This is a genomic window from Streptomyces sp. NPDC054765, assembly GCF_053612065.1.
Genome location: NZ_JBSHBP010000015.1, coordinates 57,672 through 101,984, shown reverse-complemented (window position 1 = coordinate 101,984; position 44,313 = coordinate 57,672). Strand labels below are relative to the sequence as shown.

The 44,313-nt window shown below is 72.4% G+C and carries 41 protein-coding genes, 1 tRNA gene and 2 pseudogenes; 21 read left to right on the top strand and 23 right to left on the bottom strand.

Translation table 11 applies throughout. From position 1 onward, the window contains the following. Positions 1-188 precede the first annotated feature (188 nt). Positions 189-431, bottom strand: a complete 243-nt coding sequence (locus ACWGJY_RS12795; RefSeq protein WP_453260809.1) for a hypothetical protein — start codon at positions 429-431, stop codon at positions 189-191. A 230-nt stretch (positions 432-661) separates the two neighbouring features. Here ACWGJY_RS12795 and ACWGJY_RS12790 point away from each other — a divergent pair, with 230 nt between their 5' ends. The 4 genes and pseudogenes from ACWGJY_RS12790 to ACWGJY_RS12775 all read left to right on the top strand — a co-directional run. Continuing rightward, complete coding sequence (locus ACWGJY_RS12790) at positions 662-1,036, top strand: PadR family transcriptional regulator (RefSeq protein ID WP_453260808.1); 375 nt, start codon at positions 662-664, stop codon at positions 1,034-1,036. Further along, positions 1,033-1,632, top strand: coding sequence for an HAAS signaling domain-containing protein (locus ACWGJY_RS12785; protein ID WP_453260807.1), 600 nt, complete (start codon positions 1,033-1,035; stop codon positions 1,630-1,632). Before ACWGJY_RS12790 ends, ACWGJY_RS12785 begins: the two co-directional genes overlap by 4 nt. 302 nt (positions 1,633-1,934) lie before the next feature. Then, on the top strand, positions 1,935-3,329 hold the full coding sequence (locus ACWGJY_RS12780) for an aldehyde dehydrogenase family protein (RefSeq protein WP_453260806.1): 1,395 nt from the start codon (positions 1,935-1,937) through the stop codon (positions 3,327-3,329). Positions 3,330-3,378: 49 nt separating this feature from the next. Then, a pseudogene (locus ACWGJY_RS12775) lies at positions 3,379-3,535 on the top strand (alcohol dehydrogenase); the annotation flags it as partial. Between the two features lie 81 nt (positions 3,536-3,616). Here ACWGJY_RS12775 and ACWGJY_RS12770 read toward each other — a convergent pair. Further along, positions 3,617-4,264 carry a TetR/AcrR family transcriptional regulator gene (locus tag ACWGJY_RS12770; protein ID WP_453260805.1) on the bottom strand — a complete coding sequence of 216 codons (648 nt, stop codon included), beginning with the start codon at positions 4,262-4,264 and terminating at the stop codon, positions 3,617-3,619. 92 nt (positions 4,265-4,356) lie between these two features. Here ACWGJY_RS12770 and ACWGJY_RS12765 point away from each other — a divergent pair, with 92 nt between their 5' ends. Both ACWGJY_RS12765 and ACWGJY_RS12760 read left to right on the top strand, forming a co-directional pair. Then, the gene (locus ACWGJY_RS12765; protein ID WP_453260804.1) at positions 4,357-4,572 is read left to right on the top strand and encodes a hypothetical protein; all 216 of its coding nucleotides are present in this window, start codon (positions 4,357-4,359) and stop codon (positions 4,570-4,572) included. A 160-nt stretch (positions 4,573-4,732) separates the two neighbouring features. Beyond that, a complete protein-coding gene (locus tag ACWGJY_RS12760) occupies positions 4,733-5,383 on the top strand; it encodes a TetR/AcrR family transcriptional regulator (protein WP_453260803.1) in 651 nt (216 codons plus the stop codon). Between the two features lie 57 nt (positions 5,384-5,440). On the opposite strand, the gene ACWGJY_RS12755 is transcribed toward ACWGJY_RS12760, so the two are convergent. Then, positions 5,441-5,902 (bottom strand): MaoC family dehydratase, encoded by a 462-nt coding sequence (locus ACWGJY_RS12755; RefSeq protein WP_453260802.1) that lies wholly within the window; start codon positions 5,900-5,902, stop codon positions 5,441-5,443. A 187-nt stretch (positions 5,903-6,089) separates the two neighbouring features. Between ACWGJY_RS12755 and soxR the strand changes: the two genes are divergently transcribed. Next, positions 6,090-6,668, top strand: coding sequence for a redox-sensitive transcriptional activator SoxR (gene soxR, locus ACWGJY_RS12750; RefSeq protein ID WP_453260801.1), 579 nt, complete (start codon positions 6,090-6,092; stop codon positions 6,666-6,668). Positions 6,669-6,715: 47 nt separating this feature from the next. Here the strand turns inward: soxR and ACWGJY_RS12745 are convergent, their stop codons facing one another. The 3 genes and pseudogenes from ACWGJY_RS12745 to ACWGJY_RS12735 all read right to left on the bottom strand — a co-directional run bounded on the left by ACWGJY_RS12745 (position 6,716) and on the right by ACWGJY_RS12735 (position 9,301). Further along, complete coding sequence (locus ACWGJY_RS12745; protein ID WP_453260800.1) at positions 6,716-8,158, bottom strand: amidase; 1,443 nt, start codon at positions 8,156-8,158, stop codon at positions 6,716-6,718. 158 nt (positions 8,159-8,316) lie between these two features. Continuing rightward, positions 8,317-8,589: pseudogene (locus ACWGJY_RS12740) on the bottom strand (3-keto-5-aminohexanoate cleavage protein); the annotation flags it as partial. Between the two features lie 97 nt (positions 8,590-8,686). Continuing rightward, the gene (locus ACWGJY_RS12735) at positions 8,687-9,301 is read right to left on the bottom strand and encodes a hypothetical protein (protein ID WP_453260799.1); all 615 of its coding nucleotides are present in this window, start codon (positions 9,299-9,301) and stop codon (positions 8,687-8,689) included. A 254-nt stretch (positions 9,302-9,555) separates the two neighbouring features. On the opposite strand from ACWGJY_RS12735, the gene ACWGJY_RS12730 reads away from it, so the two are divergent. Together ACWGJY_RS12730 and ACWGJY_RS12725 are read left to right on the top strand one after the other, a co-directional pair. After that, positions 9,556-12,381, top strand: a complete 2,826-nt coding sequence (locus ACWGJY_RS12730; RefSeq protein WP_453260798.1) for a penicillin acylase family protein — start codon at positions 9,556-9,558, stop codon at positions 12,379-12,381. Between the two features lie 275 nt (positions 12,382-12,656). Beyond that, complete coding sequence (locus ACWGJY_RS12725; RefSeq protein ID WP_453260797.1) at positions 12,657-13,679, top strand: LysR family transcriptional regulator; 1,023 nt, start codon at positions 12,657-12,659, stop codon at positions 13,677-13,679. A 21-nt stretch (positions 13,680-13,700) separates the two neighbouring features. Here the strand turns inward: ACWGJY_RS12725 and ACWGJY_RS12720 are convergent, their stop codons facing one another. Beyond that, positions 13,701-15,047, bottom strand: a complete 1,347-nt coding sequence (locus tag ACWGJY_RS12720; protein ID WP_453260796.1) for an MFS transporter — start codon at positions 15,045-15,047, stop codon at positions 13,701-13,703. A 240-nt stretch (positions 15,048-15,287) separates the two neighbouring features. Between ACWGJY_RS12720 and ACWGJY_RS12715 the strand changes: the two genes are divergently transcribed. After that, the gene (locus ACWGJY_RS12715; RefSeq protein ID WP_453260795.1) at positions 15,288-16,238 is read left to right on the top strand and encodes an MOSC domain-containing protein; all 951 of its coding nucleotides are present in this window, start codon (positions 15,288-15,290) and stop codon (positions 16,236-16,238) included. Between the two features lie 69 nt (positions 16,239-16,307). On the opposite strand, the gene ACWGJY_RS12710 is transcribed toward ACWGJY_RS12715, so the two are convergent. After that, positions 16,308-17,570: an exo-beta-N-acetylmuramidase NamZ family protein gene (locus ACWGJY_RS12710; RefSeq protein ID WP_453260794.1), complete on the bottom strand. Its 1,263-nt coding sequence runs from the start codon at positions 17,568-17,570 to the stop codon at positions 16,308-16,310. Between the two features lie 172 nt (positions 17,571-17,742). Here ACWGJY_RS12710 and ACWGJY_RS12705 point away from each other — a divergent pair, with 172 nt between their 5' ends. From ACWGJY_RS12705 to ACWGJY_RS12690, 4 genes are all read left to right on the top strand, one after another. Next, positions 17,743-18,516, top strand: a complete 774-nt coding sequence (locus tag ACWGJY_RS12705) for an SDR family oxidoreductase (RefSeq protein ID WP_453260793.1) — start codon at positions 17,743-17,745, stop codon at positions 18,514-18,516. A gap of 121 nt (positions 18,517-18,637) precedes the next feature. After that, on the top strand, positions 18,638-20,332 hold the full coding sequence (locus ACWGJY_RS12700) for an AMP-binding protein (protein WP_453260792.1): 1,695 nt from the start codon (positions 18,638-18,640) through the stop codon (positions 20,330-20,332). 27 nt (positions 20,333-20,359) lie between these two features. Next, positions 20,360-20,971: a TetR/AcrR family transcriptional regulator gene (locus ACWGJY_RS12695; protein ID WP_453260791.1), complete on the top strand. Its 612-nt coding sequence runs from the start codon at positions 20,360-20,362 to the stop codon at positions 20,969-20,971. 368 nt (positions 20,972-21,339) lie between these two features. Next, positions 21,340-21,969 carry a class I SAM-dependent methyltransferase gene (locus tag ACWGJY_RS12690; RefSeq protein WP_453260790.1) on the top strand — a complete coding sequence of 210 codons (630 nt, stop codon included), beginning with the start codon at positions 21,340-21,342 and terminating at the stop codon, positions 21,967-21,969. Here ACWGJY_RS12690 and ACWGJY_RS12685 read toward each other — a convergent pair. The 8 genes from ACWGJY_RS12685 to ACWGJY_RS12650 form a co-directional block, all read right to left on the bottom strand. Further along, positions 21,957-22,598, bottom strand: a complete 642-nt coding sequence (locus ACWGJY_RS12685) for a MerR family transcriptional regulator (protein ID WP_453260789.1) — start codon at positions 22,596-22,598, stop codon at positions 21,957-21,959. The two genes, ACWGJY_RS12690 and ACWGJY_RS12685, sit on opposite strands and share 13 nt — an antisense overlap. A 150-nt stretch (positions 22,599-22,748) precedes the next feature. Continuing rightward, on the bottom strand, positions 22,749-23,981 hold the full coding sequence (locus ACWGJY_RS12680) for an acyl-CoA dehydrogenase family protein (protein ID WP_453260788.1): 1,233 nt from the start codon (positions 23,979-23,981) through the stop codon (positions 22,749-22,751). A gap of 7 nt (positions 23,982-23,988) precedes the next feature. Beyond that, positions 23,989-25,047 carry a phosphotransferase family protein gene (locus tag ACWGJY_RS12675; protein WP_453260787.1) on the bottom strand — a complete coding sequence of 353 codons (1,059 nt, stop codon included), beginning with the start codon at positions 25,045-25,047 and terminating at the stop codon, positions 23,989-23,991. A 190-nt stretch (positions 25,048-25,237) separates the two neighbouring features. Continuing rightward, positions 25,238-26,284 (bottom strand): MBL fold metallo-hydrolase, encoded by a 1,047-nt coding sequence (locus ACWGJY_RS12670; RefSeq protein WP_453260786.1) that lies wholly within the window; start codon positions 26,282-26,284, stop codon positions 25,238-25,240. 128 nt (positions 26,285-26,412) lie between these two features. Continuing rightward, positions 26,413-26,775, bottom strand: a complete 363-nt coding sequence (locus ACWGJY_RS12665) for a DUF202 domain-containing protein (RefSeq protein ID WP_453260785.1) — start codon at positions 26,773-26,775, stop codon at positions 26,413-26,415. 3 nt (positions 26,776-26,778) lie between these two features. Continuing rightward, positions 26,779-27,189, bottom strand: coding sequence for a YidH family protein (locus ACWGJY_RS12660; protein WP_453260784.1), 411 nt, complete (start codon positions 27,187-27,189; stop codon positions 26,779-26,781). Between the two features lie 43 nt (positions 27,190-27,232). After that, positions 27,233-27,766 (bottom strand): NUDIX hydrolase, encoded by a 534-nt coding sequence (locus tag ACWGJY_RS12655; protein ID WP_453260783.1) that lies wholly within the window; start codon positions 27,764-27,766, stop codon positions 27,233-27,235. Positions 27,767-27,863: 97 nt separating this feature from the next. Beyond that, positions 27,864-28,757 carry a DMT family transporter gene (locus tag ACWGJY_RS12650; RefSeq protein WP_453260782.1) on the bottom strand — a complete coding sequence of 298 codons (894 nt, stop codon included), beginning with the start codon at positions 28,755-28,757 and terminating at the stop codon, positions 27,864-27,866. A 210-nt stretch (positions 28,758-28,967) separates the two neighbouring features. Here ACWGJY_RS12650 and ACWGJY_RS12645 point away from each other — a divergent pair, with 210 nt between their 5' ends. The 4 genes from ACWGJY_RS12645 (at position 28,968) to ACWGJY_RS12630 (ending at position 33,502) form a co-directional block, all read left to right on the top strand. Next, positions 28,968-30,623 (top strand): FAD-binding dehydrogenase, encoded by a 1,656-nt coding sequence (locus ACWGJY_RS12645; protein WP_453260781.1) that lies wholly within the window; start codon positions 28,968-28,970, stop codon positions 30,621-30,623. A 363-nt stretch (positions 30,624-30,986) separates the two neighbouring features. Further along, positions 30,987-32,000 (top strand): tetratricopeptide repeat protein, encoded by a 1,014-nt coding sequence (locus ACWGJY_RS12640; RefSeq protein ID WP_453260780.1) that lies wholly within the window; start codon positions 30,987-30,989, stop codon positions 31,998-32,000. Between the two features lie 52 nt (positions 32,001-32,052). After that, on the top strand, positions 32,053-32,805 hold the full coding sequence (locus tag ACWGJY_RS12635; protein ID WP_453260779.1) for a molybdopterin-dependent oxidoreductase: 753 nt from the start codon (positions 32,053-32,055) through the stop codon (positions 32,803-32,805). Continuing rightward, positions 32,789-33,502: a cytochrome b/b6 domain-containing protein gene (locus ACWGJY_RS12630; RefSeq protein WP_453260778.1), complete on the top strand. Its 714-nt coding sequence runs from the start codon at positions 32,789-32,791 to the stop codon at positions 33,500-33,502. The genes ACWGJY_RS12635 and ACWGJY_RS12630 overlap by 17 nt, the downstream gene beginning before the upstream one ends. Positions 33,503-33,824: 322 nt before the next feature. Here ACWGJY_RS12630 and ACWGJY_RS12625 read toward each other — a convergent pair whose 3' ends face one another. The 3 genes from ACWGJY_RS12625 to ACWGJY_RS12615 all read right to left on the bottom strand — a co-directional run bounded on the left by ACWGJY_RS12625 (position 33,825) and on the right by ACWGJY_RS12615 (position 36,387). Further along, complete coding sequence (locus tag ACWGJY_RS12625; RefSeq protein WP_453260777.1) at positions 33,825-35,018, bottom strand: sensor histidine kinase; 1,194 nt, start codon at positions 35,016-35,018, stop codon at positions 33,825-33,827. Further along, positions 35,015-35,818 carry a response regulator transcription factor gene (locus tag ACWGJY_RS12620; RefSeq protein WP_453260776.1) on the bottom strand — a complete coding sequence of 268 codons (804 nt, stop codon included), beginning with the start codon at positions 35,816-35,818 and terminating at the stop codon, positions 35,015-35,017. The genes ACWGJY_RS12625 and ACWGJY_RS12620 overlap by 4 nt, the downstream gene beginning before the upstream one ends. 167 nt (positions 35,819-35,985) lie before the next feature. Then, the gene (locus tag ACWGJY_RS12615; RefSeq protein WP_453260775.1) at positions 35,986-36,387 is read right to left on the bottom strand and encodes a (2Fe-2S) ferredoxin domain-containing protein; all 402 of its coding nucleotides are present in this window, start codon (positions 36,385-36,387) and stop codon (positions 35,986-35,988) included. A gap of 255 nt (positions 36,388-36,642) precedes the next feature. Here ACWGJY_RS12615 and ACWGJY_RS12610 point away from each other — a divergent pair, with 255 nt between their 5' ends. Further along, a complete protein-coding gene (locus tag ACWGJY_RS12610; RefSeq protein ID WP_453260774.1) occupies positions 36,643-38,103 on the top strand; it encodes a cytochrome P450 in 1,461 nt (486 codons plus the stop codon). Between the two features lie 346 nt (positions 38,104-38,449). After that, complete coding sequence (locus ACWGJY_RS12605; protein WP_453260773.1) at positions 38,450-40,084, top strand: ABC-F family ATP-binding cassette domain-containing protein; 1,635 nt, start codon at positions 38,450-38,452, stop codon at positions 40,082-40,084. A gap of 261 nt (positions 40,085-40,345) precedes the next feature. On the opposite strand, the gene ACWGJY_RS12600 is transcribed toward ACWGJY_RS12605, so the two are convergent. The 4 genes from ACWGJY_RS12600 to ACWGJY_RS12585 all read right to left on the bottom strand — a co-directional run bounded on the left by ACWGJY_RS12600 (position 40,346) and on the right by ACWGJY_RS12585 (position 42,527). Continuing rightward, entirely contained in the window at positions 40,346-41,020 is a 675-nt protein-coding gene (locus ACWGJY_RS12600; protein WP_453260772.1) for an HAD family hydrolase, read from the bottom strand. 107 nt (positions 41,021-41,127) lie between these two features. Continuing rightward, entirely contained in the window at positions 41,128-41,355 is a 228-nt protein-coding gene (locus ACWGJY_RS12595) for a Bax inhibitor-1/YccA family membrane protein (RefSeq protein ID WP_453260771.1), read from the bottom strand. Continuing rightward, positions 41,352-42,293: a pseudouridine synthase gene (locus ACWGJY_RS12590; RefSeq protein WP_453260770.1), complete on the bottom strand. Its 942-nt coding sequence runs from the start codon at positions 42,291-42,293 to the stop codon at positions 41,352-41,354. Before ACWGJY_RS12590 ends, ACWGJY_RS12595 begins: the two co-directional genes overlap by 4 nt. A 146-nt stretch (positions 42,294-42,439) precedes the next feature. Then, positions 42,440-42,527 (bottom strand) — tRNA-Leu (locus ACWGJY_RS12585). Between the two features lie 459 nt (positions 42,528-42,986). On the opposite strand from ACWGJY_RS12585, the gene ACWGJY_RS12580 reads away from it, so the two are divergent. After that, the gene (locus tag ACWGJY_RS12580) at positions 42,987-44,312 is read left to right on the top strand and encodes a M20/M25/M40 family metallo-hydrolase (protein ID WP_453260769.1); all 1,326 of its coding nucleotides are present in this window, start codon (positions 42,987-42,989) and stop codon (positions 44,310-44,312) included. The last annotated feature ends 1 nt before the right edge of the window (position 44,313 follow it).

Below are 44,313 nucleotides of genomic sequence, written 5' to 3'. Positions count from 1 at the left end.
CGTCGCCGCCCACCTGGTGCCTCCGCGCTGCGGGGGCAATTCCGGGGGGCCGCGGGCCGGCATAGCCGTCCGGCGGCCCGCACGATCGCGGTGACGGCGACGGCGATGGCGCTGGCGGAGGCGGGGAGCGGGGCCGCCGGGGCCTCGGCCCGGGGCGGTGCCGGTGCGTCCGGCCCCTCCTCTGCCCCTCAAGAGGTCGGCGCATCCAGGGAGCGGAGACTTGTGGGGCGCTCCTGGCCGTCCAGGTGGGCCATCGCGTAGCCCTGCTCGTCCTGGCAGCGGGCCAGACGCGCCCTCGTCCACGCGGTACGGGCGTCCATGCCCGGCCCGAAGTCGGCCGCCAGGCGGGGGGCCTGCCGGGTTGTACACGGGGCGAGCAGCCGGCGGGCGAGGGAGAACCGCACCCGGCCGGTGTCAGCCGCGCCCTTCACGTCGGAACGCCCTTGCGGTTCTCGGCCCGGGTCCGGCCGGCCCCGGCTCAACAGGTGGTGCTGTCGTGCGGCCGGTGGCGAGGGTGTCGACGAGGAGGTTCAGTGCCTGGGCGTAGTCGTTGCAGCTCGGTGTGCCGACGCCCGCCACGGCACCACCAGGCTGATGGGCCAAGGGGGTCCGCGCCCATCCCCCTTCCCATACACTTGCCCCACCAGGTATCTTGCATCGCATGGAACCAGGTGATTCGACCAAGCAGGCCCGGGCCGCCGCCCAGCTACGCAAGGGCGTCCTGGAGTACTGCGTACTCGCCCTGATGCGGGACCGCCCCCGCTATGGCGTGGAACTCCTCCACACCCTGGAGGACTCCGGCGCCCTGGCCACCAGCCAGGGCACGGTCTACCCGCTGCTCTCCCGGCTCCGCCGCGACGACCTGGTCACCACCACCTGGCAGGAGTCCGCCTCCGGACCACCCCGTCGCTACTACGCGCTCACCGACAGCGGCCGGGCCGCACTCGACGAGTTCACTCGCGTCTGGCCCGGCTTCCGCAACGCCGTCGACGCCTTCCTGACCACCCCGCACCCCTCCACCGGAGACCCCGCATGAAGACCTCTGCCGACCCCGTACACGACTACCTCTCCGCCGTCGGGCGCGAGGCTTCCGCACTCCCCGCCGACCGTCGCCAGGAACTCCTCGCCGACCTCGCCGAACACATCGAGGTGGCGCACGCCGAACGTCCCGACGCCGCGATCGGCGAGGTCCTGGCGGAGCTGGGGGACCCCCGCACGATCGTGGCGACGGCGCTGGCGGAGGCGGGGAGCGGGGCCGCCGGGGCCTCGGCCCGGGGCGGTGCCGGTGCGCCCGGCCGGCGCGGCAAGGTGCATCCCCTGGTTCCGCTCCTGATGCTCACCCTCCCGTTCCTCTTCGCGCTGGTCTTCCCCGACGTCCCCGGCGCGCAGTTCTGCAGCACTTTGTTCCGCGTCATCGGCGCGGTGCTGCTCTGCACCTCGGTGCACTGGACCACCGTCCAGAAGACCACCGGCGTACTGCTCACCGCCGTCCTGCCGACCGTCGCCATCGGCATCTGGATCTGGTCCACCGCCGACTGGACAGGCAAGACCGCGGCCCTCCTGGCCAACCTGGCGATGCTCGCCCTGCTGGCCGGCACGTCCGCATGGCTCTGGCGGGTCCGCCGCGCCTGAGCGCGGCCGCCGACGTCCCGGTCTGCCGGGACGTTTCGGCCACCTCCGCCTCATCGTTGAAGTCGTCTGTGACCGGATCAGGGATGGGAGCGGGATCTCGCCCACTGGAACCGGATCAGGCGCATCCGTCGTGGGGCGCCGGCAGTCGCGGCCGGCGCCCTGCTGGCCGGCCTTGCCGAAACAGCCCTGAACAAGGGTGGTACCTCCGCGGTCTTCAGGACAGACCTCGTCTGCGGTGTGCGGCGCAAAACTACCGGCGCTAGTTTGGGGGTGACCCGTATCCGGCCCGGGAGGACCACGACGTGAAGCAGCACGACGCGATGTACATCGACGGAAGCTGGCGGCCCGCCGAGGGCAGCGGCACGATCGAGGTCGTCAACCCGGCCGACGGGCGGGTCATCGCCACCGTCCCGGCCGGCTCCGCACAGGACGTGGATGCCGCGGTGCGCGCCGCCCGCGCCGCGCTGCCCGGCTGGGCCGCCACCCCGCCCCACGAGCGCGCCCAGCGGCTGACCGCGCTGCGCGGCCAACTCGCCGCGCGCACCGAGGAGATCGCCGAGACCGTCACCGCCGAACTCGGCTCACCGCTCGCCTTCAGTGCGACGGTGCACGCCGGGGTGCCGGTCGCGGTCTGCGGTTCGTACGCCGAACTGGCCGGTACCTACTCCTTCGAGGAGAAGATCGGCAACTCCACCGTGCTGCTCGAACCGGTCGGCGTGGTGGGTGCGATCACGCCCTGGAACTACCCGCTGCACCAGATCGTCGCCAAGGTCGCCCCGGCGCTCGCGGCCGGGTGCACGGTGGTGCTCAAACCCGCCGAGGACACTCCGCTGGTCGCCCAGCTGTTCGCCGAGTGCGTCGATGCGGCCGGCATACCCGCCGGGGTCTTCAATCTCGTCACCGGACTCGGCCCGGTCGCCGGGCAGGCGCTCGCCGAGCACGCGGGGGTCGATCTGGTCTCCTTCACCGGCTCGACGGCCGTCGGCAAGCGGATCGGTGCCCTCGCGGGCGCCGCGGTCAAGCCGGTGGCGCTGGAGCTGGGCGGCAAGTCCGCCAATGTCATCCTGCCCGGCGCCGATCTGCCCAAGGCGGTCGCGGTCGGCGTCGCCAACGTCATGGCCAACTCCGGCCAGACGTGCAGCGCCTGGACCCGGATGCTGGTCCACCGGGACAGCTACGCCGAGGCCGTCGAGCTGGCCACGGCGGCGGCTGCCAAGTACGTCCCCGGCGAGCGGGTCGGCCCGCTGGTCAACGCCCAGCAGCGGGACCGGGTGCGCGGCTACATCGAGCAGGGCATCGCCGAGGGCGCACGGGTCGTGGCGGGCGGCCCGGAGGCGCCCGCCACGACGGGCTACTACGTGGCGCCGACCGTCTTCGCCGACGTCACCCCGGAGATGACCATCGCCCAGGAGGAGATCTTCGGCCCCGTCCTGTCGATCCTGAAGTACGAGGACGAGGACGATGCCGTCCGGATCGCCAATGACACCGTCTACGGCCTGGCCGGCGCGGTCTGGGCGGGGGACGAGGCCGAGGCGGTCGCGTTCGCCCGCCGTCTGCACACCGGGCAGGTCGACATCAACGGCGGCCGTTTCAACCCCCTCGCCCCGTTCGGCGGTTACAAGCAGTCCGGTGTCGGCCGCGAGCTGGGCCGGCACGGTCTGGCCGAATATCTGCAGACCAAGTCGCTGCAGTTCTGATCCGGCCGGGCGGCGGGGCGCGGCCGGTGCCGCACCCCGTCGCCACGCCCTCCCCGTCATCGCGGAACACGTCCGCTCCGGCGGCACTCGGCCTCTCCGCCCCGGTCACCGAGCGGATCGCCCTGGACGGCATCCCGGCCGCCTTCGACGCGATGCCGGCGGGCAGGGCCGGGCGGGTGTGGGTGGTGTTCGGGACGGAGGAGTGAGGAAGGGCGGGCCGGGGCGCGGGAGGTGCCCCGGCCCGCGCGTACCGGCCGGGCGACGGAACCGGGAGCCGCGGGGCGCGGTCAGCGCTCGTGTGGCGGCAGGAGTTCCGGGTGCTGCAGTGCCAGGCCGTCCACCAGTGCCCGCAGCCCGGTCTCGAACGCGCCCTCGTCCACCTGGCGCTGATGCTCCGGCAGAAGGTGGGCCTGGCCCAGGTGCGGATAGTCGGCGGGGTCGTAGGCGCCCGGGTCGTCGACGAAGCCGCGGGCGAACGAGCCCAGCGCGGAGCCGGCCACGAAGTAACGGACCATCGCACAGACCCTGGTGGCCTGGGCGGGCGGCCAGCCCGCCCCGACCATGCCGCCGAACGCCGCGTCGGCCATCTTCAGCCCGGCGGGGCGGCGGCCGGGGCCCTGGGCGAGGAACGGCACGATGTGCGGATGGGCGGCGAGCGCCGCGCGGTAGGAGCGGGCCCAGTCGAGCAGCCCGGCGCGCCAGTCCCCACCCGCCTCGAAGGCCGACACATCGACCTTGGCGATGACCGTGTCGGCCACCGCGTCGAGGATCTCGTCCTTGGTCGTGAAGTGGTTGTAGAGGGACGGCCCGCTCACGCCCAGCTCCGCCGCCAGCCGGCGGGTGGAGAGCGCCGGCAGCCCTTCGGCGTCGATGAGCGCCAGCGCCGTGGAGACGATGCGCTCGCGGCTCAGCAGGGGCTTACGGGGGCGGGCCATGACGCACATAGTAGAGGCCATCCACCAAAAACTAGCAGTGCTAATTAAGCATTCACGTTCACGTTTACGTTCTCGTCCGCAAGGGGCCCGAGATGAACCTGGAGCTCAGTGCGGAGCGGACCGCGGTACGGCAGCTCGCCGAGGGCTTCGCCGCCTGTGAGGTCACCCCGTACGCCACCGCAGGGGACCGCGCGGAACAGGCCGACCGCGGGGTCGTGAAGAAGCTCCCGCGGGCTGTGTGGGCATCGCTGCCGCGGGACGCCCGGGTGATGCCCCTGTGCGAGGGCACAGCCAGATACGGAAGCTGATCATCGGCCGTGCGCTGACCGGGGTCCTTGCCTTCTGACCGGCCCGTCCACGGGTATCCGGTCCGCCCGCCGCCAGCCCCTAAGCGCTTGCTCAGCAGCGCGATATGGTGTTCGATCCGTCAGGGGAGGTTTCCTGGCGGATCGAGGAGCGGGGCAGGCGATGGGTGCGGCGGCGGAGCGGGCCGAAGAAGAGAACCAGGAGTGGGCCGGGGTGACTCCGGACGCCGCGCGGCGCCTGGTCGGTGCCGCCGTCGAGGCGTTCGCCGAGCGTGGCTACCACGCCACCACCACCCGTGACATCGCCGGCCGGGCCGGTATGAGCCCGGCCGCCCTCTACATCCACTACAAGACCAAGGAAGAGCTGCTCTACCGCATCAGCGGCATCGGGCACGAAAAGGCGCTGCGCATCATGGTCGCCGCTGCCGGGGCCGGTGGCAGCGCCACGGACCGCCTCCGCGACGCCGTACGGGGCTTCGCCCGCTGGCACGCGGAGCACCACACCACCGCCCGGGTCATCCAGTACGAACTACAGGCGCTGAGCCCGGAGCACTACGCCGAGATCACCGGTCTGCGCCGCCGGACCGACCGGTTGCTGCGGCAGATCATCCAAGACGGTGCGGACAGCGGGGAGTTCCACGCCGACGATGTGCCGGGCACCACCCTTGCGGTGCTGTCGCTGTGCGTGGATGTCGCCCGCTGGTTCACGGCGGACGGCCGGCGTACGCCCGACGAAGTCGGCACCCTCTATGCCGACCTCGTGCTGCGCATGGTGGGCACGCCCGTGGACCGGGCCGTTTCCCCCGGGGAGTAGTCGGGCGCAGCCCCTCCCCCCGGGGGAGGGCTGCGCCCCGGCCCGGCCGTGGCCCGGCTACAGGTGGAAGCGGCTGACCGTCTCCGCGACACAGACCGGCTTGTCGCCGCCCTCGCGCTCGACCGTCACGACGGTGGCGAGCTGGACACCGCCGGGCACCTCGGTCACCTCCGCGATCCGGGCCGTGGCACGCAGCCGTGAGCCGACCGGGACGGTGGCGGGGAAGCGCACCTTGTTGGTGCCGTAGTTGATGCCCATCTTCACGTTGTCGACCCGCATCAGCTGCGGGACGAGGGCGGGCAGCAGTGACAGCGTCAGATAGCCGTGCGCAATGGTGGTGCCGAAGGGGCCGGCCGCGGCCTTCTCCTGGTCCACATGGATCCACTGGTGATCGCCGGTGGCCTCCGCGAAGAGGTCGATCCGTTTCTGGTCGATCTCCAGCCAGTCGCTGGTGCCCAGCTCCTCACCGACTGCGTCCCGCAGTTCGTCGAGCGATCCGAACACTCGGGGCTGTGCCATCTTTGTCCGCCTCCTCGGGATCCATCCGCCGCTGTCGTGCATCGGCCGACGTTTACTAAGCGCTTGCTCAGCATGCTGAGCGCGGTGCCCGCTGTCAACGCCCGTGGAAGGCCGGGGCCCGGGTCCGTGCCGGTGGGCCGGGGCGCGGGGCGGAAGGGACCTGACAGGCAGGCCCTAGGGTGGAACCGTGCCCCAGCTTCCGTACACGGTCCATGAGCTCACCGTCGGCCAGCTGTCCGCGCGCAGCGGTGCCGCGGTCTCCGCGCTGCACTTCTACGAGTCCAAGGGGCTGATCAGCAGCACCCGGACGGCGGGCAACCAGCGTCGCTACACGCGTGACGCACTGCGCCGGGTCGCGTTCGTGCGGGCGGCGCAGCGGGTCGGGATCCCGCTCGCCGTGATCAGGGACGCGCTGGCGGAGCTGCCCGACGAGCGCACCCCCAACCGCGACGACTGGGCCCGGCTCTCCCAGGTCTGGCGCTCCGAGCTGGACGAGCGGATCAGTCAGCTCGTCGAACTGCGGGACCGGTTGACCGACTGCATCGGCTGCGGCTGCCTCTCGCTGGAGAAGTGCGCGCTGTCGAACCCGTACGACGGCCTCGGCGAACAGGGCCCCGGTGCGCGGCGGTTGCGGGTCGACCGGAGCGCCATGGACCCGCAGGGGGCCAGGGAGCGCGCCGGCGGTGACCACCAGCGGCATACGGCGGGTCAGCGGACCGGGCAGGGCGACCAGGAGGCACCGGGGTGCTGCACGGGCGGGCCGTGAGCGCGGGTGCGCCCGCCGCCCGGCGGGCGCACCTGTTCCGTCTTCCGTCACCACATGGGCGGGGTGCGGCCCGCCCATGGCCGGGCCTGCTCCAGCTGTGCGGACAGTGCGATCAAGGTGGCCTCGTCGCCGTACCGCCCGGCCAGCATCACCCCGATCGGCAGGCCCTCGGCGTTCCACTGCAACGGGACGCTCACCGCGGGCTGGCCGGTGGCGTTGTAGAGCGCGGTGAACGGCGTGAAGGCGCCGATGGCGGCGAACTCGGTCTGGGGATCGGCGTCATGGCGCAGCTCCCCGACCAGAACCGGCGGCGCGGCCACCGTCGGTGTGAGGATCACGTCATAGCCGGTGCCCGGCGGCATCAGACCGTCCGCGAGGGACTGGGCGAGGATCCGGAACGCGTACACCGAGCGGGCGAAGTCCGTACCGGAGACCTCGGCGCCGCGGGCCCGCAGATAACGGGTGAGCGGCATCAGCAGCTCCTCGCGCTCCGGCGGCAGCGGGCGGTTGGCGGCCAGCACCGACCAGACGCGGGTGAACGCAGGGAGAATGCCCTCGTCGACGGGCAGCGACAGCTCCTCCACCTCGTGGCCGAGTCCGGTCAGCAGCGCGGCGGTGTCGGTGGTGGCGGTGCGGCAGTCGGGGTGGACCTCGACACCGGGGACGGGTGCCTCGGTGAGGCAGGCGATCCGCAGCCGCCCGGGGTCGCGGCGGGCGTGGTCGGCGAAGGTCTCCCCGGGCGGCAGCGACGGCGCCGCGTACGGGTCGCCGGGCATCGCGCCCGCCAGGACGTCCAGCAAGGTGGCGGCATCGGCGACCGTACGGGCCAGCGGCCCGGAGGTGGCCAGGCCAGTGACGTCATGGAGCAGCGGGCCGCCGCTGACCCGGCCGCGGCTGGGCTTGATGCCGAACAGCCCGCAGACCGAGGCCGGGATACGGATCGAGCCGCCGCCGTCGCTGGCGTGCGCGACCGGCGCCAGACCGCCGGCCACGGCCGCGGCCGCCCCGCCGCTGGAGCCGCCCGCCGAGCGCGCCAGGTCCCACGGGGTGCGGGCGGGCGGCGCGAGGTCGTTCTCGGTGTAGCAAGGCAGCCCGAATTCGGGGGTGTTGGTCTTGCCGAGCAGGATCGTGCCGCCCGCCCGCAGCTTCTGGACGACATGGTCGTCGACGGCCGGCACGTGCTCGGCCAGTGCCCGCGAACCCATGGTGCAGCGCACCCCGGCCACCTGGTTGAGGTCCTTCACCGGGACGGGGACACCGTGCAACGGCGGGAGTCCGCGGCCCTCACGGCGGGCCGCGGTGGCCTCGCTCTCGGCGTCCGAGGCCTGCTTGCGGGCGATCTCCGGGGTCCGGGTGAGGAATGCGCCGAGTGAGTCGTCGAGCCGCTCGATCCGGGTCAGGTAGTGCTCGGTGAGTTCGACGGGGGAGAGCTCACCCGACCGGATTTTCCCGGCCTGTTCGAGCGCGGTCAGATCGTGCAGTTCGGCCATGGACGTTCACCCTCTCCTGCGGGTGCCCGCACGGCCTGGTGCCGTACGGGCAGGAGGGCCGGCGCCGGCCGGGCGCGATGCCGGTGCGGGGGTCGGCCCGTGAACAGTTGTTTCAGCTTGAGGGGCAGCTCGTAAAGGCCGTACAGGCAGGAACTGCTCCGCTCCGCACGGCGCGCGGGATCCGGCTCGGCCCAGGCGCCGGTCGTCACCCCGACCGGGACGTCCGCCACCGCCCGGATGGCTTCCAGGGCGGCGGCCACCACCCGCGGCGCAAGCGGATCCCGGCCGCACGGGGGCTTGGGGCGGACATGGACCTCGTCGGCACCGGCCGCCACCGCCTGCCGCGCGGCCTCGGCGAGGGCGGGCGGTGAGCTCGGCACCGCCCCCGAACCGGCAGCCGTCCGGGGGCCGTTGAGACGTACCTGAAGCATGCCCCCGATGATGACAGCAGGGTCTGACAGCGCCCCTGACCTCGGGCGCTGCGGTATTCGGCGGTGCCCGGCGCTGAGCTGCGCCGCCCGGCGACGGTCAGGCCGCCGCGAACGCCCCCGGCCCGTGCACCCGGCCGGCGGCGGTCAGCACCTCGGGTGTCAGGACGGACACCGGGGCCAGCACCCCGCACTGCCGGCAGGCCGGCCCGGGTGCCGGGTCGGCCGCGGAGTCCGGGAGCCAGTCGAAGCGGGTGCCGCCGCACACCGGGCAGTCGTGGCGCGGCCGTCCCGCCTCCATCGCCGCGATCATGCTGCGCAGCACCACCGCGAGGCGGGCCGCGGGGTGCCGTTGCGGTGACTCGCACGGCACGATGTCACAGCCGCCCCAGGTCCGCCGGTGCCATTCGTCAATCGCACCGGGCTGCCGGATGCCGTCGTGCTTCTCCTTGCGGCGCCGGGCGGCGAACTCCTGCTCGTACGCGAGCCAGAGGGCGCGGGCCTCTTCCAGCTCGCCCAGCGCGGCCATCAGCCGCTCCGGATCGGGATCGCGGTCCTGGGTCGCGATACCGGCCCGGGTGCACAGATGGTGCCAGGTCGCCCGGTGCCCGTAAGGGGCGAAGCGTTCAAGGCACTTGCGCAGGGCGGTGCGTCGCTGAGCCGCGACGAGTCGTGGATTGCGGACCTGTTCTGCGAGGGCTCTGAAACCGGCCATTTCATCCCACCTCCGTGGGGAGGATCCGACTGGACGGGGATGGGACGTAACCGATCGCCCATTGGATCCATCGAACTTTCTTGCGGTTTTGGGGCGATGTTGCGAGGCGTCACGGCGGGTGCGGGCAGAAACTCCGGCGCAAGAAGGAAAGTTGACTGTTGTTCATCTTCCGGTCGCGGATAACCGCCGGTAACGTCCCGCCCGCCCGCCCCCACGCTCTTGACGAGCAGGGGGACCCCCATCGAGGAGCAGGAATGCGACGACGTACCGGAAGGCTCAGGGCTGCCGCCGCCGCGGCGCTGTTCGCCTTGGGTGCCACGTTCTTGGCACCGCCCCCCACCGTGGCCATGGCTGCCGCGCCGAACGACGCCAACGACTACTGCCAGGGTCAGTGCGCCGACATCCTGCCGCCCGGCGCCACCGGCAACGCCACCCTGATGGAGATCCTCGGCAACAAGCTGTTCGGCACCCATCCCGAGCACACCACCGACCAGCTCGCCCCGTACGGCGCGCTGGCGAGCGGCTATCAGTCGCTCACCGACGACACTCTCACCCAGTTCTTCAACGACTCCTCCTTCGGCGTCCCCCAGGACCAGGTCGGCAAGGTCACCTCGCCCCGCGACGACGTCACCATCACCCGGGACAAGAAGACCGGTGTCCCGCACATCAAGGGCACCACCCGCTACGGCACCGAATACGGCGCCGGCTACGCCGCGGGCCAGGACCGGCTGTGGCTGATGGACCTCTTCCGTCACATCGGCCGCGGCGAACTGACCTCCTTCGCCGGCGGCGCACTCGCCAACCAGGGCCTGGAGCAGCAGTTCTGGCCGCAGGCGCCGTACACCGAGGAGGACCTGCAACAGCAGGTCGACTACATCAGGGACCACAACGGCGAGCGCGGCAAGCAGGCCATGGCGGACGCCCAGGCCTATGTCGACGGCATCAACGCCTACCGCGAACAGTCCAAGAACGGCCGCTATTTCCCCGGTGAGTACGTCCTCACCGGCCATGTCGACGCGATCACCAACGCCGGAGAGATCCAGCCTTTCCAGCTCACCGACCTGATAGCACTGGCCTCCGTCGTCGGCGGTCTCTTCGGCAACGGCGGTGGCGGCGAGGTCCCCTCGGCCCTCGCGCTGCTCTCCGCCCAGCAGAAGTACGGCGTCGAGAAGGGCACCGAGGTCTGGGAGTCCTTCCGGGAGCGCAACGATCCCGAGGCCGCCAAGACCCTGCACGACGGCAGCAGCTTCCCGTACGCCGTCAAACCGGCCAAGGCCAAGGGCACGGCGCTGCCCGACCGCGGTTCGGTCACCCCCGAGCCGCTGGTCTTCGACCGCACCGGCGCGGCCACCGTCAAGAGCGGGACGCCGCCCCGCACCCCGGTCAAGGCGCCGGAGAAGTACCGGAAGCTGGAGGGCCTCTTCAAGGACGGGGTACTGCCCGAGGGCAGCTTCAACCCCACCCAGCACCGCGGGATGTCCAACGCCCTGCTGGTCTCCGGCAAGCACACCGCGAGCGGCCACCCGGTCGCCGTCTTCGGCCCGCAGACCGGCTACTTCGCGCCCCAGCTGCTGATGCTCCAGGAGATCCAGGGACCCGGCATCAGCGCCCGCGGCGCCTCCTTCGCGGGCGTCGGGATGTACATCCAGCTCGGCCGCGGCCAGGACTACGCCTGGAGCGCCACCTCCGCCGGCCAGGACATCACCGACACCTACGCCGTCGAGCTGTGCAACGCGGACGGCTCCGCGCCCACCAAGGACTCCACCTCCTACCGCTACCGCGGCGCCTGTGTCCCCATGGAGAAGCTGGAGCGCACCAACTCCTGGAAGCCCACCGTCGCCGACCCGACGGCGGCCGGCTCCTACCGGATGCAGGTCTTCCGTACCAAGTACGGGACCGTCACCCACCGCGCCACCATCGACGGCAAGCCCGTCGCCTACACCGCGCAGCGCTCCACCTACCGTCACGAGGCCGACTCGATCATCGGTTTCCAGATGCTCAACGACCCGTCCTTCGTGCACGACGCCCAGACCTTCCAGCAGGCGGCCCAGCACATCGGCTACGCCTTCAACTGGTTCTACGCCGACTCCCGTGACATCGCGTTCTACAACAGCGGCCTCAACCCGGTCCGCAACCCCGATGTCGATCCGTCCCTGCCCGTCAAGGCGGACGACGCCTACGAGTGGAAGGGCTACGACCCGGCCACCAACACCACCGACTACACCCCGCCCGCCCAGCATCCGCAGTCGGTCGACCAGGACTACTACATCTCCTGGAACAACAAACAGGCCAAGGACTACGACTCGGCCGGCTTCGGCAACGGCTCGGTGCACCGCGGCAATCTGCTGGACGACCGGGTGCGTGCCCTGACCAAGGACGGCGGGGTGACCCGGGCGTCGCTGACCCGGGCCATGTCCGAGGCCGCCGTCACCGATCTGCGCGGCGAGGACGTGCTGCCCGACCTCCTGCGGGTCCTGGGCAGCAAGCCCGTCACCGACCCGAAGCTGAAGACCGCGGTCCAGCAGCTGGCGGCCTGGCGCAAGGACGGCGCCCAGCGCCGGGAGACCGCAGCGGGCTCGCACACCTACACCCACCCCGACGCCGTACGCCTCATGGACGCCTGGTGGCCGCTGATGACCGAAGCCGTCTTCAAGCCGGGCCTCGGCGGCGACCTCTACGACGCGCTGCGCGCCAACCTCGCCATCGACGAATCCCCGTCGGCCGGCCACGGCCCGACCGGGGCGCACGCCGGATCGGCGTTCCAGTACGGCTGGTGGAGCTACGCGGACAAGGATCTGCGGTCGGTGCTCGGCGACAAGGTGGCGGGCCCCCTCGCGCAGCCGTACTGCGGCAACGGTGACCTGTCCGCCTGCCGCGACACCCTGCTGGCCACGCTCCAGCAGGCGAGCGGGAAGACGGCCGAGCAGGTCTACCCCGGCGACGACAGCTGCAAGGCCGGCGACCAGTGGTGTGCGGATGCGATCATCCAGCGGGCGGTGGGCGGTCTGACCCACGACACCATCAGCTGGCAGAACCGGCCGACCTACCAGCAGGTCGTGGAGTTCCCGGCACACCGGTAGAGACGGACCACCGGGCGGACCGGTTTCTCCCGTCCCGGCCGGCGGACCGCACGCACCCTCAGCAGGCCCCGGGCACCCGCCCGGGGCCTGTGCGGATTCCCGCACGGAGCCGGAACTTCCGTACGGCCGCGGTCATTTCACGGAGTCCGCGAACGCTTCCGGTCAATTCCGGAATAAATCCCGCGCTGCTCCCGGCCGTCCCCGGGCGGGTTTTCCGCACGGGTTATGCTGCACAGTCCTGTAATTCCAGGGGATGGGAAAGCGAGTAGGGGCGGATGGCCATGTCAGGTCCGCAGCAGTACCCGACGGAGCTGCTGGATACCACCATGGACCAGCTGCGCACGCTGATCGTCGTCCACGAGGCGGGTACCGCGCTGGGCGCCGCGCGCCGGCTGGGCCGCGAACAGTCCAGTGTGCAAAAGCAGCTGGACACCATGAACCGCACCTTCTCCGCGCTGTGCGGTGAGGAGCTGGTCCTCAAGCAGGGCCGCGGGCAGGATGCCCTGTTCACCGCGACCGGCGAGGCACTCGTCGAACTGGCGCGGCGCACCCTGGGGGAGTGGTCGGACGGTCTGCACGACGCCCGCCGGCGGCTCGGCCGGACGCTGTCCGTCGGCACCACCCGCTACACGCTCGGCTTTCTGCTGGACGCGGTGGAGCGCGTCACCGAGGACTACGAGCGCGACGACGTCGATCTCAAGGTCACCCACGTCCGCACCGGCGACCTCTTCGCCAAATTGCGCTCCAAGGAACTCGACCTGGTCTGCGGCAGCGTCGTGGTCACCGAGGCGGACGAAGCGGAACTGCTGGCTCCGTACGAGGTGATGGAATGGCGGCGCAGCGGGCTCTCCCTGCTGACGAACCTGCCGCCGGAGCGGCTCCCCGGCACCTCCTTCAGCGCCCGCGACCTGCCCCGGCTGCCGCTGGTCGTCTCCGCGCGCGGTCTGATCGGCCGCTTCCTGACCTCCTGGTACGGCCCCGACTACCGGCAGAAGCTCTCCATCGCGGCCGAGATCGAGGCCGCACACTACGGCTTCGAACTGCTGCGCTCGGGGGTGGTGAGCGGGGCGATGCTGGTCACCCGGGGCATCGGCGAGGCGGCCGCGGACGGCAGCCTCCCGGAGGCCGGCGGACTGCGCACCCTGAAGATCGTCGGGGAGGTGGGCCCCCGGACCGAGGTGCTCGTCGGCGTCTTCACCCGCCGCGGGGAGCGGGACTCCTGCACCCCCGGCCATCCCCTCAACCTCCTGTGGGACGCACTGTCCGGGGAGAGCGGGCGGTGGTGGCTGAGGTCGTGAGCGCGGGGCAGGAACGACACCTCAGACCAGCTCACGCTCCCGGGTCTCCGGCAGCGCCCATACGCACAGCAGCGAGACGACCGCCATCGCGCTGACGTACCAGCCCACCGAGGCCGAGCCGTACGCCGACTGGAGCCGGGTGGCGGCCAGCGGGGCCACCGCGCCGCCCAGCACGCCGCCCAGGTTGTAGGCCAGCGAAGCGCCCGAGTACCGCACCGTCGCGCTGAACAGTTCCGGCAGACAGGCGCCCATCGGGCCGTACACCACGCCCATGCAGAACAGCGCGCCACCGATGCCGACGCCGATCAGCACCGGCTGTGCGGTGTCCAGCAGCGGGAAGAGCAGCAGTCCCCACACCACCGCGAGGCCGCTCCCGGCGAGGATCAGCCTGCGGCGGCCGGCACGGTCGGAGCGGGTGGCGGCGAGCCAGGTACCGGCGGCCAGGAAGAGGCAGGCGACGAGGGAGAGTCCCAGCATGGTGTTGCGGGAGATGCCGAGGGTGCCGGTGGCGTACGAGAGGCAGTAGGTCGTCGCGGTGTAGAAGAGGCCATACGCGATGATCATGCTGCCCGCGCCCAGCAGCAGTTCGCGCGGGTGCCGGCGCAGCACCTCGGCGGCGGGGACCCTGGCGGCCTCCTGGGCGTCGAGCACCTTCGCGAAGACCGGCGTCTCACTGATCTTCAGCCGTACGAACAGCCCGACGCCCACCAGCAGGAACGACAACAGGAACGGGACCCGCCAGCCCCACGAGCGGAACGCCGCATCGTCGAGTCCGGCCGACAACAGCCAGAACACCCCGGTCGCCGCGAAGAACCCGACGGACGGGCCGAGTTGCGGGAACGCCGCATACAGCCCCCGGCGTGCGCGCGGCGCATGCTCGACCGCGAGCAGCGCGGCCCCGCCCCACTCACCGCCCAGGCCGATGCCCTGCAGAAAGCGCAGCGCGATCAGCAGCAGCGGCGCCCAGATGCCCCAGGTGCGATAGCCCGGGAGCAGCCCGACGCACGCCGTCGAGAGCCCCATCAGCAGCAGCGAGGCGACCAGGACCGATTTCCGGCCCACCCGGTCCCCGAAATGGCCGAAGATCACCGAGCCGAGCGGCCGCGCGGCGAACGCCACCGCGTAGGTGGAGAAGGACGCGAGGGTGGCGTTGACCGGGTTGAGCGTCGGGAAGAACGCCTGGTTGAGGACGAGCGCGGCGGCCGTCCCGTAGATGTAGAAGTCGTAGAACTCGATGGCCGTCCCGATGAACGAGGCCACCGCCACCCGGCGCAGGCTCTCCCCGCCGCCGGCTTCCCCGCCCGTCTCCGCCGGAGAATCCGCTGAGGTTTCCGCCGCTGTCCGTGCTGCTGTCGCGTCACTGCTCACCAGCGCACTTTCCGGCTCGGAGCCGGGGACAGTCAAGGGGTGAAACGGCCCGTCTCGACTCCTGAGACCGAGCCAGGCCCGGACCGCGACCGGCCCAATGCCCTTACCCCGTACGGTGGATACCGCTGCCGCACCGCACGGCAGCGGGTGAGCTTCTCCTGCCGGGCGGTGGTGATCCTCATGGCGCCACCCCGCCAGGACTGATGCTCTCCTCTGGCTGTCGACCGAAGGAGGCGGCACATGTCTGGCATCACGGACCTGATCTGTTACCCCGTCAAGGGGTGCGCGGGCACGCCGGTGAGCGAAGCGCTCCTCACTCCGGCAGGTCTGGCGCATGACCGCAGCTTCATGGTCATCAGCGAGGACGGGGTCTACCGCACCCAGCGACGCCACCCCCGCCTCGCCCTGATCCGGCCCGCCATCAGCACCGACGGCACCCGGCTCACGCTGGATTCGGCCGACGCAACAGGCCGTTACGGCACGGCGTGCCTTGAGGTGACCACGTCCGCGCCGCGCCGCGACGTCGATCTGTTCGGCGCCGCCTTCCAGGGGATCGACCAGGGCGCCGACGCCGCCGCCTGGCTCTCGGAGTTCCTCGGCGCCCCCAGCCGCCTGGTCCGCGTGCCACCCGAGCACGACCGGGTCGCCGACGGCCTGACGCCCGGCCCCTCCGGCTACGCCGACAGCAGTGCCGTGCACCTGCTCTCCCGCTCCTCCCTCACCCTCCTCAACCGGCGGATGGCCGAGCGTGGCGCCCCGCCGCTGCCGATGAACCGCTTCCGCCCGAACATCGTCGTCGACAGCCGCCCCGGCGACGGCGACGGTCACGGCCGTCACGGCGACGGCGGCGACTGGGCGGCCGTACCGCACACCGAGGACCGCGCCCGCCGTATCACCATCGGCGGGGCCGAGTTGGGCTACGCCAAGCTCGCGGTGCGGTGCGCGGTCACCCTGGTCGATCAGGAGGCCGGCGCACGGCAGGGGCGGGAGCCGCTGCGCACCCTCGCCGGCTACCGGCGAGCGGTGAGTGGGGGTGTGGTGTTCGGTGCGAAGTTCTCCGTGGTGCGGCCGGGAAAGCTGTCGGTGGGCGACGAGGTGGTCGTTGAGGAGTGGGGCGACGTCGAAGCGGTGAGAACTCCGGCCGGAGTGCGTCAGGGCGTCGCCGGCAGCTCGGTGCGCACCCGGGGGTGAGGAAGGCGTCGTGGATGCCGTCGCGTACCTCCCGGTGGATCCGCAGGCGGCGGAACCGGCGAACGCCCCTCACGGATAGCGCAGATACCGCCGCCGCACGACGCGGAAGCGCTGGAGGCCCTCCTGCCAGGCGGCGACGATGTCGTCCGGCCCCGCGCCCGCGTCGGTCATCGTCCGCACGGCCGAGGAGCCGGTCAGCCGGTCGATGCCGTGGTCCGGCCGCCAGGCGAAGCCGCTCCAGACCCGCTTCGCGGTCACCAGGAGGGCGATGCCGGTGCGTACCGGGTCGAAGGCCGCGCGGTCGTGGACATGCAGCTGGACGCCGCCGATCGTCCTGCCCTGGAACTTGGAGAAGGCCGGGGCGAAGTAGGCCTCCCTGAAGTGGACGCCGGGCAGGCCCAGTTCCGTGACGGCCGCGGCCCACCGCCGGTCGATGCCGTCCGCGCCCAGCAGCTCGAAGGGGCGGGTGGTGCCGCGTCCCTCGGAGAGGTTGGTGCCCTCGAAGAGGCAGGTGCCGGAGTAGACGAGGGCGGTGTCGGGCGTGGGCATGTTGGGGCTCGGCGGCACCCAGGGCAGACCGGTGGCCGGGAAGAAGTCGCCGCGCCGCCAGCCGGTCATCCGGACGGTCTCCAGCTCGACCGGGCGGCCGGCGGCCTGCGGGACGAACTCGCCGTTGAACAGCAGCGCCAGCTCCGTCACCGTCATCCCGTGCGCCTGCGCGATCGGCTCCCGGCCGACGAAGGAGGCGTACGCCTTGTCGAGCACCGGGCCGGTGGCCGGGCGGCCGGTGACCGGGTTGGGCCGGTCCAGGACCAGGAAGCGCTTGCCGGCGAGCACCGCCGCCACCATGCAGTCGTACAACGTCCAGATGTAGGTGTAGAAGCGCGCGCCCACGTCCTGGATGTCGAAGACGACGGTGTCCACACCGGAGGCGGTGAAGACGGCGGCGAGTTCCCGGCCGCTCTTGTTGTACGTGTCGTAGACCGGCAGGCCGGTGGCCGGGTCGTCGTAGCGGCCCTCGGAGCCGCCGGCCTGCGCGGTGCCCCGGAATCCGTGCTCGGGGCCGAAGACGGCGGTCAGCCGCACCCGGTCGTCGGCGTGCATCACGTCCACGATGTGCCGCAGGTCCTGGGTGACGCCGGTGGGGTTGGTGACGATGCCGGCCCGGTGGCCGTCCAGGAGGCGGTAGCCGTCGGCGGACAGCCGGTCGAAGCCGGTGTGCACCCGCCGCCGCCCGCCGGGCGCCGGCGACGCCGCACGGGCGGGGCCCGCGGCCGGCACCGCACCGGCCGCCGCCAGCCGCCCGAGCAGAACGCGTCTCGACAGAGCCATGCGCACACCTCCGTGATCAGGGAATCAACCGGGTACGTGTCGTGTGCACGCTAACGCGCTCGGGGGCGTGGCGGAACGGACCCGGCCGTACGACAACGGGCTCTTCCGTCAGGACATACCGACTGGTTAGTCTGCCTGTCAGTCGAACCGACGCGACCGAGGGAGACCCAGCGTGGAAGCCGTACGGGACAAGACCGTTGTCGTGACCGGGGCGGGCGGGGGGATCGGTGCCGCGCTGGCCCGCCGGTTCGCCGCCGAGGGCGCCCGGGTCGTGGTCAACGATCTGGACGGTGCCAAGGCGGCGAAGACCGCCGAGGAGATCGGGGCGGTCGCGGTCCCCGGCGACGCCTCCGCCGTCGTCCCGGCCGCGCGGGCGGCGCTCGGCGGCCGCATCGACATCTTCTGCGCCAACGCCGGGGTCGGTACCGGCGGCGGGCCCGAGGCGTCCGAGGAGGACTGGACGCTCGCCTGGGACGTCAATGTCATGGCTCATGTGCGGGCCGCGCGTGAGCTGGTGCCGGAGTGGCTGGAGCGCGGCAGCGGGCGCTTCATCTCCACGGTGTCCGCCGCCGGCCTGCTCACCATGGTCGCCGCGGCCCCGTACAGCGTCACCAAACACGGCGCCTACGCCTTCGCCGAGTGGCTCTCGCTGACCTACCGGCACCGCGGCATCGACGTCCACGCCATCTGCCCCCAGGGCGTCCGCACCGACATGCTGGCCGCCACCGGAGCCGCCGGGGACCTGGTCCTGACGCCCACGGCCGTGGAGCCCGAGGCCGTCGCCGAGGCGCTCTTCGCGGCGATGGCCGAGGGCCGCTTCCTGGTCCTGCCCCACCCGGAGGTCGCGGACTACTACACCGCGCGGGCCGCGGACCCCGACCGCTGGCTCAACGGGATGAACCACCTCCAGCGGAAGCTGGAGCGGGCCGAGGGCGGCCGCCCCTGAGGCGGGTACGCCCCGGCAGGCCGGGTGACGGGCCGGCCGGGCGGGGCAGGTCACCCCGCGTCACCCAGGTGCCTCCCCCGCAGGGATGATCAGGCGATCAGGAAGAAAGGGCCGCACCCCGATGACCTCCTACCAGGACAGGCCGTGGCTGGCACAGCTCAGTGACGCCCAGCGTGCCCCCGTCCAGCCGCCCCCCTCGGTGCTGCACGCCTTCCGGGCCGCGGTGGGCCGCGTCCCCGGCCGCACGGCGCTCGCCTACTTCGACGGCCGGCTGTCCTACGCCGAGACCGATGCGCTCTCCGACGGCATCGCCGTCCACCTCGCCGGGCGCGGCTTCGGGCGCGGCGACCGGGCCGCGGTCATGCTGCAGAACACCCCGCACTTCGTGCTCGCCCTGCTCGGCGTCTGGAAGGCCGGCGGTGTGGTCGTGCCGGTCAACCCCATGTACAAGTCCGCCGAGATGCGGCACATCCTGGACGACGCCGAGGTCACCGCCGTCATCTGCGCCGACCACACCTGGGACGGCTTTCTGCGCGCCACCGCCGCCCGGACGCCGTCCGTACGGATCGCGCTCACCGCCCGGGAGCGGGATCTGCAGACCCGCGACGACCGGCGGGTGCTGCGCGGTGAGCGGCTCGGGCCGCAGGAGGGCGCCGACGATCTGCTGACCGTCGCCCGCACCGGAGCGGGGGTACCTTCCACGGCCTCGGGGCAGCGGGGGAGGACCCGTGCGGTGCCGGCCGACCCGGAGCCCACCGCCGGCGACCTCGCGCTGATCAGCTACACCTCCGGCACCAGCGGCACCCCCAAGGGCGCCACCAACACCCACGGCAACATCACCTACAACGCCGAACGCCAGCGCACCGGCCTGGGCCTGCCCGACGGCGCCACCTACTTCGCGCTCGCCCCGCTCTTCCACATCACCGGCATGGTCTGCGAACTGGCCGCCTGCGTCGCCAACTCCGGCACCCTCGCGCTCGCCTACCGCTTCGACGCGGGTGTCGTCCTGGACGCCTTCCTGGAGCACCGTCCCGCCTATACGGTCGGCCCGTCCACCGCCTATATGGCGCTGATGGCCCACCCCGGCGTCACCCGCGACCACTTCGCGTCCTTCCGGACCATGTCCTCGGGCGGCGCGCCGCTGCCGCCCGCCCTCGTCGAGAAGTTCCGCACCGACTTCGGGCCGTACCTCCACAACGGCTACGGCCTGACCGAGTGCACCGCCCCCTGTGCCAGCGTCCCGCCCGGCCGGGAAGCGCCCGTCGACAAGGTCTCCGGCACGCTCGCCGTGGGCGTACCCGGACCCGACACCGTCGTACGGATCACCGACGAGAACGGCGCGGACCTGCCGTTCGGTGAGCAGGGCGAGATAGCGGTCCGCGGCCCCCAGGTCGTCCCCGGCTACTGGCGCCGCCCCGACGCCACCGCCGAGGTCCTCCCGGACGGCGAGCTGCGCACCGGAGACATCGGCTTCATGGACACCGGCGGCTGGCTGTATGTCGTCGACCGCAAGAAGGACATGATCAACGCCTCCGGCTTCAAGGTCTGGCCACGCGAGGTGGAGGACGTCCTCTACAGCCACCCGGCGGTGCGCGAGGCGGCGGTCGTCGGGGTGCCGGACGCCTACCGCGGCGAGTCGGTCAAGGCCTATGTCAGCCTGCGCCCCGGCACCGCCCCGGAACCGGCCGAGCTGGCCGCTTACTGCAAGGAACGGCTCGCGGCCTACAAATATCCCCGCGTGGTGGAGATCCTGGCCGAGCTTCCCAAGACCACGAGTGGCAAGATCCTCCGACGGGAGCTGCGCCACCGCGCATGACGAGAGCACGAAGGACAGGTGAGGGCGATGGCCGGCACGAAGGACGGCAACGGCAACGGCAACGGCAGTGCGAAGCCGGTGGCCCAGCGGCTGCTGGCCACCGCCACCAGGCTCTTCGCCGAGCAGGGCTATGACCGCACCTCCGTCCAGGAGATCGTCGATGCGGCGGGCGTCACCAAGGGCGCCCTGTATCACTACTTCGGTTCCAAGGAGGATCTGCTCCACGAGGTCTACGGCCGGGTCCTGCGCCTCCAGCAGGAGCGGCTCGACCACTTCGCCGGCGCCGACGCGCCGGTGGAGCGGCGACTGCGCGACGCGGCCGCCGATGTCGTCGTCACCACCATCGAGAACCTCGACGACACCAAGATCTTCTTCCGCTCGATGCACCACCTCAGTCCGGAGAAGGACAAGCAGGTACGCGCCGAACGACGGCGTTACCACGAGCGGTTCCGGGCCCTGGTCGAGGAGGGCCAGCGCGCCGGTGTGTTCGCCGCCGACATCCCCGCCGACCTCGTCGTGGACTACCACTTCGGCTCCGTGCACCACCTGGGGACGTGGTACCGCGAGGACGGGCCGCTCAGCCCGCAGCAGGTCGCGGACCATCTCGCGGAGCTGCTGCTGCGCGCCCTGCGGCCGTGAGTCCGCAGGCCGGTCCGGTGAGACGGCAGGCGGGTCCGGTGGCTCCGTGGGTGCGGGCGGTCCGGCGTCGTGGCCCGGGGCCGGCGCCGTGTCTTCTCGGCCACATTTTCCCGGGGTGAAGCGGCCGCATCTGCTCACCGTGCGTTGGGGGCCGGTCACGCCGGGGTGAGCCCGGCTGCCGCGCGGCGGGCCCGGCAGGGCCCGCACCGCATCTTCCGGAATTTATTGGATTGCGCGCAAGGCCAGTGGGCATGCGCCCCGGGCGATAACACTCACAGGGGCGGATCCGGCTCGGGGGTGTCCCGATCCGCCATCGGTAACTTACGGTATCGATAGTACTGCTATCACTACCGATATTGGGTGGCCCTGTGGCTGAAGTGACGCTGTTTCTCCGGGAGTACGCACGGACGCGCCGGGAGGTGGGCGCGATCGCGCCGAGCAGCCCCCGGCTGAGCAGGGCCCTGACCCGCTACCTGATCCCCAGCCCCGGCCGTCCCCGCGCGGTCCTGGAGGTGGGGCCGGGCACCGGAGCGGTGACCCGCCACATCGCCGGTGCGCTCGGCCGGGAGGACACCCTTGATCTGGTCGAGGCCAACCCGCGCTTCGTCGACATCCTGCGCGGTGTCCACGGCGGCGACCCGCGGCTGCAGTTCCTCACCGGCCTGGTGCAGGAGCACGAACTCGGCAGCTACGACACGATCGTCTGCGGTCTGCCGTTCGCGAACTTCGACGCCCCGACGACGACGGACATCTTCGACCGGCTGCTCGGCGCCCTGCGGCCCGGCGGCACGCTCTCCTTCTTCGGCTACGTGGGAGGGCAGACGGTGCGCCGCACCTTCACCGGGGGAGCGGCGCGCATCCACGCCCTCAACGGGCAGAACGCACTGCGCCGGATACTGGACCGGCACACCTTCCGTACGGAACTGGTGCTGGGCAACCTGCCGCCGGCCCGGGTGCATCACCTCGTACCGGCCGGCGAACCCGTTCACCCCGGGTGAGTCCGCGCCGCCACCCGCCGCGAGACGTCCTCCTGGGCGATCCGCCGTAGCCCGGCCATCGCCGCGTCGCCGAGTACGGTCCCGAGCACCGCGCCCTCGATCTTGGCGTCGAGGCTCGGGACCCTGTCGAACGCGGCCAGCTCGGCGGCGGCGAGGATCGACGCGGCCTCCGCGTACCGGTCCAGCAGCGCGAGCAGCTCACTCCGGTCGAGCTCGTGCAAGGCCACCACGACCTGTACGAGCGTCTGCCACCCCGGGTTCTCGGGGCGCACCGTCCAGCCGTGCCGCCGCACCAGCTCCGCGACCTCCCGCTCGGCGCGCTCCCATGTCTCGTCGGTGCCCCGCTCGGCGGCCACCCGGCTGACCGCCGACTGCGCGGTCCCGAGCATGCCGTGCACGGTGTTGCCCGGGGAGTCGATCCCCGACAGCACCTCACCGGCAGCCGCGATGGACAGTCCGCCCACTTCGGTCAGCGCGCGGATCAGCTTCAGGCGCCGGATGTGCGAATCCGCATACCGGACCTGGTTGGGACTGATGCGCTCGCCCGCGGGCAACATGCCCTCCCGCGTGTAGTACTTGATCGTCGGAACCGGCACCCCGGTCCGCCGCGCCAGTTCTCCGATACGCATCCCCCGAGGATAGCGGCGCACCCACCCGGGCCGGGGCCCACTTCGGAGGCCAAGAAGGGCGCCCCGCGCTGCCGGCGGGCGCCTGTCCGTCCGCGGGTCCGGTCACCGCGGGCCGCGTCGCCGGACCGGCAACGCCTTACGGGTAACGCCTTACAGGTAACGCTTCAACTCCCGTCGTGCCAGCGACCGTTGGTGTACCTCGTCCGGGCCGTCCGCGAGCTGGAGCGTGCGGGCGCCGGCCCACAGTTCCGCCAGCGGGAAGTCCTGGCTGACGCCGCCCGCGCCGTGCAGCTGGACCGCCTTGTCGAGGATGCCCACGACCGTGCGCGGAGTGGCGATCTTGATGGACTGGATCTCGGTGTGGGCCCCCTTGTTGCCGACGGTGTCCATCAGCCAGGCGGTCTTCAGCACCAGCAGCCTCAGCTGTTCCACCGCCACCCGGGCGTCCGCGATCCACTCCTGCACGACGCCCTGCCGGGCCAGCGGCTCGCCGAAGGCCGTACGGGTCACCGCGCGGCGGCACATCAGCTCGATCGCGCGCTCGGCCATCCCGATCAGCCGCATGCAGTGGTGGATCCGGCCGGGGCCGAGCCGGGCCTGGGCGATGCCGAAGCCGCCGCCCTCCTCGCCGATCAGGTTGGCCGCCGGCACCCGCACGTCGTGGAAGACCACCTCGGCGTGGCCGCCGTGGTAGTGGTCCTCGTAGCCGTAGACCTGCATGGCGCGCTTGACCTCCAGGCCGGGAGTGTCGCGCGGCACCAGGATCATCGACTGCTGGCGGCGGATGTCCGCGCCGTCCGGGTCGGTCTTGCCCATCACGATGAAGATCTGGCACAGCGGGTTCATCGCCCCGGAGATGTACCACTTGCGCCCGTTGATGACGTAGCTGTCGCCGTCCCGCGCGATATGCGTCTCGATGTTGGTGGCGTCCGACGAGGCCACCTCCGGCTCGGTCATCGCGAACGCCGACCGGATCTCGCCGGCCAGCAGCGGCTGGAGCCACTGCTTCTGCTGCGCCTCGTTGCCGAACTGCGCCAGCACCTCCATATTGCCGGTGTCCGGCGCCGCGCAGTTCAGCGCGGTGGGCGCCAACTGGGGGCTGCGGCCGGTGATTTCGGCCAGCGGGGCGTACTGGAGGTTGGTCAGGCCGGCGCCGTGCTCCGCGCCGGGGAGGCTGTGCTGATCCACAAAGAACAGGTTCCACAGGCCCTGCCGGCGGGCCTCGGCCTTGAGTTCCTCGACGACCGCCGGGGTGTCCCACGGCGAGGAGAGCGCAGCCCGCTGCTCATGGGCGGTCTGCTCGGCCGGGTGGACATGCTCGTCCATGAACGTCAGGAGCTGTGCGCGCAGTTCCTCGGTCCGGGCGTCGAATGCGAAGTCCATGGGTGCCTCAGCCTTCCTTGAGGGTGGTGAGTCCGTGCTCGATGAAGACGGGGACCAGCTCGCCGATCCGGTCGAACCCGGCGCCGACGGTCTGGCCGAGCGTGAAGCGGTAGTGGATGCCTTCGAGGATCACGGCGAGCTTGAACCAGGCGAACGCCGTGTACCAGGCGAGGGCGGAGGTGTCCCGGCCGGAGCGGGCGGCATAGCGCTCGATCAGCTCGGCCGGCGAGGGGTGGCCGGGGGCGCCGCTGGTGGTGCTGACCGGCGACTCGGGCAGGCCCAGGTCCGAGCTGTACATCGCCAGCAGGCCGAGGTCGGTCAGCGGATCGCCGAGCGTGGACATCTCCCAGTCCAGTACGGCCGTGATCGTGTCATCGGCCCCGACCAGAACGTTGTCGAGGCGGTAGTCGCCGTGTACGACGGCCGGTGCGGGCGAGGTGGGCAGCGCCCGGCCCAGTGCCTCGTGCAGCTCGTCGATCCCCGGCAGGTCGCGGTTCTTGGAGGCGCTCAACTGCTGGCCCCAGCGCCGCAGTTGCCGCTCCAAAAAGCCCTCGGGGCGGCCGAAGTCACCGAGCCCGACCGCCTCGGGGTCCACGGCGTGCAGGTCCACGAGCGTATCGACCAGGGAGAGCACCACGGCCCGGGTGCGCTCGGGGCCGAGCGCGGCCAGCTCGCCGGCCGTGCGGTACGGCACGCCCTCGACCAGCTCCATCACATAGAAGGGTGCGCCGATGACCGCCTCGTCCTCGCACAGCAGCAGGGTCTCGGGCACCGGCACCGGCGTCTCGTGCAGGGCGCTGATGACGCGGTGCTCGCGCCGCATGTCGTGCGCGGTGGCCAGCACATGGCCGAGCGGCGGCCGGCGGACGACCCAGGACGCGGCACCGTCGGTGACGCGGTAGGTGAGGTTGGACCGCCCGCCCTCGATCAGCCGGGCCCGCAGCGGGCCGCCGGCCAGCCCCGGCCGCTCCCGGTCCAGATGCGCGCGCAGTCGCTCCAGGCCGAGGCCGGGAGGATCCTCGTCCGCCCCGCCTCGGGCCTGTGGGGGAGGGGTGCCCATGCTCATCGTGCTCCTCCGTACGGAGTGGACGGTCCATCGGTCGCAGCACGATCATGCCGACTAGTCGGTATGGAGTCCAGTGACGGGGCGTGGGGCGTCGGTCACGCGGGGGTTTTCCGCCATGCCGGCGGATCCCGCCGCTCCGGTGACCCTCCCGCAGCGGCCGCCCCTGCGCACCGGGCGCACGGGGCCGGCCTCATGCGTGACAGGCCATCGGCACCCCGCCGTTCATGACCGTCATGTCCGCGAACCCCACCATGGGGTCGAGCGGGGCACCCGGTGCGGCGCCCGCCAGCTCCGCGTACGCCCGGTGCAGATTCGCCACCAGCCGCTCGCTCTCGGCCAGCTCGGCGAACGGGCCGAGGTCCGCCTCCCGGGCCACCTCCAGCGGCGTACGGCCGGCCGCCCGGCCCTCGCGCGCCAGCCGGCCGACGAACCGCAGATAGCGCTCGATGTCGTCATAGACCTCCGGGCCGGTCACCGGACCGTGCCCGGGCACGACGGTGACCGCGTCCAGGGTGCGCAGCAGCTCCAGGGCACGCAGCGATCCGGCCAGCGAACCCATGAAGACGAACGGCGTGCCGCCGTGGAAGACCAGATCGCCGGCGAAGACGATGCGCTGCCGGGGCAGCCAGACCAGCGTGTCGCCGGTGGTGTGCGCCACGCCCGGATGGATCAGCCGCACCTCGATGTCGCCGACGTGCAGGGCCAGCTCGTCGGTGTAGGTGACCTCCGGCGCCGTCAGACGGATGTCGCCGTACTCCACTCCCGGCCACACCGCATGCAGCTGCTGCCCGGCGGCCAGCAGCTCACGGCGGCAGGAGGCATGCCCGATGACCGTGGCCCCGGGCGTGAACACACAGTTGCCGTAGGTGTGGTCGCCGTGGTGGTGGGTGTTCACCACCATCCGGGGCGCGGGCGCGCCGCTCTCGGCGATCCTCCGGCGCAGCAGGCGCGCCCGGCGCTCGGTGGCGGCGGTGTCCACGAGCAGGGTGGCGTCCCCGTCGGTGACGAGGCCCGCGTTGTTCAGGCACCAGCCACCGTCCGGCTGGATGAACGCGTGCACACCGGCGGCCAGTTCGGTGAGGTAGGGCTCGGGCAGGGGGTGCCCGGCGGCGGGCGGGGCGCCTGCGGGACTCCCGTCGGCCGGCGGTCCGGCGGCGTCCGGCCCGAAGGCGCCGGGCCCTGAGGTCCGTGCCGACGGGGTCCCCTCCGGTGTGTTCCGTGCTGCCGAGTCGGTCATGCGGGTGTGTCCCCTCGTCCGGTGGTTCTGTATGCCCCTCGCCGGGGCGGGGTCCGTGCCCGATCCGGTGATCACGAGGGTCGCGTCACCGTACCCCCGCGGCCCGCCTCGGGGCACCGCGCCCCGTCTCAGTGCCCCGGCCACACCAGGATCAACGCGCCGCACAGCGCCTGCGCGAGCGTGCTGCCGACCAGCAGCAGCGCGGTCCGCGGCGGCAGGCCCGGTGGCCGGCCGGTGGTCATCTGCTGCATCCTGCGGTGCGCGAGCGCCACGAACACCATCCACAGCAGCCCCATCAGCACTGCCAGAACCACTTCCACCGGTCCCGGGGCCGCGCTCCGCAGCAGCTGACGGCCGGCCAGCACCGCCACCGCCGTGGCGGACAGGGTCGTACGCCGCCACGCCAGCCTGGTGCGCTCCGGCTGCAGCCCGGGGTCCCGGTCGGGAGCCGGCCGCGGTGCCCCCGCGTCCGGCCGCGCTCCGCCCGTCATCGGCTAGCCGGACCAGCCCACGAGGACCAGCACGACCACCGCCACCGCCAGTACGCCGACGCCCAGCGCCAGCGCCGTGGGGAAGCGGGTGACCGGCAGATCCTCGCCGCGCCGCATCGCACGCTCGCAGCGCACCCAGTGATTGACCGCCCGCAGCGCACACAGCGCGCCGCCCACCAGCAGGACGACGGTGAAGGTCACCCGCAGCCCCTGGTGCAGCCGGGGCAGGAACTGGTCCACCGCGAACCCGCCGCCGACCAGCGCCAGCCCGGTGCGCAGCCAGGCGAGAAAGGTGCGTTCATTGGCGAGCGAGAAGCGGTAGTCGGGCGTGTCGCCCTCGTCGCGGACCCGCGCGGGTGACAACCACAGCCGTACGGCCGCGCCGGCCGACCGCAGTCCCTCGGTGAGGATCATGGCCGAAACCCTATCGGCCGGCCCGTCCCGTGCCCGGGGTGCATCAGAGCTCCCCCGCCTCCCGCCGGGTGACCAGCTGCCGGTACGCGGCGAGCCCGTCCGGCGTCCACGGCCACTCCCCGAGCCGCCGGGTCAGCTCCTCCTCCGTCAGGAACGCGTACCAGTCGATCTCCGACTCCTGCGGGGCGACCGGCAGGGTGCAGCGCACCTGGTAGACCGCGGACCACCAGGTGTGCTCGGCCGTCTCGTAGAGGAACTTGAACAGCGGTTCCGGCGGCTGCAGCCCCTGGACGCCCAGCTCCTCCTCCGCCTCGCGCAGCGCCGCCTGGTCGTAGGTCTCACCGGTGCCGACCACCCCTCCCACGAACATGTCGTAGTGCGCGGGGAAGACGAGCTTTTGCGGGGTGCGGCGGTGGACGAAGATCCGGTCCCGGTCGTCCCGGGCGAGGACGAACGACGCCCGGGTACGCATCCGGCGGGCGTATGCCTCACCGCGTGGGGCCTGCCCCACGACCTGATCGTTCTCATCGACGACGTCGAGGATCTCGTCCGCGCTGAGCGGTTGCTGATCGGTCATGGGGCCATGCAACCACCCGGGCCCGGGGCGGGGCCCACCGGGCGGCCGTCTCCGGAAGCGGCTGCCACCGAGGGGGAAGCGGCCGGGACGGGCCCCGTCAGCGCGGCTGCAGCTCCCGTACGTTCTCCCTCCGGCCGGACCCCGGCGGCATCGCCGGATGGCTGCCGATCAGCACGATGCCCGCGACGACGGCGACGATCCCGGCCACCTCCCACGCCAGCGCGCCGGGCGTCACCCGGAGCTGGTCGCCGAGGAACCCGACCCCGCAGGCGATACCGGCCAGCGGCTGGGCGGCGGTCAGCGCGGGCAGCGAGAGCCGCAGCGGCGCCGACTCGAAGGCGCTCTGGACGAGCACCAGCGCCAGCACACCGAGCACCACGATGGCGTACGGCTGCCAGCTGGTGAGCAGCGCCGACCAGCCGCCCGCGCCGAAGTGCTCACCGCTGATCCGGGTCAGCGCGTCCTGCAGCCCGTAGATCAGCCCTGCCGCGATGCCCAGCAGCGCGGCCTCCAGACTCACATGCACCCGCTCCCGCTTGGCGACCGCCGCCAGCAGCAAGGCGGTGCCCAGCACCATGCCCATGATCAGCCACTGCCACAGATGATCGCCGTTGCGCTGTCCGCCCTGCGGACGCCCGGCCACGATGAAGGCCGTGACCCCGCCCGCCAGCAGCCACAGTCCGGCCCAGCCGCTACGGCCGAGCCGCTGCCGGGTCAGCCGCCGTGACAGCGCCATCGCGAACAGCAGATTGGTCGCCAGCAGCGGCTCCACGAGGGTGATGTCGCCCATGCCCAGCGCCACCGCGCCGAGTGCCATCCCGACCACCATCAGCCCGATACCGGCCAGCCACAGTGGCACCCTTACCAGGTCCAGCAGCAGTCGTACGGACAGGTAGTCCTTCATCGGGGCGTGCTGCGCCGCGGCCTGCTGAAACACGAAACCGAGTCCCAGACAGCAGGCCGCTCCAAGGGCGAGCAGTATCACCGTCACGTCGCACCTCGTATCGCGCGGGGCGGGGGATGCGCCTGAGGATAGTCATCCGGCGGCGGGCGTGGGGTGGCCCTCGTCACCCACCATTCTCCTGCGCGCCCTGGTGTACCGCGCGGTAATCACATGGTTGACGCGGCAGTCGGGTGCGCTGAGGATCATTCCACCCGGCGGCCGGGGCGCCCGGTGTGCCCCGTTGAGGAGAAGGCTGAGATGGCGTACGACGCTGATGTGATCGTGATCGGAGCGGGGCTCGCGGGCCTGGCGGCCACCGCGGAGCTGGTGGACGCCGGACGGAAGGTGATCCTCCTCGATCAAGAGCCCGGACAGTCCCTCGGCGGACAGGCCCACTGGTCCTTCGGCGGTCTCTTCCTGGTGGACTCCCCCGAGCAGCGTCGGCTGCGGATCCGCGACAGCCATGAGCTGGCCTGGCAGGACTGGCTGGGCACGGCCGGCTTCGACCGGCCCGAGGACCACTGGCCGCGCAAATGGGCGGAGGCCTACGTCGATTTCGCGGCCGGCGAGAAGCGCTCCTGGCTGCACCGGCAGGGCGTACGGTTCTTCCCCGTCGTCGGCTGGGCCGAGCGCGGCGGCTATGACGCGACCGGGCACGGCAACTCCGTCCCCCGCTTCCACATCACCTGGGGCACCGGGCCCGGCCTGGTCGCCCCGTTCGCCCGCCGGGTGCGGGCCGGCGCCGCCCGTGGCCTGGTGGAGCTGCGCTTCCGCCACCGGGTGACCGGGCTGTCGCGCACCGCGGGGAGCGTGGACACCGTCAGCGGCGAGATCCTGGAGCCCTCGGACGCCGAGCGCGGCAGGCCCAGCAGCCGTGAGGTGGCCGGCGCCTTCGAGCTCAAGGCCCAGGCGGTGATCGTCACCTCCGGCGGGATCGGCGGCAACCACGAGCTGGTGCGCGCCAACTGGCCCGAGCGGCTCGGCAGGCCCCCGCGACGGATGCTGTCCGGGGTGCCCGCGCACGTGGACGGCAAGATGCTGGGCATCACCGAGGCGGCCGGCGGCCGGATCATCAACCGCGACCGGATGTGGCACTACACCGAGGGCATCGACAACTGGAACCCCGTCTGGCCGCTGCACGGCATCCGGATCCTGTCCGGCCCGTCCCCGCTGTGGCTGGATGCCCGCGGCAAGCGGCTGCCGGTGCCGCTGTTCCCCGGCTTCGACACCCTCGGCACGCTCGAACACATCATGCGGACCGGGCACGACCACACCTGGTTCGTACTCACCCGGAAGGTCATCGAGAAGGAGTTCACCCTCTCCGGCTCCGAACAGAACCCCGATCTGACCGGCAAGAGCGTCCGCGGGGTGCTCGGCCGGGCCAGGGCGGGCGCGCCGGGCCCGGTGCAGGCGTTCATGGACCACGGCGCGGACTTCATCGTCGAGCATGCGCTGACCGATCTGGTGCGCCGGATGAACGAGCTGACCGAGGAGCCGCTGATAGCCGAGGACGCGCTGCGCGACGCGATCGTGGCCCGGGACCGGGAGATCGCGCACTCCTTCACCAAGGACCTCCAGGTGACCGCGATACGCGGGGCCCGCACCTACCTCGGCGACCGCCTGATCCGCACTGCCGCCCCGCACCGGCTGCTCGACCCCAAGGCCGGACCGCTGATCGCCGTACGGCTGAACATCCTCACCCGGAAGACGCTCGGCGGTCTGGAGACCGATCTCTCCTCGCGGGTGCTGACCGACGGTGGCGCGCCCCTGCCCGGCGTGTACGCGGCGGGCGAGGCGGCCGGGTTCGGCGGCGGCGGGGTGCACGGCTACCGCTCGCTGGAGGGCACCTTCCTCGGCGGCTGCCTCTTCTCCGGGCGGACGGCGGGATGGGCGGCGGCGCGAGCGGTGTCCTGACGGGCCGGGGCAGGGAGGGGCTGGACGGCAGGAGGGACGGAGAGGCCGGAGGGGGAGAGGCCGGACGGACGGAGAGGCCGGAGGGGACAGAAGGCGGCGCGACGGGTCTCCCGGAGCGTCACACCCGGCCGAGTTCCGGTGTGCGCCCACTCAATTCCGCAATGCGGAAGGAGGGTTGGCGGATCCGGCCATTCCCTTTCCCGTCTTGACGCAGAGCTCTACGTACCGCTTTGCTGTGCGTGATGACTGGTGTGGACCAAGCCATCACCCTCTGTAGAGGCGCGCGCGGATCCGGTCCCTCCCGCCGAGGACGACTCGATGCGGTGAGACGGCCGGTGCGGCGCGCCATGGAGCCCCTGACCCGTGATTTCGATTTCCCCTTCGCCACCGCCGTCACCACCCATCGGACGCGCCCGCTGTCCGGGTGCCCCGGTCCTCGCCCCGGCCCTGGGCGACACCCAACTGGCCATCGCCGCCGATGCGTTGGCGCTCGGCCAATGGGGCAGGGCGCGTACCCTGCTCGCCGGGACCGGCGAGGACTGGGACCTGCGCGGCCACCGATTAACCGTTCTGGCCACCTGTCCGGGCAGCGCCGTCCGGGCGGGCGACTGGCAGCTCACCGAACCGGACAGCGGCGACGCCGCCACCCTCCTGGCCCTCGCCACCGTCCATCTCGCTCTGCGCGGCGAGAGCTCCGCCGAGGCCGCCGCCGAGGCCTGCGCCACCGCCGCCCGGATGCTGCCCGACGACCCCACCCCCTGGCTCGGCGCGCTGATCCTCGCCCGCCGCACCGGCACCCCGGACGAACGGACGCACGCCTTCCACCAGGTGCGCGCCCGCCACCGCGACCACCATCACGCCCACCACCTCATGACGGCGTCCCTCGCCGAGCAGCTGCCGGGCGTCACCGTCGACCCGCGGCACCCGGCCCATGTCTTCGCGGCCCGCGCCGCGGAACGCGCCCCCGCCGACTCCCCGCTCGCGCTCCTGCCCGTCGTGGCGCACACCGAGCGCCACCGCGTACTGGCCGCGGCCGGCCTGGCGCCACCCGACCCCGCGGACTGGCTCCACTGGTCCACCCGGCGGGCCCGGCAGATCCTGCAGACCGCCGTCGACTGGTGGCTGGAATGGGAGGGCGAAGACCACCCCCGCCGCACGATCGACCTCAACTTTCTCGCCCATGCCACGTTCCACCACGGGAGGATGGCCGAGGCCGCCGCGCTCTTCCAGCGCATCGGCCCGCACCCCACGCGCGCACCGTGGTCGTACCCGGGCGGCGACGCCGAAGCCGCCTTCCGGGCCGCACGGGCCACCGCGCTCCGCCGGGCCGGGGACGCCGCCGCCCCGTGGCCCGTGGCGCTGATGACGAAAGTCTGACGCCGGGGCCCGGACACTGGCCCCGGCGCCCACGGGGTGTTCGAATCGGAGGGTGACCAAGGACGTGAACCCGGCCCGTGCGGCGGGCGGCGGCGAGGACGGGCGCGGGACCCCGGTGGGCCGCCGTGTGGTGCTCGGCATGCTCGCCGCCGGTGCGGCCGGCGTCGCCACGGCCCCCTTCCTGCAGCGCGCCTACGACAGCACCCTCGGCGCCGCAGCGCAGCAGGACCCCACCGGCCTGACCGGTCTGCTCCCGGGCGGCGGCGGCTTCCGCTACTACTCCGTGACCGGCTCCGTACCGGACAAGGACGAGCGCACCTACCGCCTCACGGTCGACGGCCTGGTCCGCCACCGCGCCGGCTACCGCCTCGCCGACCTGCGCCGGCTGCCACAGACCCGGCTCGTCCGCGATGTCCAGTGCGTCACCGGCTGGCGGGTGCCCGGCACCCCGTTCGAGGGCGTACGCCTGTCCACCCTCCTCGACGCCGCGGGCGTCCGCCCCGAGGCCAAGGCCGTCCGCTTCACCTGTTTCGACGGGGCCTACAGCGAATCCCTCACCCTCGAACAGGCCCGCCGCGACGACGTCCTGGTCGCCCTGCGGATGCAGGACAAGCCGCTCGGCCACGCCCACGGTGGTCCGGTGCGCCTCTACGTCGCGCCCATGTACTTCTACAAGTCGGCGAAGTGGCTGTCCGGGATCACCGTCACCGACCACGTCCAGCCCGGATACTGGGAGAACCTCGGATATGACGTCGACGCCTGGGTCGGCCGGTCGAACGGACGCGACGATGCCCCGACGACCTGAGAGCCGGTACGGGTCCACCACCACGGCGCGCCCCCGTGTCCCCCGCTTCACCCCCGCCGAGCACCGGGTGCACCGCGCCACCGCCACCTTGATGGCCGTCTGTGTCCTCACCGCGGGCTGCCTCTACCTCCCCTTCCTCGCCGAACTCGTCGGCCGCCGCCATCTGATGGTCACCGTCCACGAGTGGTCCGGCATCCTGCTGCCCGTCCCCCTGCTGCTGGGCCTCGGCTCCCGCGCCCTGCGCGCCGACCTCACCCGCCTCAACCGCTACGGCCCGCACGACCGCCAGTGGCTGCGCGCCGCCCTGCGCCGCCGAGGGGGCCGCCCGGCCGGCAAGTTCAACGCCGGCCAGAAGCTCTACGCCGCCTGGATCGCCGGCGCGGTCCTGGTGATGCTCGGCACCGGCCTGCTGATGTGGTTCACCGGTCTCGCCCCCCTGGTCTGGCGCACCGGCGCGACCTTCGTCCACGACTGGCTCGCGCTCGCCGTGATCATCGTGATCGCGGGCCATGTCTGGAAGGCGTTCGGCGATCCCGAGTCACGCCGCGGTCTGCGCACCGGCTCCGTCGACGCGGGCTGGGCCAGGCGCGAGCATCCGCTGTGGGTGCACGGGAACGGGATCGGGATCGGGAACAGGATCGGGAACGGGAACGGTGACCGGGCCGAGGGCGGAAACCGGGGCCAGGGCGACGCTTAGCGGCTCCCCGGGGGCGGCTGTCGCCGCGGCCGGGAGCCGTCGTCCCGCGCGACACTCGGCCGTGGATCTGCCACCACGCCGCATACCCTCGACGAAGGGACCGCGACGAGCGCACCGCACACCTGGAGTGGTGGGCCAACCGCTCCCCTTGCCGGGCACGCGTCCCCGTCAGGATCGTTCCGGCGGCCGGCAACGGCACCCGGAACGCCGCGGTGTCGCCGCCACTCGCCCACGATGCGAGTACCGCCGGGTGGTGAGCCCTTGACACGGGCGTCCGGGGGAGCGGATGCGCCGCCGCCCGCTGATGCCGGGCGCCCGTACGTCACGCCGTCGGCGGCTCCGTGTGCTGCTCGGGGCGCGGTTCCCCCTGTGCTTCCCCCTGTGCTTCCCCCTGGACTTCCGCCGACGGCAGTTCGACCTCGAAGCGGCAGCCGGACCCGGCATTGCGTACCGTCGCCCGGCCCTCATGGGCCTCCATGATGCCGCGGACGATCGCCAGCCCCAGCCCGGCGCCGCCCTTGCCGTCCGCGCGCGGGGTGCGTGCCGCACCGCCGCGCCAGCCGGTGTCGAAGACCCGTGCCAGATCCTCCGGCGGGATGCCGCCGCAGCCGTCCTCGACCGCGAGCACCACCCGGCCCGCCTCGTGCCGCGCGCTGACCGCGACGGTGCCGTCGGCCGGCGTCGCACGGATCGCGTTGACCAGCAGATTGCCCAGTACGCGGGTGATCTGCTGGGCGTCCACCCGGACCGGCAGCGGGACCACCCCGCCGTCCACCAGCCGCACCCCGCTCGCCCGCGCCAGCGGCCGGGCACCCGCGAGGGCATCGTCCACCAGGTCGTACACCGACACCCGCGACAGCGTCAGGGCCAGCGCCCCGGCCTGGATGCGGGACAGTTCGAAGAGGTCGTCGACCATCGCGGCCAGCCGGTCCACCTCGATCCGCATCCGTGCGTGGTAGCGCGCGGTGTCCTCGGCGACCCCGTCCTCCAGCGCCTCGGCCATCGCCCGCAGCCCGGCGAGCGGGGTGCGCAGATCGTGCGAGATCCCGGCGATCAGATCACGCCGGGAGGCATCGAGCGCCCGCTCCCGCTCCCGTGCCTCGGCCAGCCGCCCGCTGGTCTCCTCCAAGGCCCGGGACAGCGCGGCCAGTTCGGCGGTGGGCGGCTCGGCGGGCGCCACGAAGCCGCCCTCGCTGCCGACCGTACGGGCCGAGCGCGCCAGCTCCCGGCTGCCCGCCGCGATCCGCCGTCCGAAGAGCAGCGCGGCCGCCAGCGACACCACCCCGGAGACGGCCACCACGGCCATCACCACGCCCAGGTCGTGCCCGGACAGAAACATCGCCTGGGCGACCGCCACCGTCCCCGCCGCCATCGCGGCCACCGCCAGCGCCGCCACCGCGAACAGCGACAGCGCGACCGAGCGCCGCCGCAGCACCCGTACCGCGGGCGCGGCGAGCAGCCCCGCCAGCGCCGCACCGAGCGCCGCCAGCGCCACGATCACCAGAAACTCCGTCATGCGCGCGGCTCGCCGCCCAGCAGGGGCCAGGCCACCGGCGGCTCCTCGTTCTCCGTGGGGTCGAAGCGGTAGCCCGCGCCCCAGACCGTCGTCACCAGCCGTGGCGCCGCCGGATCCTCCTCGATCTTCTCGCGCAGCCGCCGCACATGCACGGTCACCGTGGACAGATCGCCGAACTCCCAGCCCCAGACGCGGTGCAGCAGCTCCTCCCGGGAGAAGACCTGCCCGGGGTGGCGCATCAGGAAGACCAGCAGGTCGAACTCCCGGGCGGTCAGGGACAGTTCCCGTCCGCCGCGGTCGGCGCGCCGGCCGCCGGGGTCGGCACTGAGATCCCCGGCCCGCAGTACGGAGGAGGTCGCCGCGGCCGGCGGCGCGGACTCCGCCCGGCGCAGCACCGAGCCGATCCGCAGCACCAGCTCCCGCGGGCTGAACGGCTTGGTCACATAGTCGTCCGCGCCCAGCTCCAGCCCGAGGATGCGGTCCGCCTCCTCACCGCGGGCCGTCAGCATCACCACCGGGACCGCGGGGCCGTCGTCGGCACGGCGCAGCCGGCGGCACACTTCCAGTCCGTCGATGCCCGGCAGCATCAGATCGAGCACGACGAGATGCGGACGGAACTCCGCGGCCCGGTCCAGGGCGGCGAAACCGTCGGCGGCGTGCTCGGTGGTGTAGCCGGCGCGGGAGAGATAGCCGGTGACCACCTCGGCGACGGTCGGATCGTCCTCGACGACCAGGACACGGCGCGGCGGCCCGTTCAGCGGAGCGGGCGGGGGCGCGGAGGGCGGCGTGGCGCGGTGCACGGGGTCAGCGTGCCCTTTCCGGGAGATACGTCATGGCCCCAGCCAACACCACTGCGCACGGTGGCGGGCGGCCCGCTTCGCTGCCGTAAGACTCCGGTAACCGGCGGCGGTGTTCTTGGGGCGGTGACCTGGGCGGACATGCCGGGGCGCGGGGGTGCCCCGACGTCTCAGCCCGCCAGCCCCTCCTGTACCCGCCGTGACACCTTGATCGCATACAGGTCGAGCACGCCCGGCGGCTCCGCGAGACCGGGACCGCCGGCCCGGATCCAGGCGGCGATGTCCGCCAGCGCGTCGTCGTCGTTGACCAGACCCAGCCAGACGGGGCGTCCGCCGGCCGCCCGGCCCGCGGCCGACGGCTGGACGACCACCACATTGGCCTGGTCACAGACGTCGAGACACTCCGACGCCCGGACCGGCGCCGCGCCGTCGAGCGCCGCGCGCAACCTCGGTATCTGCCCGGCGTGGTCGACACCCGGGATCTTGGCCGCGTCGCCGCAGCAGCAGCCGCGGCACACGGTGATCCGGCAGGGGGCCGCGGAGGCTGCCCGTCCGGCAGGCTTGCTGATCATCCGGTTCATGCTACGGGGGCCGGTACGGGGCACGACGCGGGGACCGGCGCCGGGCACGACGCGGGAGCTGGCGCCGAGTACGACGAGGGAGCCGACGCCGAGTACGACGCGAGAGCCGGCGAACCCGGGCCCATGGGTGAGCACCCCGGGCCCATGGGTGAGCAACTCGGGCCCATGGGTGAGCAACTCGGGCCCACGGGTGAGCACCCCGGGCATGCGGGGTAGGAACCCGGGCCCGCGGGATAGACATCCGGCATGTTCCCCACCGAGTCCCACCCCCACCCCGACTCCCACCCCCACCCCCACCCCCATCCCGGTCCCGGACCGGTGAGCGAGATACCCGGCCCGGCCGGTCTCCCCGTGCTCGGCTCGATGCTCGACCTCCGGCGCGACTCCCTCGGCACGTTCTTGAACGCCCGGCGTGCGCACGGCGATGTGATCCGCCTGGCGGCCGGACCGCCCGGTCTGCGCAGCGTGTTCCACGCGGTCTTCGCGCCCGAGGGCGTGCAGCAGGTCCTCGCCTCCCAGGGCGCCAACTTCCGTAAGGACCACCCGCTCTACGAGGAGGTCCGGCAGGCCTTCGGCAACGGCCTGCTCACCAGCCAGGACACCGACTACCTCAGGCAGCGGCGGCTGGTGCAGCCGCTGTTCACCAAGCGCCGGGTCGACGGCTACGCGGCGGCCGTGGCGACCGAGGCCGGCACGCTCGCCGACCGCTGGCGCACGGCCGAGGGGAACACCGTCGACCTGGTCCCCGAGATGAACCGGCTGGCGCTGCGCACCGTCGCCCGGATCCTGTTCGGCCTCGACGCGGCGGCGGCCGAGGACGCCTTCCACCGGTGCGCCCCGGTCATCAACGCCTATGTCGTGCGGCGTGCCTATGCCCCCGTCAAGGTCCCGCGCGGGTGGCCCACCCCCGGCAACCTCCGGGCGCGGGCCGCCACCGAGGAGCTGAACGCGCTGTGCGACCGCATCATCGCGGACCGGCAGGCGGCGCGCGGGAGCGCCGGAGTGGCGGCGGACGGGGGCGACGACCTGCTCTCCCTGCTGGCCGCGGCCGGCAACGACGAGGACGGCTCGCTCGACGCGACCGAGGTCCGCGAACAGGTCCTGATCTTCCTCCTGGCGGGGCACGAGACCACCGCGACCTCCCTCGCCTTCACCCTCCATCTCCTCGCCCGGCACCCCGAGGAGCAGGCCCGGGTCCGCGAGGAGATCGGCCGGGTGCTGGGGGACCGCACCCCCACGGCCGCCGACCTGGACCGTCTGCCGTATCTGACGCAGGCACTCAAGGAGTCCATGCGGCTGTATCCGGCGGCGCCGGTCGTCAGCCGCCGGGCCGTGGCCGCAACGGAGATCGGCGGTTTCCGCATTCCGGCCGGCGCCGATGTGGTCGTCGCGCCCTGGGTCACCCACCGCCATCCGGAGCTGTGGGAGGACCCGGAACGCTTCGATCCGCGGCGCTTCGCACCCGAGCGGGAGGCGGAACGGCACCGCTATGCGTGGTTCCCGTTCGGCGGCGGGCCGCGCGCCTGCATCGGGCAGCACTTCTCGATGCTGGAGTCCGTGCTGGCGCTGGCGGTGCTGCTGCGTGCGTACGAAGTCGAGGCCGTGGACAAGGAGGTGCCGGTCGCCGCCGGTATCACCCTCCAGGCGACCGGCCCGGCCCGCGTGCGTCTGCGCCCGCGCGACGGAGCGGGGGAGCAGGGGGAGTAGGGGGAGTGGAGCGGGGGAGCAGGAGGCCCGGGGGACGCGCACCGCACCGCGGGAACTCAAACGCAACGAAAATAGCGTTTGCGTTTGGGTGGCGTCCCCCGTATCGTCGGTCTCGGTCCCATTGCCGCCGATCGGAGAAGGCCGTTGCTCGTCTGAGGTCCTTGAGACACCGCGCCCGCGACGGTGATCCGCCCTGCGCTTCCGGTATCCGGAGCGGCGAATCATGCCTCGCGCGGCCCGTCCGCGACCTCGGCGTACCTACGGCGTACCCGACCACCCCGGCGTTCCGCTGACGCGGTGTCTCCCTGCGCATCCCCGCACTCTCACCCGCGCCCAGGAGACCCTTGTGTCCAAGTCATCCAGCTCCGCGTCCTCCGCGTCCTCCGCGGCCATCGTCTGCACCGGCCTCGGTTTCACCTGGCCCGACGGCAGCCCCGTCCTGGAGAACTTCCCGCTGGCCGTCGGCCCCGGCCGGACGGGCCTCATCGGCCTCAACGGGGCCGGAAAATCCACCCTGTTGAAGCTGATCGCCGGCGAACTCGCCCCGACCGCGGGAAGCATCAAGGTCGCCGGCGAGGTCGGCTACCTCCCCCAGCACGCCCCGCTCGACAACCGGCTGCGGGTCGACGAAGCGCTCGGCATCGCCGCGACACGCGCCGCCCTGCACGCCATCGAGGGCGGCGACGCGAGCGAGGAGCACTTCACCGCCGTCGGCGACGACTGGGACGTCGAGGAGCGCGCCCGCGCCACCCTCGACCAGCTCGGACTGCCCGGCCTCGGTCTCGACCGCACCATCGGCGAGGTGTCCGGTGGCGAGTCCGTCCTGCTGCGGCTGGCGGCCCTGCTGCTGCGCCGGCCGGACGTCCTGCTGCTCGACGAGCCCACCAACAACCTCGATGGGGCGGCCCGGCAGCGGCTGTATGCCGCGGTCACCGGCTGGACCGGGGTGCTCGTGGTGGTCAGCCACGACCGGGAACTCCTCGCACTCGTCGACCGGATCGCCGACCTCCGCGACGGCGAGATCCACTGGTACGGCGGCAACTTCAGCGCCTACGAACACGCCCTGGCCGTCGAACAGGAAGCGGCCGAGCGGATGGTGCGGTCCGCCGAGGCCGACGTACAACGCCAGAAGCGTGAACTCGCCGACGCACACGTCAAGCTGGCCCGCCGGGTCCGCTACGGCAACAAGATGAACGCCACCAAGCGCGAGCCGAAGATTGTCATGAACGAGCGCAAGAGGGAGGCCCAGGTATCCGCCGGCAAGCACCGCATCCTGCACACCGAACGCCTCAAGGAGGCCAAGGAGCGCCTCGACGAGGCGGCCGAAGCGGTCCGGGACGACGACGAGATCCGCATCGACCTGCCGCACACCGCCGTGCCGCCGGGCCGCACCGTCCTGACCCTGCGCGCCCTGCAGGCCCGTTACGGCGCCCGCGCCGACCTGGAGGTGCGCGGCCCCGAACGGATCGCGCTGACCGGCCGCAACGGATCCGGCAAGACCACCCTGCTGCGGACCGTCGCCGGTGAGATCCCGCCGCGGGACGGCGCGGCGCAGACCCATGTCCCCTACCGCTTCCTCCCGCAGCGGCTGGAGGTCCTCGATCCCGCGCTGAGCGTGGTCGACAACGTCGCCCGTTTCGCTCCGGACGCCACCAACAACCGCATCCGGGCCCGGCTCGCCCGCTTCCTGTTCAAAGGGGCCCGCGCCGACCAACTGGCCGGCACGCTCTCCGGCGGCGAACGCTTCCGCGCCTCGCTCGCCGCGCTGATGCTGGCCGAGCCCGCCCCGCAGCTGCTGATGCTCGACGAGCCGACGAACAACCTCGACATCGCGTCGGTCCGCCGGCTCGTCACGGCCCTGGAGTCCTACGAGGGCGCACTCCTCGTCGTCAGCCACGATCCGACGTTCCTCCGGGACATCGGCATCACCCGGTGGCTCGCGCTGGAGGACGGTGAACTGACCGGCATCGCACCGCTGTAGACGGCCCGGGGCGGGGGTTAGCCCCCCGCCCCGCCGCCCGTGAACGCGGCGGTCAGCCCGGCGGACGGGACGTGGAAGAGCGGCCCTGAACCCGGGCCTGCGCACCGAACGGCTCCAGCGTCGCCGCACCGCAGTCCCAGGTCCCCGGCTCATCCCTGGCCCCCGTGCTCCGGCGCGTCAACAGCACCCACCCGGAGCCGTCATGACACACAAACACACAGGGCACCTTGGGTCCCACCGCAGTCACCTCCCTCAGCTCTCTCAGAAGTGCCGCAGCAACTCGCCGAACGCCGGCAGCCGCAGCACCTTCTCGTCCGCGGGGTCGAGATCGCCGTGCTCCAGGACCCAGGTGTGGTCGTTCGGGATGAACACCGCGTTCAGGCCGGCGGAACGGGCCGGCAGGATGTCCGACCTGGGGGAGTTCCCGATCATCCACGCCGAGGCCGGCACCAGGTCGTAGGCGCGGGTCAGCTCCTCGTAGGTGGCGGTGTTCTTCTCCGCCACGATGTGGACGTCACGGAAGTACCGGCCGAGCCCGGAGGCCGCCACCTTCCGCTGCTGCTCCGCGGTGTCGCCCTTGGTCAGCAGCAGCAGATCGTGCCGCCGGGCCAGCTCGGCCAGGGTCTCGGCCACTTCGGGGAGCAGCTCCACCGTGTCCTTGTCGAAGGCCGCCGCCCACCCGGAGATCCGCGCCGACTCCTCGGCCGTCGCGGCCCGTCCCCGCAGCCGCGCCACGCACTCGCCGAGGCTGTGCAGAAACACCGTGCTGCCGTATCCGAGGGTCACCGCGTTCGCCGCCTCGATCCCGTCGAGGACCGCCCGCACCCCGGTCCGGTCGAGCCCGGGACGGGCCATCCACTCCACGAACTCGTCGATGACCCGCTCGAAGACCACGTTGTTCTCCCACAACGTGTCATCCGCATCGAAGATCAGCATCCGCCCGCCCAGCCCCTCTCCCCCTCCACCGACCTGCGCACCCTACGCAGGCCCGGGGGCCGTCCGCACCGGAAATTCCGTGCGGAGGGGGAGCCGCGGACGGTTCCTCACCACCACCGGAGGTACGACAGCAGCCGCAGGATCTCCAAGGAGAGCCACACCAGGGTCATCGTCAGCCCGAAGGCGACCGCCTCACCGGCCTCCGCTTCCTGCTCGACCCTGAATCCGTACGCGCACCGCCGCCGCCCCCGCCCCCGTTGCCGCCCCGCCGCCGTCCGTGAACCCGTCCGAGCGGCCGGCATCAGCGGCCCGCCGCACCCGGGTCCCACGATCACGCCACCGGATCCCGGTCCCACGCCGCCAGCCGCAGCCCGCTCTCGAACCGCCGCGGCCGCCCGTCCACCGGATCGGTGAACTCCAGTACCTTCGCCAGCAGTTGAAGCGGCGCGGTGAAATCGTCCGGGGCCGGGTCCCCGACGACCGGATAGACCGGATCGTTGAGGATCGGCAGTCCCAGGCCGTTCATATGGACCCGCAGCTGATGGGTACGGCCGGTCGCGGGCAGCAGCCGGAACCGCCCCAGCCCGCCCCGCCGTCCGGCCGGCTCGATCCGGCTCTCCGCATTCGCGGCACCGGCCTCCTCGCGCGCGGCGATCACCCCGCGCTCCTTCACGATCCGGCTGCGCACGGTCACCGGCAACGCCACCCGCCCGTCGTACGGCGCCACCGCCTCGTACTCCTTGCGCACCCGCCGCTCGCTGAACAGGCTCTGGTAGGCGCCCCGGTCCTCGGGCCGTACGACGAACAGCGCCAGCCCCGCCGTCAGCCGGTCGAGCCGGTGCGCGGGCTGCAGCGCGGGCAGCGACAGCTCACGCCGCAGCCGGGCCAGCGCGGTCTCGGTGATGTGCCGCCCACGCGGAGTCGTGGCGAGAAAGTGCGGTTTGTCGGCGATCACGATCCGCTCGTCGCGATGGACGATCCGCACCTCGAACGGCACCGGCACCTCCGGCGCGAAGTCGCGGTGGAACCAGACATACCGCCCCGGCTCGTACGGCTCGCCCCCGTGCAGCGCCCCGTCCGTCCCGACGAACCGTCCGGCGCCGAGCATCGCGTCCACCCGCTGCGCCCCGATCGCCCCCTGGAACCGGTCCACCAGATGATCCCGGACCGTGCCCCACACCCCGCCCGGATCGGCGGGCAGCCGCACCCGGACGGGGTCGATCCCCTCACGCTGGGGGAGCGGGGCGGGCGGAACCGGGGATCTGCGTCTCACCCGGCAAGAAAACCCCAGCCCGGCCATATCGCGCAATGCGCCGCCGAGCGTCCGCGGACCCGGCGGGCCCCGGCGGCCGGGTCCGCGCCGCCGGAAAACGCAAAAGGTTCCGGCTGATCTTCAGCCAGAACCTTTGTGCACCGCGATGGTGTCCGAGGGGGGACTTGAACCCCCACGCCCGATAAAGGGCACTAGCACCTCAAGCTAGCGCGTCTGCCATTCCGCCACCCGGACAAGGTGTCTGCCGTTGCGGCCTGGGCCGTTCCGACGTGGAAAACAATAGCAAACCTTCGCGGGTGGTCGATCACCCGCACATTCGGCTGGATGCGGGGCTGTGACCAGGGCATGTCGGGGTGTATTGAAGTCTTGGGCCCAGCGGGCGCCGGGTGGAGGATGGCGGTGGACCCGCTGCGGACCGTGCTCCTCGAAGCGCGCGACGCGACCGTGAACATGGAGGAGGCAGTGTGAGCGAGCCCTGCGAGCGAACCAAGGAGAGGTGCGAGCCCCGCGAATGCGGGGCCGAGCGAAGCGAGGGTTTGGCATGAGCGAGCCCTGCGAGCGAACCAAAGAGGTGCGAGCCCTGCGAATGCGGGGCCGAGCGAAGCGAGGGTTTGGCATGAGCGAGCCCTGTGAGCGAACCAAGGAGAGGTGCGAGCCCCGCGAGTGCGGGGCCGAGCGAAGCGAGGTTTCGGCATGAGCGAGTCGCAGTCGTCCCGTACGGTCACCGGCGAGGACGAGGTCGTCGACCTGTGCCGGGATCTGATCAGGCTGGATACCAGCAACTACGGCGATCACTCGGGCCCGGGAGAGCGGGCCGCCGCCGAGTATGTCGCGGAGAAGCTCGCCGAGGTCGGTCTCGAACCGCAGATCTTCGAGTCCCACAAGGGACGCGCCTCGACCGTCGCCCGGATCGAGGGCGAGGACCGCTCGCGGCCCGCGCTGCTCATCCACGGGCACACCGACGTCGTGCCGGCCAACGCCGACGACTGGACTCACCATCCCTTCTCCGGCGAGATCGCCGACGGCTGCGTCTGGGGCCGGGGCGCCGTCGACATGAAGGACATGGACGCGATGACGCTGGCCGTCATCCGCGACCGGCTGCGCAGCGGGCGCAAGCCGCCGCGCGACATCGTGCTGGCGTTCCTCGCGGACGAGGAGGCGGGCGGCACCTATGGCGCGCGCTACCTCGTCGACCACCACCCGCATCTCTTCGAGGGCGTCACGGAGGCGATCAGCGAGGTCGGCGGCTTCTCCTTCACCGTCAACGAGCAGGTGCGGCTCTACCTCATCGAGACGGCCCAGAAGGGCATGCACTGGATGAAGCTGACCGTGGACGGCAGCGCCGGACACGGTTCGATGATCCACAAGGACAACGCCATCACCGAACTCTCCGAGGCGGTAGGGCGGTTGGGCCGGCACGAGTTCCCGGTGCGGGTGACCAAGACGCTGCGGTCCTTCCTCGACCAGCTCGGGGACGCGCTGGGCACCGAGCTGGACCCGGAGGACATGGACGCCACGCTGGCCAAGCTCGGCGGCATCGCCAAGCTGATCGGCGCCTCGCTCAAGAACACCGCCAACCCGACACAGCTGGGCGCCGGCTACAAGGTCAACGTCATCCCGGGACAGGCCACCGCGCATGTCGACGGCCGCTTCCTGCCGGGCCACGAGGAAGAGTTCCTGGCCGATCTGGACCGGATCCTGGGCCCGCGCGTCAAGCGGGAGGACATCCACGCGGACAAGGCGCTGGAGACCACCTTCGACGGGGCGCTGGTCGACGCGATGCAGTCGGCGCTGCAGGCCGAGGACCCGATCGCGCGCGCCGTGCCGTACATGCTCTCCGCCGGTACGGACGCCAAGTCGTTCGACCGTCTCGGGATCCGCGGATTCGGCTTTGCTCCGCTGAAGCTGCCTCCGGAGCTGGATTTCGCAGGGATGTTCCACGGCGTGGACGAGCGGGTGCCGGTGGACGGACTGAAGTTCGGGGTGCGGGTGCTCGACCGGTTCATCGACCTGAGCTGAA

What these genes read in the sequence shown, in the direction of transcription:
- ACWGJY_RS12790 (WP_453260808.1), top strand. Translation starts at nt 662, where the DNA reads ATGGAACCAGGTGATTCGACCAAGCAGGCCCGGGCCGCCGCCCAGCTA.
- ACWGJY_RS12785 (WP_453260807.1), top strand. Translation starts at nt 1,033, where the DNA reads ATGAAGACCTCTGCCGACCCCGTACACGACTACCTCTCCGCCGTCGGG.
- ACWGJY_RS12770 (WP_453260805.1), bottom strand. Translation starts at nt 4,264, where the DNA reads ATGGCCCGCCCCCGTAAGCCCCTGCTGAGCCGCGAGCGCATCGTCTCC.
- ACWGJY_RS12765 (WP_453260804.1), top strand. Translation starts at nt 4,357, where the DNA reads ATGAACCTGGAGCTCAGTGCGGAGCGGACCGCGGTACGGCAGCTCGCC.
- ACWGJY_RS12760 (WP_453260803.1), top strand. Translation starts at nt 4,733, where the DNA reads ATGGGTGCGGCGGCGGAGCGGGCCGAAGAAGAGAACCAGGAGTGGGCC.
- ACWGJY_RS12755 (WP_453260802.1), bottom strand. Translation starts at nt 5,902, where the DNA reads ATGGCACAGCCCCGAGTGTTCGGATCGCTCGACGAACTGCGGGACGCA.
- ACWGJY_RS12745 (WP_453260800.1), bottom strand. Translation starts at nt 8,158, where the DNA reads ATGGCCGAACTGCACGATCTGACCGCGCTCGAACAGGCCGGGAAAATC.
- ACWGJY_RS12735 (WP_453260799.1), bottom strand. Translation starts at nt 9,301, where the DNA reads ATGGCCGGTTTCAGAGCCCTCGCAGAACAGGTCCGCAATCCACGACTC.
- ACWGJY_RS12730 (WP_453260798.1), top strand. Translation starts at nt 9,556, where the DNA reads ATGCGACGACGTACCGGAAGGCTCAGGGCTGCCGCCGCCGCGGCGCTG.
- ACWGJY_RS12725 (WP_453260797.1), top strand. Translation starts at nt 12,657, where the DNA reads ATGGCCATGTCAGGTCCGCAGCAGTACCCGACGGAGCTGCTGGATACC.
- ACWGJY_RS12715 (WP_453260795.1), top strand. Translation starts at nt 15,288, where the DNA reads ATGTCTGGCATCACGGACCTGATCTGTTACCCCGTCAAGGGGTGCGCG.
- ACWGJY_RS12710 (WP_453260794.1), bottom strand. Translation starts at nt 17,570, where the DNA reads ATGGCTCTGTCGAGACGCGTTCTGCTCGGGCGGCTGGCGGCGGCCGGT.
- ACWGJY_RS12700 (WP_453260792.1), top strand. Translation starts at nt 18,638, where the DNA reads ATGACCTCCTACCAGGACAGGCCGTGGCTGGCACAGCTCAGTGACGCC.
- ACWGJY_RS12695 (WP_453260791.1), top strand. Translation starts at nt 20,360, where the DNA reads ATGGCCGGCACGAAGGACGGCAACGGCAACGGCAACGGCAGTGCGAAG.
- ACWGJY_RS12685 (WP_453260789.1), bottom strand. Translation starts at nt 22,598, where the DNA reads ATGCGTATCGGAGAACTGGCGCGGCGGACCGGGGTGCCGGTTCCGACG.
- ACWGJY_RS12680 (WP_453260788.1), bottom strand. Translation starts at nt 23,981, where the DNA reads ATGGACTTCGCATTCGACGCCCGGACCGAGGAACTGCGCGCACAGCTC.
- ACWGJY_RS12675 (WP_453260787.1), bottom strand. Translation starts at nt 25,047, where the DNA reads ATGAGCATGGGCACCCCTCCCCCACAGGCCCGAGGCGGGGCGGACGAG.
- ACWGJY_RS12670 (WP_453260786.1), bottom strand. Translation starts at nt 26,284, where the DNA reads ATGACCGACTCGGCAGCACGGAACACACCGGAGGGGACCCCGTCGGCA.
- ACWGJY_RS12665 (WP_453260785.1), bottom strand. Translation starts at nt 26,775, where the DNA reads ATGACGGGCGGAGCGCGGCCGGACGCGGGGGCACCGCGGCCGGCTCCC.
- ACWGJY_RS12660 (WP_453260784.1), bottom strand. Translation starts at nt 27,189, where the DNA reads ATGATCCTCACCGAGGGACTGCGGTCGGCCGGCGCGGCCGTACGGCTG.
- ACWGJY_RS12655 (WP_453260783.1), bottom strand. Translation starts at nt 27,766, where the DNA reads ATGACCGATCAGCAACCGCTCAGCGCGGACGAGATCCTCGACGTCGTC.
- ACWGJY_RS12645 (WP_453260781.1), top strand. Translation starts at nt 28,968, where the DNA reads ATGGCGTACGACGCTGATGTGATCGTGATCGGAGCGGGGCTCGCGGGC.
- ACWGJY_RS12630 (WP_453260778.1), top strand. Translation starts at nt 32,789, where the DNA reads ATGCCCCGACGACCTGAGAGCCGGTACGGGTCCACCACCACGGCGCGC.
- ACWGJY_RS12625 (WP_453260777.1), bottom strand. Translation starts at nt 35,018, where the DNA reads ATGACGGAGTTTCTGGTGATCGTGGCGCTGGCGGCGCTCGGTGCGGCG.
- ACWGJY_RS12615 (WP_453260775.1), bottom strand. Translation starts at nt 36,387, where the DNA reads ATGATCAGCAAGCCTGCCGGACGGGCAGCCTCCGCGGCCCCCTGCCGG.
- ACWGJY_RS12610 (WP_453260774.1), top strand. Translation starts at nt 36,643, where the DNA reads ATGTTCCCCACCGAGTCCCACCCCCACCCCGACTCCCACCCCCACCCC.
- ACWGJY_RS12600 (WP_453260772.1), bottom strand. Translation starts at nt 41,020, where the DNA reads ATGCTGATCTTCGATGCGGATGACACGTTGTGGGAGAACAACGTGGTC.
- ACWGJY_RS12580 (WP_453260769.1), top strand. Translation starts at nt 42,987, where the DNA reads ATGAGCGAGTCGCAGTCGTCCCGTACGGTCACCGGCGAGGACGAGGTC.